The following is a 57671-nucleotide window of genomic DNA, read 5'->3' on the forward strand; positions in this document are numbered from 1 at the left end:
GGGCGCCTTCGGCCCTCCCCCGCCCCGCGCCGCCGCGGGCCCGCGCCCGCGGCGGCGCGGGCGGGTCAGCGGCGGCGCGGGCGGGTCAGCCGGCCAGGTGGCCCCAGTCCCGTTCCAGGTCCCGCCAGGGGCCGTGGGCCGCGACGGTGCCGTCGACAAGCACCACCACCTGGTCGGCGCGGACCAGCGCCGCCCGCTTCGACGTCGAGCCCACCACCGTCACCCCGTGTTCGCGCAGCGCCGCCCACAGCTCCAGCTCCGTGGTGACGTCCAGCGCCGAGGACACGTCGTCGGCGACCAGCAGTTCCGTACGCGGGGCCAGCGCCCGGGCCAGCGCCAGCCGCTGGAGCTGCCCGCCGGACAGCCGGGTGCCCTTGTGCCCGATGAGCAGGCCCAACCCGCCCTCACCGACGCCACCGGCCGCCGCCAGGTCGTGTTCGAGCTGGGCCGTCGACACCGCCGCGGCGGCGTCCACGTCGTGCCCGAGCGCCACGTTGTCGGCGACGGTGCCGGAGAGCACCCGGGGCAGCTGGCCGACGTAGCCGACCTGCTGGGGACGCAGGAACACCTCCGGTTCGGTGACCGGCTCGCCGTTCCAGCGCAGGGTGCCGGTGTGGTGCACGATCCCGGCGAGGGCGCGCAGCAGCGACGACTTGCCCGACCCGACCGGCCCGACGACGAGCACGAGCTGCCCGCGTTCGACGGTCAGGTCGACGTCGTGGGCAGCGAGCGTACCGTCGGTGTGCAGCGCGCCGAAGCCGGCCAGCTCCAGCCGGCGCAGCGGACGCCGGGGCGGGGGCTCCGGCGCGGGCGCGGTGCCGGCGGTCAGGTCGACCCCTGGCACCGACGCCGAGTAGGCCCCGACCCCGGCCATCGCGACCGTGCGGCGCGTCCACACCCGGGCCGACGGCAGCTGGGACACCAGCGACGCCGTCGTCCAGGCGAACCAGCGGGCCGCGCCGAGCGTGGAGACCGCGACCAGGGTCGCCCCGGCGGACAGCCCACCGCCGAGGTAGAGCGCCCAGGCGCCGATCGGCAGCAGGCCGCTGGCCAGGGCGGGCGTCGACCGGGCCCAGACCTGCACGGAGATCTCCCGCCGCTGCCGCTCGCTGCGGGCGGTGTCGAGGTCGGCCAGGTGGCCCAGCACCGGCCGGGTCGCGCCGGCCAGCTTCACCGTGCGGGCCGCCGACAGCGACGACACCAGCGCGGTGGCGAACGCCGCCCGCGCCGCCACCGTGGCCCGCGCCGACCGTTCCAGGCGCGGCCCGAACAGCGTCGCGGCCAGCCCGGAGACGACCATCGTCCCGGCGAAGAACAGGGCCGGGACCCAGCTGCCGGAGACCAACGTCATGGTCACCACGATGAGCACGGAGATGGCCTGGTCGAGCATGTTGTCGGCGAGGATCACCACCCGCTCGGTGTCGCCGCCCTGGGCGACCACCTCCGCCGGGGTGTGCCCGCTGATCCGGCGCGGGCCGGTCTGCCCGTGCACCAGCCGCAGGCTGATCCGCAGCATCTGCCGCACCCACCAGTTGGGGAACATGGTGCTGGTGAGGTAGGGCACCGGTGTCGTCACCAGCAGCGCGGCGACGATGCCGACCGCCGGCCACCACGGGCCGCCCACCCCGTCGACCAGGTCGGCCCAGAGCCAGGGCAGGATCGAGCCGTCGAGGCCGAGCAGACCCCCGAAGCCGAACAGCGTGATCGCCGCGAGGCCGTACCGCGGGTTGTTGGTGGTGAGGCGGAGGATCTCCCGCATCGTGCGGGTGCGCGGGGCCGGCGGCAGCTCGGGCGGCTCGACCTTCACCCGCGCGGTCCCGACGGGCGTGTCGGACCCGCCGGGCGCGCCGGCTTCCCCGGGGCCGCCGGGCGCGTCCGACCGCGGCGGGTCGGTCAGCACGGCGGCGGCGCCGCCGGCCCGCCCGCCGACGCCCGCGCCGGCCCCGACACCCGCTCCGACACCCGCTCCGGCGTACGCGGAGGCGTGGCTGACGGCCAGCAGCTCGGCGAACCGCTCCGAGGTGTGCAGCGGCCCCGCCTCGACGACCGCGCCGTCGGCCAGCACCACCACCTCGTCGCAGCGGCGCACCGAGGAGAGCCGGTGGGCGATCACGATGCCGATCCGGTCGGCGAGCAGCCGGTCGGTGGCCCGCTGCACCAGCGTCTCCGTGACCGGGTCCAGCCGCGCGGTGGCCTCGTCGAGGATCACCACGTGCGGGTCGCGGACCAGGATCCGGGCGAACGCGACGAGCTGCTCCTGCCCGGCGGACAGCACGTACCCGCCCTCGCCCAGCCGGGTGTCCAGGCCGTCGGGCAGCCCGGCGATCCAGGCGGTCAGCCCCAGCTCGTCCAGCGCCCGGGCGGCGTCGGCGAGCAGGTCGGGGTCGAACAGCGCGACGTTCTCGGCGAGGGTGCCGGCCAGGATCTCGGTGCGCTGCGGCACCACGGCGATCCACCGGCGCAGCAGCTCGACGTCGAGGTCGAGCAGGTCGGTGTCGCCGAGCAGGACGGTGCCGCGCGGCAGGTCCACGGCCCGGGTGAGCACCTTGGCCAGGGTCGACTTGCCGGACCCGGTGCGGCCGACGAGGGCGTACGACCGGCCCCGGGCGAACGTCAGCGAGACGTCGCGCAGCGCCGGCGCGCGGTCGCCGTCGGAGCCGCCGGCCGGGTAGCGGTAGGTGAGGTGGCGCACGACCAGGTCGCCGTCGACGGGCTCCCGGCCGCCGGCCGGCTCCTGCGGGGCGTCCTGGAGCAGCTGCACCCGCCCCCAGGCGCCGAGCGCGTACTGCAGCTCGGGCACCATCCGGCTGACGTGCTCGACGGTCGCGCCGAACGCGAGCACGAGCAGCCAGACGGCGGTCAGCCGGGCCGCGTCGATCCGGCCGGCGGCCAGCGCCCACGCCCCGCCGAGGACCACCCCGACGATGCCGACGCGGATGACGCCGGCACCGGTCGCGGTCACCCACGCGGACATCCGCCACACCAGGTTGCCCCGGGCCAGCACCGTCGCCGCGCGTCGGGCGAAGAGCCGCAGCACGTACGGCCGGGCGAGGCTGGTGCGCACGTCGTCCTGGCCGTGGACGGCCTCCTCCATCACGGCGGCGAGGTCGGTCCAGGCCTCCTCCTCGGCCATCCGGGCCGGGGCGATCCGCCGCGTCGGGCGGCGCAGGACGAGGGCGAGCAGCGCGGTCAACGCGAGCATGCTCACCCCGGCCGGCCACCAGACGAACATGGCCACGACCGTGGAGAGCAGGCCGGTGGCGCTCATCTGGGCGATGCGTACGCCGTGCCCGCGCACCTCGGAGGCCACCTGGTAGACATCGCCGTCGATGCGGTCCAGCAGCTCGCCGACCGGGGTGCCCTCCAGGGTGGGCAGGTCCTGCCCGAGCGCCACCCGGCACAGCCGCCGCCGCACGTCGGCCGACCAGTCGGCGGTGACCCCGGCCATCACGAGCCCGATGGTGAGGTCGGTGACGACGGCCGCGCACAGCGCCACGGCCAGGACCGCGAACAGGAAGCCCGAGCGGTGCACCAGCACCGGGCCGGCGAGCGCCGCGGCGGCGGCCTGGCCGGCGGCGCCGAGCACGATCAGCGTCGCCACCAGCGTCATCCGGCGTGCCGAGGTGGCCCACAGGTCACGGAAAAGGCGCATGTCGGTCCCTCCGGACACTCGGGTGGCGGTGTTTCCACCCTCCGTGATCCGGCCGACGCCTTCAACGCATTTACCGCCCGCGCCACCCGCCCGGGTGCCCTCCCCACCCACCGCGCCCCGCGCTCCCCGCACCCCCGCGCTCCCCGCGCCCGGGGTGAGAGGGGAACCCTTCTCTACCGCAGGCGTTAAGAGGGGGCCCTTCCTTGCACCTCAGAAGAGGACGGTGGCGAGGGTGCCGACCGGGCGGAACCCGCAGCGTTCGTAGACGCGGCGGGCCGGCAGGTTGAAGTCGTTGACGTACAGGCTGACGGTCGGGGCGACCCGCAGCAGCGCGTCCCGGGTGACCGCCGCCATCGCCGCCGCGGCGATCCCCCGGCCGCGCCACTCCGGGGCGACCCAGACCCCCTGGACCTGCGCGGTGTGCCGGGTCACCACCGCCAGCTCGGCCTTGAAGACGACCTGGCCGTCGACGAACCGCGCGTACGCCCGCCCGGTGCGGACCAGGTCGGCGACCCGTCGCCGGTAGCCGCGCCCGCCGTCCTCGACCAGCGGCGAGACGCCGACCTCCTCGGTGTACATGGCGACGGCGGCGGGGAAGAGGCGGTCCACCTCGTTGCCGCGTACCAGCCGCACGTCGGGGTCGACGACGACCGACGGGAGCGCGTCGGTGGCCAGCAGCGGCTGGTTGGGCCGGACGTCCCGGGCCGGCCCCCAGTGCCCGCAGAGCCGGTCCCAGAGGCCGAGCACCGCGTCGGCCTGGCCGACGATCGACGAGCAGAGCCGTTCCTCGGCGCCGAGCAGCTCGGCGTAGGCGGCGACGGCCGACTCCGAGGCGAGCACGGGGGTGAGGTTGCCGCCGAGCCAGCAGATCGACTCGAGGTGACGGCGCGCGCCGTAGCCCAGGATGCGCGCCTCGGCCCGCCACCAGGCCAGCCCGCGCGCGGTGACCCGCTCGGCGACCTGCGCCCCCGCGAACGGGTCGAGGTCGAGCAGCCGCTCGACCGCACGCCGCTCCGACTCCCCGAGTTGCCGCACCGGCGCCGTCAGCACGCCTCCAGCCTGCCAGATCGGCCGCCCGCCCCGCCGGCCGAGTACGGAGTCCGCCGTGGGCCGGGCCGGGGTCCCCGGCGGCCCGGCGGCCGGCGGCGCAGAAACGAGTTGTTGCCGACCGGTTGGCGATATATCGTTGATGCATCAGCGACAGAACTTCGAGGGGAGAGAACCATGGGGTTCCACCGACGGACGCACATTCACGAGGCGCGGATGCGGGGCTTCGGCTTCCCGCCGTTCCCACCCGGTCCTCCCGGCCCGCCCTTCCCGCCGGTCCCGCCCGGCCACGGGGGCCCGCACGGCGGCGGGCGGGGTGGCCACCGGGGGCGCGGCCGGGGGCGGCGGCCCAACGTCCGCGCCGCCGTGCTGGCCCTGCTCACCGAGCGGCCGATGCACGGCTACGAGATGATCCAGGAAATCGACTCCCGCACCGGCGGGGCCTGGCGGCCCAGCCCAGGGTCGATCTACCCGACCCTCCAGCTCCTGGAGGACGAGGGCGTCGTCGCCGCCGCGACCGAGGAGGCCGGCGGCGGGCGCAAGCGGTTCACCGTCACCGAGGCGGGCCGGGCCGAGGCCGACGAGGCGGCGCAGGCCCCGCCGTGGGGCGAGTTCGCCGAGGACACCGTCGCGAGCTGGCACGACATCCGCGACGCCGGCACGCAGGCGATGCACGCGCTGCGGCAGGTGATGATGACCGGCACCGACGACCAGCGGGAGCGGGCCGCGCAGGTGCTCGCCGAGACCCGGCGCAAGCTCTACGCCATCCTCGCCGAGGGGTAAGGAAGGGCCCCTTGTTAACGCATACGGTCGAGAAGGGTCCCCTTCTCACGCCCCGCGCACCGCCCGCGCACAAGGCACGCGCGGCACAGCAGGCACGCGCGGCACAGCAGGGCACACGACCAGGGGGCCGTTCCCGGCGGAACGGCCCCCTGTCGGCGCGTGGTGCGGCGTGGTGCGGCGGGTCAGTGCACCGTGACGGTGGCCCCCGGGAGCAGGTCCCGCAGCTCCTCGGGCAGCTCCGCGCCCATCTCGTCGGCGATCCGCAGCGCCTCTTCGATCAGCGTCTCCACGATCTGCCCTTCGGGGACGGTCTTGACGACCTTGCCCTTGACGAAGATCTGCCCCTTGCCGTTGCCCGAGGCGACGCCGAGGTCGGCCTCGCGGGCCTCCCCCGGACCGTTGACGACGCAGCCCATGACGGCCACCCGCAGCGGCACCGGCAGCCCCTCCAGGCCGGCGGTGACCTCCTCGGCCAGCTTGTAGACGTCGACCTGGGCCCGCCCGCACGACGGGCAGGAGACGATCTCCAGGCCCCGCTCGCGCAGCCCCAGCGACTCCAGGATCTGGTTGCCGACCTTGATCTCCTCCACCGGCGGGGCGGACAGCGACACCCGGATCGTGTCGCCGATCCCCTCGGCCAGCAGCGCGCCGAAGGCGACCGCCGACTTGATGGTGCCCTGGAACGCCGGCCCGGCCTCGGTGACGCCGAGGTGCAGCGGGTAGTCGCAGCGCTCGGCGAGCTGCCGGTACGCCCGAATCATGACCACCGGGTCGTTGTGCTTCACCGAGATCTTGATGTCGCGGAAGCCGTGCTCCTCGAACAGCGAGCACTCCCACAGCGCCGACTCGACCAGCGCCTCGGCGGTGGCCTTGCCGTACTTGGCGAGCAGCCGCTTGTCCAGCGAGCCGGCGTTGACGCCGATGCGGATCGGCACCCCGGCGTCGCCGGCCGCCTTCGCGATCTCCTTGACCTTGTCGTCGAACTGCCGGATGTTGCCCGGGTTCACCCGCACGGCGGCGCAGCCGGCGTCGATCGCGGCGAAGACGTACTTGGGCTGGAAGTGGATGTCGGCGATCACCGGGATCTGCGACTTGCGGGCGATCGCCGGCAGCGCCTCCACGTCGTCCTGCGAGGGCACGGCGACCCGGACGATCTGGCAGCCGGACGCGGTCAGCTCGGCGATCTGCTGGAGGGTGGCGTTGACGTCGGAGGTGAGGGTGGTGGTCATCGACTGCACCGACACCGGCGCGCCCCCACCGACCGGCACCGAGCCGACCATGATCTGGCGGCTGGCCCGGCGCGGGGCGAGCGCGGGGGGCGGCGCGACGGGCATACCGAGACTGACTGCGGTCACTTCAGGCACTCACCTTGAGAAGAGCGTGATCGGGTTGACGACGTCCGCGGTGACGGTCAGCAGTGTGAACACGCCGCCGATCAGGATCACCACGTACGTGATGGGCATGAGCTTGAGATAGTCGACGCGGCCCGGGTCCGGGCGGCCGAACCGGGCGAAGACCCAGGACCGGACCCGCTCGAACCAGGCGATGGCGATGTGGCCGCCGTCGAGCGGCAGCAGCGGCAGCAGGTTGAACACGCCGATGAAGAAGTTCAGCGACACGAACAGCATGAAGAACACCAGCCAGGCGTTGTTCTCCACGGCCTCGCCGCCGAGCCGGCTCGCGCCGACCACGCTGATCGGGGTGTCCACGTCCCGCTCGCCGCCGGTGATCGCCGTCCAGAGGGCGGGCACCTTCTGCGGGATGCGCTTCATCGCCTCGTACGTGCCGACGGCCATGTCGCCGGTGAACCGGGCGGTCCCGCCGAGGGCGGCGACCGGGCCGTACTGGACCCGGGTGGGGGTGCTGAACTGGAGGCCGATGCCGAGCGCGGCGACCGGGCCGACCGTGCCCTTCGGGTCGTCCAGGGGCGGGCGCTGGGTCTGCGCGAGCACGGTGCTCGTGGTGCCGGGCTGGCCGTCGCGGACGTACCCGATCTGGGCGGTGTCGCCCGGCTTCGTGGCCCGCAGCGCGGTCAGCAGCTCGCCGTAGTTGTTGACCGGGGTGCCGTTGAGCGAGGTGATCCGGTCGCCGTCGCGCAGGTTGGCCGTCGCGGCCGGGCTGGCCGGGTCGCTCGCCGCGCACTCGCGCACGGCGTTCTCCGGCACCACGCACTTGGCCAGGGCGATGACCGCCGGCTCCTGGCGGGCCTCGGCGTCGGTGGTCGGGAAGTCGGGGTTGGGCAGGCCGGCGGAGACGGCGATGATCCAGGTCGCGACGAGGGCCAGCGCGAAGTGGGTGACCGACCCGGCGGACATCACGATCGTCCGCTTCCAGACCGGGTAGCGCCACATCGCGCGGTGCTCGTCGCCCGGCTCGACGTCGTCGTCCTGCGGCGTCATACCGACGATCTTGCAGAAGCCGCCGAGGGGGATGCCCTTGAGGCCGTACTCGGTCTCGCCCCGCTTGAAGCTCCAGATGGTGGGGCCGAAGCCGACGAAGTAGCGGGTGACCTTCATCCCGAACGCCTTGGCGGTGAGCATGTGCCCCGCCTCGTGCAGGCTGACCGAGACGAGGATGGCCAGGGCGAACAGGACCACCCCGAGCAGGTACGCCATCAAGCTCCTTCCACCGATGCCGATGCCGACGACGCCGCCGAGACCGACGACGCCGCCGATGGTGACGCCACGATGATCTCCTGCGCGTGCGCGCGCGCCCACGACTCGGCGGCGAGCACGTCCTCGACGGTACCTGGTTCGGCGAAATCGGGAGCGTCGTCCAGCACCCGCCGGAGGGTGTCCACGATGCCGAGGAACGGCAGCCGGCCGGCGACGAACGCCGCGACGCACTCCTCGTTGGCCGCGTTGTAGATCGCCGGGCGGCAGCGTCCCGCCTCGCCGGCCGCCTTGGCCAGCGCCACCGCCGGGAACGCCTCGTCGTCGAGCGGGGCGAACTCCCAGGTGTGCGCGGTGGTCCAGTCGACGGCGGCGGCGGCGTCCGGCACCCGGTCGGGCCAGCCGATGCCCAGCGCGATGGGCAGCCGCATGTCGGGCGGGCTGGCCTGGGCCAGCGTCGACCCGTCGGCGAACTCGACCATCGAGTGGATCACCGACTGCGGGTGCACCATGACGGTGATGTCGGAATAGGGCACGTCGAACAGCTCGTGCGCCTCGATCACCTCCAGCGCCTTGTTGACCATCGTCGCGGAGTTGATCGTGACGACGGGCCCCATGTTCCAGGTCGGGTGCGCGAGGGCCTGCTCGGGCGTGACCTGCGTCAACTCGTCGCGCCGCCGCCCCCGGAACGGCCCGCCGCTGGCGGTGACCACCAGCCGGCGCACCTCGCCCCTGGTGCCGCCGCGCAGGCACTGGGCCAGCGCCGAGTGCTCGGAGTCGACGGGCACGATCTGCCCCGGCCGCGTCACCGCGGCCTTCACGAGCGGGCCGCCGGCCACGAGCGACTCCTTGTTGGCCAGGGCGAGGGTACGCCCGGCGCGCAGCGCCGCGAGCGTCGGCGCGAGCCCCAGCGAGCCGACCACCCCGTTGAGTACGACGTCGCAGGGCCACTGCGCCAGCTCGGTCATCGCGTCCGGCCCCGCCACGATCTTGGGCAGCTTGAACTCGCCGCTGGACCAGCCGCGCCGGCTCGCCTCGGCGTAGAAGGCGAGCTGGAGGTCCTGCGCGGCCGACGCCTTCGCCACCCCGACCGCCTCGACGCGCAGTTCGAGGGCCTGCGCGGCGAGCAGCTCGACGTTGCCGCCCCCGGCGCCGAGCGCCACCACCCGGAACCGGTCGGGGTTGCGCCGGACGATGTCGATGGCCTGGGTGCCGATCGAACCGGTCGAGCCGAGCAGCACAAGATCGCGGGGAGTTGTCACCCGCCCATTCTTCCCCAGCCGGGCTATGCGCCCGCTGGGAGCCTCGCCGCCGTCAGTGCGCCTCGTCGCCCAGCAGGTCGGCCGGGTCGACCGTGAACCCGAACGGGCGGATCATCGTGAACGTGCTGCCGGCCGCGGCGACGGCCAGCGGGCGGTATTCGCCGTCGACCAGCTCGTACAGGGGCAGGGTCGGCACCTAGCCGTCGCAGCCCTCGACGCAGCGCATCGCACAACCTGTCCGACGGAAGTCGGGCCTGGGTAAACGGGTGGCCGGATCACGTCACCAGCCGCTGAAGGCCACCAGGAAGCCGATCCCGAGGCCGCCGAGGACGAGCAGGTAGCCCAGGCCGATGAAGACCAACCGGCGGTGCCGCAACGGCAACGGCACAAAACCGGCGAGAGCGACCAGCACCCCGAGTACGGCACCGCCGGTCGGTGCGAGCACCGCCAACTCACCGGCTGGCCCGCAGATCATCAGCCCCTCGGTTCCCTCGGTGCCGCAGGCGTCCGCGGCCATCGGTAGGAACATCCCGACCAGTGCCACGATCAGGGCGAGCACGACCAGGAGCACGACCGCGACCACGGCGACGGCGGTGGCCGCCGCACTCCCCGGGCGGGCCCCCGCTGCACCCGGGCGGGTGCCCGCCGACAGCGGGGCATAGCCCTGGGGACCGCCCGGCACCACCATGTCCGTCCTCCTGCTTGTCGCAAACCCGGCCTGCCGAGGTTGCCTGGGATCTCCCCGGGGCTGCCGGCGCGGGCACGAGCGTAGGCCGCCGGCACCGGTCCGGCAACGGCTGACCAGGTGAAGTGTCGGCACCGACCAGCGGGGTGCATCCCCAGGGTCCGCGTGGCGGTGTTGCCAGCGTTGTCGGCTGCGGTGACGCGCCCGCCAGGCGCTGTCAGGCGTGGGGGCGGAGGACGAAGGCGTCCAGCTCCTCGCCGCCGTACCAGTCGGTGCGCCGGCCCACGTAGGCCATGCCGAGTCGTCGGGCCACCGCCGCCGACGCCGTGTTGCCCGGCGACACCACCGCCCACACCCGCGGGGTGCCCGTCGCCAGTTCCCGGGCCACCAGCGCGCGGGCCGCCTCGGTGGCGTACCCGTGGCCCCACGAGTCGGGGTGCAGGTGCCAGCCGACCTCGATGTCGGTGGTCGGCACGCGCTCGTCGCGGCCCGGCAGCGGCTTGAGCAGCACCGTGCCGACGACCCGCCCGTCGGCGCGCGTCTCGATCGCCCAGGTGCCGTACCGGTCGCCGTGGGCGGCGTGCCGCTCCCGCCAGGCGGCGAGCCGGTCGACCGCGCCGGACGGGTCGGTCAGCGGCAGGCCCGGGGCCGCGCCCAGCCAGCGCACCACCTCGGCACGAGAGTAGATGTCGTAGATCCGGGCCAGGTCGCCCGGCTCGGCGGTCCAGTCGCGGACGACGAGGCGTTCCGTGGTGAGCACGGTCATGACGCGGGATCGTAATGCGTACCGGGCGGCGGGGCGGGGAAGAAGGACGCGGTGGCAGACGGATGGCAGCGGGCAAAGCGGATCGTCAGCGCCGCGTTCCGGCCGGTACGCGGGCGGGACCTGTCGCTGCACGCCGCCGCCATCACGTTCTACGGCGCGATCGCCGTGGTGCCCGTGGCGCTGCTGGCCATCTGGACGACGGGGCTGGTCGCCGGGGCGGACCGGGTGCGGCGGCTCACCTCGTACGCCATCGAGACGCTGCCCACCGACATCGGTGCCAACCGGGCGGTGGCCGCGCTGCTGGAGGCCGGGCTCGGCCTGACCCCGGCGCTGGCGCTGGCCTCGCTGCTGCCGGCGTCGCTGTACGGCGAGGGGCTGCGCCGGGCGTTCGTGTCGGTGGCCGCCCCGCGCGAGCCGGGCGGGGCGCTGGTCGGCTGGCGGGGCCGGCTGCTGCTGCTCCCGCTGCTCGCGCCCGCCCCCGCGCTGCTGCTGTCGATCCTGCTGGCCCTGCCGGTGACGACCCACCTGGTGCGCCAGGGCGGCTGGCGGGGCGCGCTCGGCGTGGTCCTGTCGTTCCTCGGCGTCTGGCTGGTGCTCACCCCGGTGCTGATGTGGGTGTTCCGGGTGGTGGGGCCGGCGTCGCCGGACTTCCTGTCGACGCTGGCGATCGGGTCGTTCACGGCGGCGAACCTGTCGGGCTTCCTGCACGGCTTCGTGCTGTTCGCGTCGCTGCCGCTCGACCTCGGGGTGCCGTTCGGCGGCTTCGACGCGATCGGCGGCGGGGTCGCGGTGCTGCTCTGGCTCTATCTCTTCCACGTGATCGTGCTGGCCGGGTATTCGGCGACGCTCGCCCTGTCGGACTGGCGGGCCCGCCGCGCATCGAGCACGCAGGCCCGCCGCGCCGCCGCACGGTGAGCGCGCGCGGGGGCGCGGCGGGCCTGTTGCCCGGTCTTCTACCCGGTGTCGCCAGGGGCGGTCGGGCGTGCCCTACCGGGCCGCCGCGTCGAAGCCCGAACGGGACGCCGCGACGCGGCCTGCCCGGGTGGCCCCGACGAAGCCGGCCCAGGCCGCCGGGGCGAAGCTCAGCGTCGGGCCCTGCCGGTCCTTGCTGTCGCGCACGCCGACCGCCTCGGCGAACGCCGCCACCTCGACGCAGTCACCTTCCCCGCCGGAGCGGGTGGACGTGCGCCACACACCGTCACGCTGCACTGGACATCTCCTTCGCTGTCGATGCGATCAGCTCGCGGGACTCGGCCCCGCTCAGCGCCCGCTCGGCGAGCGAGCGCCAGGCTTCCTCGTACGTCTCGATCTCGTGCGGCCTGTCCAGGTAGACCGCGCCGCACGGCCCGTCGGAGTAGATGGTGGTCGGCTCGGGCTCCCGCACCTGCTGCGGGAAGTCGAGCATGGTGAACGTGCCCGCCTGCGACCAGCGGAACAGCCCGGCGTCCAGCGGCAGCACCCGGACGGTCACGTTGTGCTGCCCGCCCGCCACCGTCAGGGCGTCGAGCTGGCGGACCATCGCCGCCCGGTCGCGCAGCGGCCGGCGCAGCACCGCCTCGCTGAGGATCACGTCGAGCTGCGGCGGCCGGGGGATCGCCCGGACGAGCAGCCGCTGCCGGCGCAGCCGCACGTCCACCTTCGCCCGGCGTTCCGCCTCGCTCAACTGCGGGCAGTCGGTGGCGATCACCTCGGTCATGTACTCGACGGTCTGCAACAGGCCCGGCACCAGGTCGGCCTCATACTTGCGGATCCGCGTCGCGGCGGACTCCAGGCCGACGTACAGCTTGAACCAGTCCTTGATCGCCTCCCCGTAGCTGTGCCACCAGCCGTGCGCCTTGGTCTCCCGGGCCAGGACGCGCATGGTGTCGATGGTCTCGCGGGACGCGCCGTAGACCCGGCACATGGCCTCCACGTCGTTCGGGTGCATCGAGACCTGACCCGTCTCGTAGCGCCAGATCCGGGGTGCCGACCATTCGAGTTCCTTGGCCGCCGCCGCGACCGTCACGTACGCGTTCTCGCGAAGCTCCCTCAGATATCTGCCGAGCTGCCTACGCGGGACTGTGCTGCCCGAGTCGTCCACGTCATCCCCTTATCTGTCGTCGCGTAAGGCACCTCATCCCTTGATCCGCATTCTTCTCCGAAGCATTGCTCACCGCCAGCAACGAAACGAGCATCATCAGTGACCACCGCTTCGCGGCGTGGTCCCCCCGAGGGGGCAGGAGCCTCCCCCGACCTCATCCCGGCTCCTGCCCCCATCCCCATGAACCGACCCGACCCAGGAGGCGCACGTGGGCATCCCCGGAAGACGCCGCACCGACCGGCCAGTGCCGCTGGGCCCGACGCACCGCCGCGATTGGTCCCGCTGGGGGCGACACTGCGTGTGCGGCCTGCGCTGGCCCTGCCCCGACCGCATGCTGTGCCGGCCCGGCCCTGAGCGGCAGGCGGGCAGGCGGTGAACCGGCCACGCCGCCCCGACCGCCCGGCTGGTGGCCCCTCTGTTGGCGGCCCTGTCAACCGCACCGTCGAGGGCTCCGGCGACCGCGCCGCACCGGGCCGCCGAGCCCCTACGGTGGGGCGGGCGACGACCATGAGCAGCGGGTACGGGGTGTCGCTGGCCGAACTGCGCCGGCACGAGGCGACCCGTCCGGCGTGGCGGTGTCGGGTGTGTGCTGCGCCGTGGCCCTGCCAGCCGGCGAAGCTCTGCCTACGCGCCGAGTACGCGCGGGATCGGGTCGGGCTGGCGATCTACCTGTGCGTGCTGATGCACGACGCGATCGCCGACCGGCTGCGCACCAATCCGGAGGAGGTGGATCCGGCGGCCTATTTCGCCCGCTTCGTCGCCTGGACCCGCCACTGACCGCCCGCCCCATCGCGCCTAAATCCCGAGGTTCAAAGGCGGGCGACTACCGAATCAAGGCCTGTTTCTTAAGTCGAGCAAAAATGAGCAAGCCGACGAAGATAATGAGCGCGGATCAGCTGAAGCTGAGTAGGTCATCGAACCCTCATTGACCGCCCGACCTCAACGCAATAGTCGACAACCGAAACCAACTTTACCAGCTCGGCAGACTGCTCCGCCTTCATATCTTCTTCCGCACTGCCAGCATAGGATCCGACCCCCCAAGCAGCACACACCTCATGCAGACGCGACTGCATTCCCAGGACCCACTCGAGTGCGAGCATGCCGTCATCAAGGAGGCTCAGATCGAACATTGGCCGAAGGCAGGTTTCAACCCTAAACCAAGGAACCACACCCCCGTAGTCCATCATTTCCTCAAGACATATCCGTTCCTCTGCAGCGAGCAGAGCAGTGAAAGCATGGAAGTGGGCCCAACCATAACTCGCAGGCGAAGGCGCGAGATCCGAGCGATCTCCTGCTCTACACTCGACCTCGTAAACGACCACCTAACTCCTCACAGTTGAACTTCGACCACCGGCCCGACGGATTAACCGAATGGGCAGAATCCATCGAGCATCTTACCGCCACTGTAGAACTACCCGATCCCGGCGGGACGATTCCCCGAGAGACCGCCTTGAAGACCTGTCTCAACTCCCAACAGGCTAGGAATATCAGCAGCGAAACGTTGTCCAGTGAAGGCGCGCGTGCGAATCTTGCCAGAGCTGGTATCGCGTCAACAGAATGGGCACTCACTGGGGCTTGGCACTATGTCGTCCAGCAGTCTAACCGAGAGGTCGGCCCGCGACTGCCCAATGCGACCAAGGCTCTTCTTCACGCGTCGATCAGATTCCGAGCTTGACGCCAGAACATGAATTCGGAAAGAATTCTTCGGAATGTAAGTGAGGTGGGGTTCAAGATAAATCGCCACATCGCCGCCCATCCACCAGGACGTCTCCCGCGACGAAGCGAAATCATCTCTTGAAAGATCATTTACGGCATTCAAGACAGCGGCTGGATCCCCGTCGCAGAGGGCCGATTTCCGCCATCCAGTGAGATCTCCCCAGACGGCACTCGCCTCGATCAGGTGGCGTACGCTGGCGTGCCAAGGAAGGAACTCCCTCGACCAAGATACCCCAAAGTATCCATCCACCCTACAAAGTAATCCGCATTGCACAAACTCCGGCTCAGCGAAATTGAACACCTGTTCACCGGCACTAGACAGCCAAATCTTTCCAGACTTGACGCCGAGCCGAATCCAGCCCTCCAACTCGCCCCCGAGAACCGGAAAGGATATTCCTCCGAATTCTCGCTCATGGGAAAGAACGACAGCCTCCGCCGATTCATCGGAGTGCCGTAGAAGATCGGTCGCAGACCGCAAGAACTTTCGCCCTCGCATGGTCAGGAATTCTAGAGCCCTGGGCGTCAATCCATCAATCACCGCTTCTCACCCCCTCCCGTCAAGAAAGTCGAATAGCCTTACACATGACGGGCACTTCGGATAAATTTCGCCATGCACCTCGGGTCCGTACTCTTGACTGCCGCCCATAACCTTGACTGTCGTCGCCTTAGCGCCTGCGAGCTCCGCTCCTTGTAGCTCCAGTTCACACAGCGCCCCAATCTCGGAGCACCCTCTGTGGTGTCCGGTAGCCTCTGCTGCAGTGCGCACCTGAGGCGTTAGATCAGATAACTCTCGAGCACCACTAACCCCTCTCCCAACCATTCCATCCACCGAAACAATTTCACTCGCCGTATTGGTCTTGCCGATACTTTCATCGGCGAGATCGAGTAGTTCGTCGGACGCCTCACCGCAGTTGTGGACGAGTACCGACACATCACCGGCGAGTACATGGTACGTGTGGGTGTTGGCGATGGTGAGGTTGTGGACGGTTGCCCAGGTCGTGACGTGTCGTTTGACCGCGGTGACCTGGACGCGGGTGCCGGCGCTGGTCTGGAGCCACTGGCCAACCTGGAGGTCGGTGGCGTCGACCCACTGCCGAAGCTCGGGTACCCAGAAGGGGTGTCCGTCTGTCGCAGTGATCTTGGAGGTGCCGCTGTCGCCGTCCCCGCCGCTCCGGCCGTCGCTGGTGGTGATGGTGACGAGGTGTTTGGCACCGGTGCCGGTGATCGTGGCGGTGACCGTCTCGACCTCGGTCTCGCCGGTGTCGGCGTTGGTGGCGAGGACCTTGTCACCTGGTGCGATGTCCTCGATGGGCTTGGTCGTGCCGTCGGCCATCAGGACCTTGGTGCCGGGGATGAAACTGTTGTCGGTGTTGCAGCGACCGCCGTCGGCTTTGCCGGTGCCGCCGCCTCCGCTGGAGCCACCGTTGGAGCGGTTGGAGCCGCCCGAGCTGCCGCCGGGTTTGGAGCCCGTTGACTTTCCGCCGCCACCGTTTCTGGTGGTGGCTGCGGTGGAGCCCTTGGGGTTGGCGCGGGCCTGGGCCCCCTTCTGGACGGGGTTGCCGGTCTTCTTGGCCTGCTCGGTGGCGCGGTTGCTGACCGTGTTGACCTTGTCCTGAACCTTCTTCTTGGCCGCTTGGGCCGCCTGCTTGGCGCGTTCGATGGCGATTCTCTTGGCGTTGAGGGCGGCGGTCTCGGCGGCCTTGGCGGCGCGCAGGACGTTCTCGGCGGCGCGTTTGGCGTTCTGAAGGGCGCGGATGGCGCTGAAGGTGCGTTTCACCGCGCTGGCGATCTTCAGCGCGCTCCTGGCGGCCTTCAGGCCTGGGCTCAGCATGCTGGTGACGAGGTCGATGCAGGACCAGACGCTGCCGCCGAAGCAGCCCAGGGCGGCGTTGATGCCGAGGAAGTCCTTCAGGACGTCCCAGGCGACGGACAGGATGATCGAGGTGATGGACTTGCCCATGATGGCCTGGGCGTCCGCCACCTGGGCGGCGGACAGGCCCGCGCCGGCGAGGGCGGCGGCGGTCTCCGACGGGGTCAGCGAGATGGACAGGCCGGAGGGGTCGGTGTGGGTGGCCGGGTTGTTGTGGGCGTAGGTGTAGCCGTTGGACTGCAACGGGTCGGCGGTGTCGAGGACCGGGTCGGCGGAGAGGAACCGGCCGACGCTGGGGTCGTAGAGGCGGGCGCCCAACGGGACGTACCCGGAGGGGTCGTCACGGTTGGCCCCGAGGAACCCGGCCGGGGTCTGCATGTTGGCGGCCAGGGCGGCGGTGCCGCGCTGGTTGCCGAACGGGTCCTGCTTGCGGATCCGGGTGGTCATGGTGGCGTCGAGGGTGACCTCGGCGTACGGGGTGCCCTGGTGGTCGCCGACGACGGCGACGAGGGCGGACGGGTTGGTGCCGTGGGCGTAGCGCAGCACCGACCCGCCCGGGGCGGCGTACGAGCGCTGGCTGCTCACCAGCGCGCCGCCCTGCTGCGTGGTCACCTGCGACTCGCCCAGGTGCAGGGTGGCCTGCCGGCCCTGCACGGTCAGCAGCCGTGAGCCGCCCGGCCCGTAGATGTGCCGGGTCTCGTTCTGCGCCTGCCACTGCTGCGCCGCTGCCCCGCCCGCGCACGCGGCCAGGACGATCGGGGTGCCGTCGGCGGTTGCCGCGTCGCGCACCGCGAGGCACAGCCCCGACGAGGTGTGCCGGAGCTGCCCGGTGGACAGGCGCTCCACCCGCTGGTCGGTGCCACCGTCACAGGCGCGGATCTGCGCCGCCGACCCGGCCGTCGTGCCGGTCGGCTGGACGCACCACGTGTCGTAGATGGACAGGGTGCCCAGGTTGGGGTCGGGCTGCCCGCCGGCCGGGGTGAATGCCCACTTCTGTGCGACCGTGTCGTTGCAGGCGAACAACTGCACCGGCTGACCGGCCGCGGCGTGGCCGGCGTTCAGGTCCAGGCACTTGTTGCCCAGGCCGACGTACGAGGTCCGGCCCTTGCTGCCCTGCCCGGTGATTCGCTCGACCTGGCCGTCGTACGTCCAGGTCAGGGTCTGCTCGTCGCCGTTCTGCACCGAGGTGACCGACTTCGTCTCGCCGGTCAGCTCGTACAGCCGCTGGGCGGCGGCGGTGATCGCGGCGCCGGCCGGGGTGACGTAGTTCTTCGTGACCGTGGTGAGGGTGCGCGGCTGACTGCCGTCGGCCCTGCCGTAGGCGTAGGTGGTGGTGGCGTCCTTGGCGGTGTCGCCAGTGAGGTCCTTCTCCACCAGCTCCGTGCGGTTGCCGAGCAGGTCGTACTCGTACTCCTGCCAGTAGCCGGAGCCGTCCGCGCCGGCCGCCACGTTGAGCACCCCACCGGTGCCCGCCGGGCCGGGCGCGCAGGACGCCTGGTCGGCGGCGGTCCACGCCCGCTTGAGCTGGCCGAGCGCGTCGTACTGGAAGCACTGCCGTTCCTGGATGCCGTCGGCCTGCTCGCGGATGGCCAGGACGTTGCCGGCGTTGTCGTACCAGTAGTGGCGGTTCGACACCAGGTTGCCGCCCACGACGCCGGTGGCGCCGGCCTTCTCGCGGTAGACCTGCTGGCTGGTCAGGGCGCCGCTGGCGTCGTCGTACGAGGCCATGGCCCAGACGCGGTGCGGTTGCGCGCCGAGCGTCGAGCGCAACACCTGGCCGTACGGCGAGTAGACCGTCTCCGCGCCGTACCAGTCCTTGCCGGAGACCGACAGGGGCAGGCCGTCCTTGGTGTAGCGGACCAGCACCTTCTCGGTGGGCAGCGCCCCGACGCCGGGCAGCACGGTCGACTCGGGCATGCCCGTGTCGGTGTAGGTGTAGCCGTACGTGTAGGAGGTTTGCAGCCCCCAGGTGCTGGCGATGCTCGCGGGCAGCGTCAGCGTGGTCGACGTCGGCTGGTAGTCGTCGGTGTAGCCGCCGATGCTCTGGGTGTACGGCAGCCCGTCGGTGTAGCGGGTGGCGGTCGCCGGCAGGCCCTTGCCGCCGGCCACCGTGTCGTAGGTGTACTCGCCGAGCAGGGTGCCGCTGCTGCCGCCGAGCCGCTGCTGGACGGGGCGGGACAGCTCGTCGTAGCCGTTCCACACCGTGACGCCCCGGGCGTTGGTGCTGGTGACCTGCCGGTCCCGGTGGTCGTAGGTGAGGGTGGTGACGCCGGTGTCCGGGTCGGTGGCGCTGACCGGCCGGCCCCGGTGGTCGTAGCTCCAGGTCCACTCCTTCGGGTTCTCGGAGTGGGTGGCCCGCGTCAGTTGGCCCTGCGGGTCGTACTGGTAGCGCATCGAGACGAAGGCGCTGCGGTCGCCCTTGGTGTAGGTGTCGACCCGCGCCGTGCGGCCCAGGGCGTCGGTGAACAGCCGGTACGAGGCCGCGCCCGCCGGGTTGAGCACGGTGGAGTGGTCCGCGCCGTACTCGTAGCGGGTGGACCGCAGCGGCACCTCGACGCCGTTGTGGACGGGCATCTCCTCGACGACCCGTCCGAGCCCGTCGTAGGTGTAGCGGGTGGCGTTGGGCACGGCGGTGTCGGCGGCCGGGGTGAACAGGGTGCCGCTCGGGTTGCCGTCGGCGTAGTAGGCATTGCGGGTCTGCCCCACCTCGCCGGCCCGGTTGTAGAGGGTGTCGGTGATCAGCCGTCCGCCGCCGACGGCCTCCTGTTGGCTCTGCCGTTCCCGGCCCAGGCCGTCGTAGATGGTGACCGCGGTCTCCACCCGGTTCTCGTGACTGCGGGCCTTCGTGGTGACGTACGGGGGCTTGCCCGCCTGGATGGTGTACTCGGCCCGGAAGTCGGGGATCGCCCCGGCCGACGGGGCGCGGCCGGCGGCCCACGCCTCGACGAGGCGGCCCAGGGCGTCGAACTTCGACTCGCTGACCCGGTCGTTGAGGTCGGTGCTGCGCACCACGACCCCGCGGCCGGGGTCGAACTCCTGGATCTGCCGGTGGTCGAGGGAGTTCTTCTCCTCGACCTGGAAGGGCTGGCCGGCGGTCGGGGTGTAGGTGGTCGTGGAGGTCTTCAGGTCGGGGTCGGTGCGGGAGACGACCCGGCCGAGGGCGTCGAAGCCGACGGTGCCGTCGGACTGGAAGCCGGAGCCGTCGCCCTTCAGCGACCAGGTCTGGGTGACCAGGGCGCGGGTGTCCGCCGCCAGGGCGGTCCCGTACGCCGCGCCGTCGTAGCCGATCCGGCTGGCGGAGCTGAGCGACGCCAGGTTCGTCCAGGTGGCGGCGGCGCAGGTGGTGGGGCTGGTCAGCATCTGCTGGGTCAGGCCGACCAGGTTCCGGTCGAGCCGGTGCAGGTAGCTGAGCTGGGTGCACGTCTCGTCGCCGGTCTTGCCGGTGTCGCCCAGCGACTCGATCTGCGTCGGCAGGCCGTGCGTGGCGTCGTAGCTGGTCTTCGTCTCGACCTTCCGCGTGGTGCGGGTGTCGTCGCCGGTGCCGGAGGAGCGGCTGTGCGCGACCACCCGGGATTCGGTGACCCGCCAGGCGCGCAGCGGGCTGAGCCCGTCGTCCCGGTCCCGCCGGCCGAGTTCCTCGGCCGCCGGGTAGGTGACGCTGCGGGTGAGCCAGTCGCCGGCCGCGGCGTCGGCGGTGGGGTAGGTGAGTTCCTCGGCGATGCGGCCGGCGAACGGCTCGCGGTCCTTGGCGATCTCCTGGCCGGCGGTGTCCTCGACGGACACGTCGTCGCCCAGGCCCCGGAAGTATCGGGTGACGGACTTCGTCGCCACGCTGCCGTCGCCGTGGTCCGCGTCGGTCTCGCCGGTGCGGACGGTGACCTGCGCGAAGCCGGCGAACTGCGAGTAGGTCCGGGCCGACTTCTTGGTGAACTCCTGCTCGGCGAGCTTCCATCCGGGGTCGGCGTAGCTGTACCGGGTGAGGGTGCTGACCGCCGGGCCGTCGATGGCGGGGAGTTCCTCGACGCTGTCCACCACGTACTTGTGGAACCAGTCGATTTCTTCGGCGCTGGGGTCGGGGTGCCAGAAGGACGGGTAGCAGAGCCGGTTGTTGTTCTTCAGCGCGGTGGTGTCCGTCTTGCCGGGCAGTCCGGTGCCGGTGGCGCAGTCGCCCGTCGGCTGCTTGTAGCTGACGACGGTCTCGCCGCCGTACTCGTTGATGATGCGGGCGATGCGCAGCCGGGAGAACCCGGGGCGGTCGTCGTTGCGCACCCGGTTCGGCATGTCCTCGGGGTTGGCCTCGAAGCGCACCGGGTTCAGGGTGATCTTGTCGGTGCCGCCGGTGGGCCCGTACCCGGTGCGGGTGATCGACTCCAGCCAGAGCGCGGTGTTCGGGCCGGTCCGGGTGGTGGGGAACGCCTGCGCGAGCTGGTACTCGTCGACCACCTGGCGGGCGGTGCTGCCGGGCTGCCGCTGCGCCGAGGTGGTGATCTTGTCGAGCCGCTTGCGGGTGAAGAAGGACGGGGAGGCGTTCCAGCACTTCTTGTCGTCACTGCAACGCAGGTCAGCCGGGGTGTCGTACCAGATCCGGTACTTGGCCGGGTCGCTGCTGGTGAAGTTGGCCTCGGTGCAGGTGACGGTGCCCTCGGCGAAGCACCGTTCCGCCACCGTGAAGGTGATCTGGGCGGCCGGGGCGGCGGAGAAGATGGTGTTGGCGCGCTGCCCGTAGTCGATCCGGGTGAGGTAGCCGCCCCGGTCGTACGAAACGGGGGCCTTGAAGTTGAAGTTGCGCGCGTAGTGGTTGGTCTCCTTGGCCCACCACAGGCTCATCGCGTTGCCGTGGACGTCCTCGACGTAGTCCAGCGACCAGCGCCAGGCCTGGGTGCAGACCGAGCCGGCCCAGTTGCCCGCCTGGTAGCAGTCCTCGCCCGCGTGGTTGCCGTAGACCGGGACGGTCAGCACCGAGTTGGTGACCGGGTCCCCGGTGGACCAGCCGGGGAGGCGGTGCATCCCGAAGTGGTGACGGGTGCCGTCGCGGGTGGTGACGATCCAGTACTCACCGTCGGCATCGCCGTTCGCCTTGCCGGTGTCCTCGACCAGCTCCACCCGGGAGCCGTCGCCGTTGGCGGTGAACCAGGTTTCCTCGTCGGCGTCCCAGACGAGTTCGGTGGTCATGCCGCCGAGGGAGAGGGTCGCGTTGTCGGAGCCCCAGCACAGGTCGCCGGTGCGGTGCGTGGCGTTGTTCGCACCCGACTTCTTCGAGTCCTGCGTGCAGTTGGCGTAGCTGCGGGTGATGGATCCGGCGCTGTAGTCCCAGCCGTCGCCGATCCAGGATGCCTGGTTGTTGGTGGCCGAGGTCCGGCCGTCGACCGACTGCGAGGAGTAGCCCAGGTTCACCCGGGGCATCAGGCCACCGGGAGCCTCCGGCACCTGCACCTGGTAGCCGTAGGTGAACGCGCCGGAGGAGGCGCCGGCCGCCCAGGAACCGGAGGAGAGCAACGGGGTGGCGGTGTAGTCGCCACCGGCCGAGGCCCCGGTGTCGAGCACGCCGACGACCCCGGCGCCGGCGGCGCTCGCCGCGCTGCGCGCGCCCGCGGCGCCGCTCGGGCCGGCGAGCAGCGACCCGATCGAGACACTGCCGTTGACGAGTCGGCGGGTGCCGTCGTCGTCGGTCGCGGTCGGCGCCTCGTCGGCCGGCACCAGTTCCGTCTCGCTGGACACGGCCGCCCCGGCGTCCGGGCCGGGTGCCTGGTAGGGGCTGAAAGCCAGGGGCGGCGCGCCGCCGGTGTCTGGGGCGCAGTCCCCGCCGTCCGGGTCGTCGTAGACGCAGCTGGGCAGCAGCACCAGGCCGAACCGGTCGGCCGCCTGCGGGCCGTAGAGGTCGGCGAAAGGCGTGTAGTCGACGCTGAGGGCCACCTCCGCGTCCGGGTCCGCGGTCACCGGCGGGGTGATCTTCATGATCAGGCCGGGGGCCCCGACGGCCTGGGACGCCTCCGGGCTGGAAAGGTCGACCTTCCAGGTGCCGGCCAGGTCGGCCGGGTCGCCGCCCTCGGGTACGCCGAGGGCGACCGGCAGGTCCTCGACCGGCAGCGGCGTGCCGGGGGTCGCGGCCGTCAGGTCCACCTCGCCGCTGTCCTGCTGCCACGGGGTGACCGCCTGCGGCTCGTACGGGTCCACCGGCACCTCGTCGGCGGTGGTCAGCTCCGTCTCGGCGTCCGCGTCGTGGTCGACGTGCTTGATCGTGGGGATATCGGGCAGCTCGACCGGCATCCCGGTGCGGCTCATCCCAGCGCCGGGCACCGCCCACGCCTGCGCAGGCGCGAGCGCCACCAGCAGGTTGACCGAGAGCGCCAGCGCCAGGGCCCGACGGGTGGGCGACCACCGCCGGCGGCCCGTGACCGGTCGGGCGGGTCGGCCGGGACGCCGTCGGGACAGCAATCCGGTACCAGGCATACGTCGGCTCCCACCCAGGCGCGAAGACGGAAGAGATCGCGGTACGACCGCGATGGCACGGCACGCGCCGGGCGTGGCACGCCTGAGCACTGTGGATCAACCAGCACTCTTACTCAAGGTAACTGGACGTGATCAGAGCGACATGCCAGTGATCCTGGTCACGGCTTATTTCCTCGCGAGGGCCGTCGAGGCAACGGATTCCCCCCTTGACGGATCAATCCGCACATGACCGGCAAGTTGGGCCGAGGAAAGCCGCGTAGGTCAACTCTTGGTCGCGACTCTCGACGACAGCGCGTACAAGATCACGAATCGATAACGGAAGAAAGTGTGACGAGCTGGCGACTGGTTGTGCGATCGTGTGCCCGCGCTTGCTGCCCCGTGGCCCTCCGCCGGACGGGATCGCTCGTCGTTGCCGCCGCCCTGTCCGCCCGGCCCCCACGGGAGTAGACCGCCGTGACCGTGCCTCGCCTGCTCAGCCCTTTCCTGCGTACGCGTACCCGGCAGCTCTGCACCCTGGGCTTCCTGCTGGTCGCGCTCCTCGTGGCCGGGCTGCCGTACTGGCTACGCGCCGACGACAGCCGACCTTCCCGACCACAGCGGGCCACCGAGGCCGCGCCGGTGGACACCGTCGGCCGGGACTACGCGGCCGCGATGGCCGAGGCCCGACGCACCGGTCAGGAGGTGCCCGTCGACACCGCCACCACCGCCACCTCGCTCACCTGGGCGCGCCCGGACAGCAAGCTCCGCACCACCTTCCACGCGGTGCCCCAGCGCGCGAAGACCGCCTCCGGGCAGTGGGCCCCGATCGACACCACCCTCGCCCGGGCCGGCAACACCCCCGCCGGGCTCGATGTCACGCCGGCCAACGCGCCGGTGCCGGTCCGCTTCTCCGCCGGCAGCCCTTCCGCGGCGAAGCAGGGCGGGCAGTCGAGCGGCACCACCAACTCCCTGCGGCTCGCCCCGGCCCACCAGCCCGAGAGTCCCGCCGAGACCGCCCTCGCCGAGGTGCAGATCGACGGCCACACGATCACGTACCTGTGGCCCGGCCTCCTGCCGGAACCGGTGCTGGACGGGCCCCGCGCGCTCTACCCTGAGGTGTTGCCCGGTGTCGACCTACTCGTCGTCGCCCGAGAAGAGGGCGGGTTCGGGCAGTTGCTGATTGTCAAGAACCGGAACGCCGCCACCCTCGACGCCGTCGACACCCTGACCTACGGGCTTCGGTCCGCGACGGCCGTCTTCCGCCACCAGCAACTCACCAGCGGGGTGCAGATCCTCGACCCGGCCAGCGGTGCGGAGATCGGCTCCATCCCCAGCCCGTTCGCCTGGGACTCCGCCGGCCGGGAACCCACCTCGCCCGAGACGCCGCTGCGCACGGCAGTGGACACCAGCGCCGACGTGCTACAGCTCTCCGGCCTCAGCGGCGCCGAGCCCGGTTCCCGTCAGGGCCCGATGCCCACCCGACTCGACGGTGAGGACACCGGCGAGGCCCGGTTGCACCTGGACGCCGCCGCCACCGGCCTGCTCACCGATCCCGAGGCGCTCTTCCCGCTCTTCCTCGATCCGACCCTCAAGACAGGACTGCAGTCCTGGGCCACCGTCTACAAGCAGAGCCCGAACACCAACACCTACCACAGCACCAACTTCAACAGCGGCACCTCGGACGCCCGGGTCGGCTACGACGAGGACACCCCCCTGACGACGCGTTCCTTCTGGCGAATGGGCTTCGACAGCAAGATCAAGGGAACGGTGGTCAGCGAGGCCGGCTTCCGGGTGCTGAACAACCACTCCTGGTCCTGCACGGCCCGGGAGATGCAGCTCTGGCTCACCGGAGCCATCTCCTCCAGCAGCACCTGGCAGAAGCAACCGGCATGGGAGTCCGTGCAGCAGAAGCGGTCCTTCGCCCACGGCTACGGCAGCAGCTGTGACGACGAGTACGTCCGGTTCGACGTGCTGGGCGCGGCACAGGAGGCCGCCACCAAGGGCTGGGGAAGCATCACCCTCGGCATGCGCGCCACCAGCGAGTCCGACACGCTGACCTGGCGCAAGTTCAAGGCCAACACGGCCGAGCTGGAGGTCGTCCACAACCGTCCCCCGGGCGAGCCGACGGACGGCCGGACCTCGCCCGGCGGCGCTTGCGTGCCCGGCCCCGGCGGCGGCGCCACCATCGCCCGGACCACGATCTCCCTGTCGGCGAAGGCCATCGACCCGGACGGCAACCTCAAGGGGCTGCGCTTCCGCTTCTGGCGGACGGGCACCACGGTGCCCGCGGGCACCCTCGTCACCGACACGCAAGCCGAGGGTGACTACAGAATAGGCAGCCGGACGATCCTCCCCAGCGACCTGGAGGACGGGGTCACCTACTCCTGGGACGTCCGCGCCGAGGACTCCTCGAACGCCTCCTCCTCGTACTACCCGCCCGGCACCGAGCCGTGCCGCTTCACCATCGACGCGTCCGCGCCCCCGGCTCCAGACGTCGCCAGCAACGTGTGGCTGGAGGCGACCCCGGACGGCGCCACCTGGTCCACCGTGAAGTTCGGGCAGACCGGGCCGGTCGAGTTCAGCGCGGCGGGCGCCGCCCAGTTCACCTACTCGTTCGAGAGCATCAACCCCCTCACGATCCCGGCCAGCGGCGGCAAGGCCACCGTGGCCGGTCTGGCTCCCCGGCACGCCGGCCCGAACACCCTGCACGTGTACGCCCTCGACGCGGTCGGCAACCGCAGCGTCCGCACCGACTACACCTTCTACGTGCCGCCCAGCGAGACTGCCGACAAACCCGGCGACGTCACCGGCGACGACCTGCCCGACCTGATCCTCGTCGATGCCACGGGCAACCTGCGCACCTACGCGGGCGATGAGGGCGGCGAGTTGTACTCGTGGCTCGCCGCCTCCTACACCACCGGCAACGAACTGAACCCGCCGGGACATTGGTGGGACGCGGGTGCCGCCAAGGCGGCCCTGATCGCCAAGTACGACGACGCCTACCCGGGCGACGGCGTCACCGACCTGTTCGCCCGCACCCCCGACGGCCGATTCTGGCTCTACCCCGGCGACGGGTACGGCAGTTTCGACGTCAACCGCCGGCTGCGGGTCCTGCTGCCGCCCGGCGCGCCGGATCCGGGCACCTGGACCCAGATCAAGGCCGTCGGTGACGTCACCGGCGATCAACGGCCGGACCTGGTGGTACGGGCCGGGACGGCGTTCTGGATGCTCGGTGGCTACACCGGGGCGAGCTTCCAGGAGGCGACCCTGATGGAGGGGTCCGCCTGGGGGCGCCGGGACATCGTCAACGTGGCGGACGTCGACGTCGACGGCACCCCCGACCTGCTCTGGCGCAACCTGGACAACGGCAACATGTACGTCCGCCACGGCCTGCCCGGGGCGGCAGCGGGCAGCGTCGACCTGCACTCGCTCAAGCAGGCCGCCAACTCGCGCGATGGCGACGTCTCCTATGGCACCGGCTGGACGGAGGCGGCGATGAGCTCGGTGATCGCGATCCCGGACGTCAGCGGCGACCAGGTGCCCGACCTCTGGGTCCGGTCTGGCGCCGACGGTCAGATCCGGGTCTACCACCCCTCCGCCACGAGTGCCGGCACCCCGGTGAAGGTCGTGCTGGGCGCGGACTGGAGCACCATGAAGTCCTTCGGCTGATCCACCTCACGACAACCAGCAGGCTCCGCAAGCAGAACCCGCCAATGCGGTGAACAGCCACTAGGGAGCTGAGTCACCTACGACATCACGCCGCCCGGCCCTCCCCGCCCTCCCTACCGGCCCCGGCGCGTCCCGGCCCGGCGCGGTGATCAAGAGGAATGTGTCATCGTCGAGATCATTCTTGACGCATTCCTCTTGATCACCGGAGTGCTGGGGTGGCCATCGGGTACTGGGGTGGGTGGGTGATGTCGTAAGTGACTCAGCTCCCTAGCGGGCGGGCCGGGTCACGTCAGCGACCTCCGGGCATCCGGTGGCGCAGCCGTTCGGAGGGCAATCGTCGGCGGCCCAGCGGTCAGGGTCAGGGGTCAGCGGCGGAAGGGGCCGGTGATCTCGTACGTGATGCCGTCGGAGCCGGTGACCGCCCCGCTGACGCCCCGCTGCGAGGAGAAGTAGAGGCGGCTGCCGTCCGGGGAGAAGGCCGGGCCGGTCAGCTCCGAGCCGGACTGCCCGAGCAGGCGCAGGAACGGGGTGACCACGCCGGCCGGGGTGATCATGTTGATCTCCATGTTGCCGCCGTCCTCGGCCACGTACAGGTCGCCGGAGCGGGTGCCGGTGATGTTGTCGACGCCGGTGAGCGGGGCCGCCCCGGCGGGCACCAGCGAGTCGTCGTACGCGAGGTCGAGGCGCTGGTTGGCGGCGTCGTACGCCCAGACCCGGTTGTCGCCCTTGGTGGTGAACCAGCAGGTGCCCCGGTCGTACCAGCAGCCCTCGCCGCCGTCGAAGTGCTGTGCCGCGCCGACCTGGCGGCGGGTGGGCACGGGGAAGCCGTCTCGGTCGGGCACGTCGGCCCAGGTCACCGGGCCGGTCACCTGGCCGGCGGGCGCACAGAGCACCTGGAGCCGGCCGGTGCGCAGGTCGCCCCAGGTGTCGGGGACGAACCGGTAGAAGCAGCCGTCCTCCTCGTCCTCGGTGAGGTAGACGACGCCCCGGTCGGGGTCGCAGGCGGCGGCCTCGTGGGTGAACCGACCCATCCGGGTGCGCTCCTCGGCGGCGCGGCTGCCGTCGGGCCAGGTTTCCATGACCCGGCCGAGCGGCGCCTCCTCGCAGGAGAGCCAGGTGCCCCACGGGGTGGCCCCGCCGGCGCAGTTGAGGTTGGTCCCGCCGAGGATCCGGTACGCCGAGGCGATGCTGCCGTCGGCGCGGAACCGCACGGCCGACGTGCCGCCGGCGAGCGGGATCTCGGAGTTGGAGACGTAGATCCAGCCGTCGGGGGCGGGGAAGCACGCGCCGCCGTCGGGGGCCCAGTGCCACAGGTAGGAGGTGCCGGCGACCCGCTGCCCGGAGCGGGCGACCACCCGGCTGGTGAAGCCGGCGGGCAGTTGGATGCCGTTGGCGTCGGCGGCGAGCAGGTCCCCGTACGGGCCGGGGCCGGGCTGGGCCGGGCCGGCGGCGAGGGCCGGCGCGGAGAGGGCGGCGGAGGCCCAGAGGCTGCCGCAGAAGGCGGCGGCCCCGCCGGCGACGGTGGCGCGCAGGACGGTACGACGGTCCATCGGTTACCTCCCGGTAGGGTCGATGCCCCACCGACGGTAGAGCCGGCGGAGCATCGACACCAGTGACTACCCGATGAACGCGGGGTGACGGCTCTCCGGCCCTACGGGCTCCGGTTCGACCGCGTCCGGGGCGGCCTGTTCCGCCGCGCCGCCGGCCCCGGGTCCGGCCGGGTCGTCCGACTCGCGGATGCCGAAGCGGCGGTAGACCGCGCCGAGCGGGCCCGGGGCCCACCAGTTCCAGCGGCCGAGCAGACGCATGGTGGCCGGCACCAGCAGCGCCCGGACCAGGGTCGCGTCGACCACGATCGCCACGATCATGCCGACCCCGATCAGCTTGATGTACGCCATCGCGCCGGTGGCGAAGCCGGCGACCACGATGACCAGCAGCAGGGCGGCGGCGGTGATGATCCGGCCGGTGCGTTGCAGGCCGGCGGCCACCGACGCGGTGTTGTCGCCGGTGCGGTCCCACTCCTCGCGGACCCGGGAGAGCAGGAACACCTCGTAGTCGGTGGCCAGCCCGAACAGCACGGCGAGCATGAGGATCACGTTGCTCGGCTCGATGAACCCGGTCGAGGTGAAGCCGAGCAGCCCGGACAGGTGCCCGTCCTGGAAGATCCAGACCACCACGCCGAACGACGCGCCGATGGAGAGCAGGTTCATCAGCACCGCCTTGACCGGCAGCACCACCGAGCCGAACGCGAGGAAGAGCAGCAGCAGGGTCGCGCCTGCCATCAGCAGGGCCATCCAGGGCAGCCGGTCGCCGAGGCTGCCCAGCAGGTCCCGGTCGACGCCGGGCCGGCCGCCGACGAGCACCCGCGCGCCGTCCGGGGCGGGCAGGGCGCGCAGGTCGCCGACGAGGTCCCGGGCGGCGTCGCCGGTCGGCTCGCCCGGGTAGGCGACGGCGAGCAGCGTCGAGGCCCCCCGGGTCGCGGCGACCCGCACGCCGGTCACCCCGGGCACCGCCGCGATCCGGTCGGCGAACGGCCCGACCGCGTCGGCCGGCACGCCGGTGACCAGCACGTCGATCGGGGCGATGGTGCCGCCGGGGAACTGCGCGGCGATCCGCTCGGAGACCACCCGGGGCCCGGCGTCGGCCGGGAGCACCCGCTCGTCGACGCCGCCGAACTCGGCGCGCAGGAACGGGGTGGCCAGCAGCCCCAGGATCAGGGCCACCCCGACCAGGTAGGGCACCGGGCGGCGCATCACGCTGCGCGCGATCCGGGCCCAGGCGCCGCTGGTGTCGGCGTGCGCCGGCCGCCCACGGCCCGCCCCACGCCGCCACGGCACGGGTACGCGCACCGCGTCGACCCGGCGGCCGAGCACCGCGAGCAGGGCCGGCAGCACGGTGAGCGCCGCGAGCATGGCGACCAGCACGGCGGCCATCCCGCCGAGGCCCATCGAGCGCAGGAACGGCTGTGGGAAGACCAGCAGGCTGGCCATGGCGAGGGCGACGGTGAGCCCGGAGACGAGGACGGTGCGGCCGGCGGTGGCCATGGTGCGGCGTACCGCCTCGGCGGTGTCGCGGCCGGCGGCGAGTTCCTCGCGGAACCGGCTGACCACGAACAGGGCGTAGTCGACGGCCATGCCGAGGCCGATCAGGGTGATCACGTTGATCGCGAAGATCGACATGTCGGTGATCATGTTGAGCAGCCGGACGGCGACGAACGCGCCGAGGATGGCGAGCCCGCCGACGAGCAGCGGGGTGGTGGCGGCGACCAGCCCGCCGAAGATCAGCACGAGCAGGACCAGCAGCACCGGCATGGAGAGCAGCTCGGCGCGGGTGATGTCCTCGGTGGTCTGCTCGTTGGCGTACCGCTGGAAGGCCACCGCGCCGCCGAGCTCGGTGCGCAGCCCGGGGGCGTCGAACGCGGGCCGCACCGCGTCGTACGCCTCGGCGCGGGCGTCCTCGTCGACGCCGTCGAGCTGGACGAGGGCGTAGGTGGCCCGGCGGTCGGTGGACACCAGGTGGGGCGCCGGGGTGTCGTAGAAGGTGGTCACGCTGTCGATCTCGGGGCGCTGGCGCAGCGCCGCGACGGTGGCGGCGACCGGGTCGCGGAACGCCGGCTGGTCGACGGTGGCGGTGTCGCTGGACCAGAGCACGATCACGTCGGCGCCCTGCCGGCCCAGCTCGGCGGTGATCCGCTCGGCCGTGCGGCTGGACTCGCTGGCCGGGTCGGCGAACCCACCACCGCTGAGCTGGCCGAAGACGCCGGTCCCCCAGGTCGCGCCGAGCGCCATGAGCGCCACGGCGGCGGCCAGCACGGCCCAGCGGGCCCGCACCACCACCCGCCCCCACCAGTCGAACATCGCATTCCCCCTCACCGACCGTTTAAGGTCGTGGTCAGTAACCATGGCTCTCAGAAGTGAACGCCGTTTACTATGACTACGGTGTTCGCTCCAGTCAAGGGGGTTCACGCATGTCCGCACCGACCCGCCGGGAACGGCTACGCGCGACCACCCTGTCCGAGATCAAGGACGGGGCTCGCCGGCTGCTCGTGACCGGCGGGGTCGAGGCGATCTCCCTGCGCGCCATCGCCCGCGACATGGGGATGACCGCGCCCGCCATCTACCGCTACTTCCCCAACCTGGAGGCCCTCGTCGGCGCGCTGGCCGGCGACCTCTACGACGAGCTGCGCGGCATCATCGAGGCGGCCCGGGACGCCGCCGGCGGAAAACCCGTCGACCAGCTCACGGCCATGTGCCGGGCGATGCGCCACTGGGCCGTCGCGCACCCCGCCGAGTTCAGCCTGATCTTCGGCAACCCCGTCCCGGGGGTCGCCGCGTTCACCGACGCCTGCGCCGACGCCGAGCACCCGGGCGCGCGGTTCGGGGCGGTCTTCCTCGCCCCGTTCCTCGCGCTGACCTGGGGCGCGGCGCTGCCCGGCCCCCCGGCCGACGTGCTGCACCAGCAGCTCGGCTGCCACCTCGCCCCGCTCACCGCCAAGCACGGCGAGCTGCCGATCGAGGTCGCGTACGCGTTCCTGTCGGCCTGGACCCGGCTCTACGGCCTGGTCGCCATGGAGGTCTTCGGCCACCTCACCTGGGCCGTGGACTCCCCCGGGGCGCTGTTCGAGACCGAACTCGCCGCGCTGCTCGGCCAGCTGCGCGGGGCACCCGACGGCGGCCCGCCGACCGGGAACGGCGACGGCCCCCCGGCCGGGTCGGCGCGGCACTAGGCTGCCCCAGCATGAGCGAGCACAGCGGCACGACCGCGACGAGCAACGCGAGTGACCTGCCGGCCCGCGCCGACGTGGTGGTCGTCGGCTCCGGGCACAACGGGCTGGTCTCGGCGATCCTGCTGGCCCGCGCCGGCCTCGACGTGCTGGTGCTGGAGGCCGCCGGGGTGATCGGCGGGGCCACCCGCACCGAGAACCCGTTCCCGAAGGTGCCCGGGCTGCGCCACTCCACCGGGTCCTACCTGCTCGGCCTGATGCCGCCGGAGCTGCTCGCCACGCTCGACGTGCGCATCCCCGTGCTGCGCCGCGACCCGCACTACTTCCTGCCCACCCCGGGCGGCACCGGGTCGCCGTACCTGCTGATGGGCAGCGACACGGCCGCCACCCGGCGGCAGCTCGCGGACTTCTTCTCCCCCGCCGACGTGGCCGCCGACGACGCCATGCAGGCCGAGCTGGCCCAGCTCCGCGACGACCTGGCGCCCGCCTGGCTGGCCGAGCCGCTGCCGGCCGAGGAGATCGCGCAGCGGCACGTCCGGCCCGCCCTGCGGCAGGTCTTCGTCGACCTCGTGCGCGGCTCCGTCGCCGACTACCTGGCCCGCTTCGACTTCCGCTCCGAGCTGCTGGTCAGCATGTACGCGGTCACCGACGGGCTGTCCGGGCTCAACGCCGGCCCGGACGACCCCGGCACCGGGCACAACTTCCTCGTGCACAACATGTGCCGACTGCCCGGATCCGACGGCACCTGGATGATCGCCGAGGGCGGCATGGGCACCGTCTCGCGCACCTTCGCCGACGCGGCCCGCGCCGCCGGGGCGCGCATCCTGACCGACGCCCCGGTCACCGCGATCACTCTCGACGGCGGCGCGGCCAGCGGCGTGACCCTCGCCGACGGCCGGCACGTGGCCGCCCGGGTGGTGCTCGGGGCGTGCGACCCGTACCGGCTGATGGACCTGCTGCCCGACGGCGCGCTCCCGGCGGAGCTGGGCGCGCGGATGGCGGCCGTCCGCCGGCCCGGCACCACCCTCAAGGTCAACCTGGCGCTGACCGGGTTGCCCCGCTTCTCCTGCCTGCCCCCCGGCGCGCCCAGCCCGTTCGGCTCCACCATCCACCTGCTGCCCGGCTCGGCGTCGCTGGTCGGCGGCGGGGGCGAGCCGCCGATGGCGGCGTTGCGCGCCATGTGGGCCGACGTGCAGGCCGGGCGGCTGCCCGCCGAGCCCACCATCGAGTGGTATCTGCACACCACCGTCGACCCGTCGCTGTCCGACGCCGAAGGGCACCACTCGTCGGCCCTGTTCGTGCAGTCGGTGCCCTACGCGCTCGCCGACGGCACCTGGGACGCGGCCCTGCCCGGCTACGTCGACCGGCTGATCGGCATCTGCGAGCGGTACGCGCCCGGCACCGGCGACCTGATCGCCGACGCCGTGCCGCTGACCCCGGCCGGCATCGAGGCGCACTTCGGCATCACCGGCGGGCACATCCACCACGTCGACAACACCGTCTCCTTCACCGACCGGATGCCGTACGCCACCGGCGTCAACGGCGTCTACGCCGGCAGCGCCGGCTGCCACCCGGCGGGCAGCGTCATCGGGGCGGCCGGCCACAACGCGGCCCGCCGCATCCTCGCCGACTGGGTGTAAGGAGGGGCCCCTTGTTAACGCCTACGGTAGAGAGGGGTTCCCCTCTCACCACCCGAGGTGGGTGAACGCGGCCCACGACAGCGGTTGCGCCAACGACGCCCCGCCGCACGCCGCGGCCAACTCGGGGGGCATGCCAGCCGGTGGCCGCCGGTCCGGATCGAGCATCCACAGCTGGGCCCGGCGCAGGGCGTCGGCCGGCGCGTGGCCCTGTCGCAGCAGGTGGTGCACCACGTACATGAGCAACGACGTGCCGTCGTCCGGCACCCGCCACAGCGACCCGAAGACCGTGTGCGCGCCGGCGGCCAGGAAGGCGGTGGCCAGGCTGAACGCCTCGTCGTGATCGCCACCGGCGACATTCGTGGTGCAGGCTGCCAGGAACACCCGGCCGAGGTCGAGCGCGGCCCGGCGCGACACCTCCAGCAGCTCCCGGGCCGGCAGCGGCCCGTCGGCCAGCACCAGGTGGGCGTCCGCCGGCAGGGCCGGCTCCACCCGGCCGTGACAGGCGAAGTGCAGCATCGAAGGACCCACCCCGGCGGTACGCAGCCACGACAGCACGTTCTCCCGGGTGGCCCGCCGCCCCGGGTCGGGATGCGCCGCCCCCAGATAGTCGCCGTCGGGGTAGAACCGCTCGAACACGGCGTGGGCCTCGACACCGGCGTACCGCAGGTCGCCGAGGGGATCCCCGACGACCAGGGCGGACCGGACGGGACGGGACGGTCGCGCCGCCGTGGCACAGAGCATCCGGGCCGACGGCGTGTACGAGACCACCAGGTCGCGCATGGCGTACCGCCGGCCGGTCGCGGTCTGCTCGTACGCGGCGTGCCAGGGGACCAGCCCGAGCAGTCCCATCGGCACCAGCGCCACCCGGGCGGGCCGGCCGGGCCGCAGCGCCCGCAGGTCGTCGACGAGCCGGCCGAGCACCGCCCGCCACGCCCACCGGCACAGGTCGTCGATCCGGGTCGCGGCCACGTCGGCTCCGGTCTCGCCCACGTCGCCGCCGACCGGTCCCGCCACCCGTGGCCCGGTGCCGGTCGGGCCCAGGGCAGCCGACAGCAGCCGGCGCACCGGCGCGCCGGGTGCCACGGTCAGGTCGGGGAACTCCTGCGGGAGGATCTCACCGGTGGCGGGCACCAGGACCGCAAGCCCCGGCACCCCCGGGGCGGCCGGCACCAGATAGACCAGAGCGTCGAGGTCCAGGGCGCGGAGTGCGGCCCGCACGTCGTCGGGCCTCAGTGGAGGCAGCAGGTCGTCGAGGAGGCCGGCGCCCTCCAGCGCGCGCAGCACCCGGGGACGCAGATCGTCCGGGACCTCGCTGGCGGCGACCACCGCCCCGAGCAGATCCCCGGTGACCTGGTCGCGGCCCAGGCCGCCGGACTGTTCCCACTCCGCCGCCAGGTCGGCGCGGCCGGCCCGGCCCAACAGCTCCGGCACCGTGCGGCCGGCGGTGGAGGCCTGCAGGGTCAGGCTCCGGCCCGCGTCGAGGGCGGCGAGCAGGTCGTCGTCGGCCTCGTCCTGCAGGCACCACCGGACCACCCGGGTCGCGGCGTCGGCAGCCGACCGGGCCGCCTCCAGCGCCTGATCGGTGCCGGACTGGAGCAGGACGTCCCGGGCCCGGGCCCGCAGCCCGGCCAGCCCGAGCCGCCGCGCCGCCGCCCGGTCCGGATCCCCGGACCGGCGCAGCGCCTCGGCGTGGTCGCCGACCAGCTCGGCCCAGAGCGATCCGGCGGAATCGGGGCCGGCGGCACGGGCCCGGGCGAGATACCGGGCGGCCCGGGCCGCGGCGGCGCGCTCCCGCAGCGCGGCGGCCCGCCAGAGCTCGGCCTTGGCGGCGAGGGACAGCAGCACGAGCGACATCCGGTCCGCCGGCTCCAGCCGGTCGGCGGCCCCCGCCAGGTGGTCGGCCCAGCGCCGGAGCAGCTCGTGGTCCGCCCACCGACGGGCCACGGCGAGCTGGACCGCCGCGTTCATGGCCATCGTCGCCACGGTCCGGATGGAGAGCCGCCCGGCCGGCAGTGGCACCGGCGCCCCGGCGGGCGGCAGCGGGCCATGGGTGTTCATGGCGTAGAGGCTCCGGCCGGCGTCGAGCATCGGGTCGACGAGCTGGCGGACCACCCGCGACGGACCGATCCGGTCGCGCAGCCCGTCGGCCCTGCGGATCGCCTCCCGCATGGCCGCGAAATCCCGCCGGGCGCCGTGCCGGATGACGTGGAAGGCGACCTCGACGAGTTCGGACTCGGCGTCGGTACGTCCGGCGTCCCCCTCCACGGCGTCGGTCGCCCCGTCCGGCCGGCCGGCACCGGCGCGGAAGCTACGCAGGTCGCCGAGCCGGGCGCCCCGGGAGAGCAGCGCCAGCCTGGTCAGCCCTCGAAGGGCGGCGGGCTCGTCGAGGTGCCGGTCGTTGAGCGCGGCGGCGAACCTGGTGACCCCGAAGTCGGAGGCGGAGTCGGCGCTGCTGCTCGCGGCGGCGTCGTCCAGAACGCCCTCGACGAGGTCCATCGCCCCGGGAAATCCCGGCGGCGGGTCGGCGTCGGCGGTCCTCGCGATCGCGAGCAACGACCGCAGGTGGGGCAGGTCGGCGTCGTCGAGCATGATGCCGATCACAGTGCACTCCGCGTAGAGGATCAGACCGGCCAGGGTGGCCCGCTCGGTCGGCGTGGCATCGGTCGCGGCGTGCAGCGCGTCGGTGGCCTCCTGCACGACTCGGCGCAACCGGCCCAGGCCCGGCGGCAACGAGCCCGGTTCGGCCGTCTCCTCGTGGGTCGTCGTCTCCCAGGCGACCACGAGCCGGGTCCGGTGCACGGCGAACAGGGCCTCCGCCGGCAGGCCGCCGCGCAGCGCCCGGTCCAGGCAGTCGCCCGCGGCCGCCAGACTGCCGGGCTCCCGGCCCCGCTGCCAACGCAGCAGGTGGATCTCGCCCAGCCGCTGCCAGACCGGCCCGGCCTCGGCCGCCTCCGGCAGCGCGCCGGCGAGCAGCTCGACGGCCTCCGCGAGACCGTCGGGGTCCTCGGTCAGCTCCGCGCGGCTGTGCAACAGCTCGGCCAGGGCCACCGCCGAGGCGGCGTCCGGGTCCTCCGCCCGCACCGTACGCCAGCAGTGGATCGCCGCCGCGACGTCCGCCGGGTCCTGGTCGAGGTCCCATCGGGTCGCATACCCGGACGCCTGGCTGCGGTGCAGGCTGAGCCAGCCGGGTTGGCCCGGCCGCGCGGCCCGGATCGCCCGGTCGCCCACGGCGAGGGCCAGGTCCAGGCAGTTGCGGTCCTCGTCCAGGCCGGTGAGCTCCAGGTATCCGGCGACCAGTTCGTCGGAGGCGACCGTGTAGCGGGGGGTCTCCGGAGGCAGGGCGGCCAGGGCGGCCGTGAGCTGCGCGACGCCCTCGTCCAGGTCCTGGCGTCGCCCACTGGCGTAGTCGTAGCGAGCCAGCCGGGCCAGGCCGCCGAGCATCCGGGCGTACCGGGCCCGGTGCGGGTCGTCGTCGCCGACGGCGACCTCGGCCATGGCCCGCTCCATGCGGTCCAGCTCGGCGTGGGCGGCCGGCGAGGCGGGCTCGAGGTCCAGGATCTGCCACTGGAACCGGTCCCAGACCTCGTCGAGCAACTCCACAGCCACGGCGTCCCGCTCGGGATCGTCCGACGGCCAGCCCCGGTAGGCGGCGGTCAGGTGGGCCACCGCCCGGTCCTGGTCCACGGCCGGCCCCTCGGGCCGCTCGGCGGAGCCGGCGAGCACCGCTGCCGCCGCCCGTCGGGCGCGCTCGCCGTGGGCCAGCCCCAGCCCGTAGTGCCAGCCGGCCGCGTCGGCGTGGTGCGGAGAGCCGTGCAGCGCCCGGGTCAGCTGCTCGATCGCGGTGGCCAGGTGCGCGTCGTCCGGGTCGTCGGCGTACCGCTGCAGGAACGCCTCGCCGATCAGCCCCGCCAGCCCGGCCGGATCCGTACCCGGCGGTGGGTTCTTCTGGTGCCGCAGCAGCAGGTCGATCCACTCGTCCGGCGGCGGCTGGTCCGGGTCGTGCGGGCCGGTCACGTCGCCACGGCCTGCCCGTCGTCGACACCGCCGGCGGGCACCGTGGCGCTGCCGGGCACCTCGGTCACGATCGGCAGGGTCAGCGTGAACCAGTCGCTCGCGGGGCCGTCGACGGCCCCGGCGTCGCGGTGCGCCGCCGCCAGACCCAGCCGACCGAGCAGCCCGGTCACCCCGCGCGGCACCCGGCCCCGGCCCGACCCCGCCCCGGACAGGTCCGGCAGCTCGAACGCCGCCGAGCTGAACTCCTCCTCGGCGGCGAGCAGGATCAGCCAGTCGCGGGTGCGGGCACCCGGGGTGACCGGCTGGTCGTCGGGGAGCCGCAGCTCCACCGGGCGACCGTGCAGGGCGGCGGCGGCCCACCGCGGCGCGACGTGATCGCCGGGGAAGAGGCCGGTGTGCACCCGATGGCCCTCGGTGACGTTCAGCAGGACGAAGTAGAGCTGCCGGGAGCTGTGGTTGTGCAGCCGGACGAAGACCGTCGGCGCGACCCACCGGCCCCGGTCCCGGCGATAGCGCAGATGGATCGCGCCGTCCGGGCCGGGCAGCAGCGCCGGCCGGTGCGCCGGGGCGGTCACCTCCGCCGCCCGGGCCTCGACGAGTTGCAGGGACACCGCGCCGGCCAGCCCGGACACCGGGTTCGTCAGCGCCCGGACCCGGCGCACCCGGGCCAGGTGTTCCACCGTGGCGACCAACCGCCGGGCCCCGTCGCCGGACACGTCGCTGGCGTCGGGACAGATCGGGGCGTCGTCCCGGTCCCGGATGCCCACCCGGCCCGGCTGGTCGGCTCGCAGCCGCAGCTGGGGCCCCTCTGCGGAGGCCGCACCGGGGACCGGTCGGACGTACGGCGACGGGCCGCCGGTGGGACCGGCCGTGCCGAGCGCCGCCAGCACCAGCTCGACCGTGGGGTGGTGGTCACCCTCGACGGCGACGGTGACCTGCGGGATCGGCACCCGGCTGAGCACCACCGGGTACTGCGTGTCCTCGTCCGGCTCCCAACCGATCGGGGCCACGACGCTGTGATTCGCCCCCACCCGCAGGATCCGCGCCTCGTTCTCCGTGCCGGCGACGGCCACGCGGCTGTCGTCGCCGTCGGCACCGGTCGACAGGCCGTGGCACGAGCCCGCGTCGATCCGCCACTCGTGGCGGGACCGGCGCAGCCACATCCCCGTGGCCGGTGGACGGACCCGGCCGCCGAGGAACGGCTGGTCGGCGATGCCCGGCGTGACCGGATCCAACTGCGGCACCTGCCGGGACGAGTACTGTTCCACCTCGCACCGGGCGGCGGTGAGCAGCTCCCGGTAGGTGGCCGCCGGGCCGAGCCGGCGCATCGCAGCGAGCAGCCCCCAACTGAACAGCCCGTGCCACCGGCCGTCGAGCCAGTCCTCGGTCGCCGTCTCGAACGACCGGCAGGCGGCGAGCGAGACGTACTCGACCGGCGGCCGGGCGGCGGCCCGCCGCAGCTGCGGCAGGAGCGCCTCCACCGCGGGCGCGGTGGGCAGGTCCGCGACGGACCGCTGCGGGTTGCGGGTGGCCCCGTGCGAGTGGCAGCTGTCCACCACCGCCACCACGTGGCAGCCGGTGGCGGCGACCGCGCCGAGCAGGAGCAGGAGTTCCTTGTCGTACAGGTCGGGCACGCCGCCGTGGCGGCTGTCGTGGCAGAGCAGCGTCTGCAGCTTCCCGCCCGACTCGAGGTGCCACAACTCCGGCGGTACCGCCGCCCGGGAGCCGTGCCCGCTGAACCAGAACAGCGCGGTGTCGCCCGGCCCGGCCTGGCCGAGATGCGTACGCAGCCCGTCGACCACCGCCTCGCGGGTGGCCTGCTCGTGCAGCAGCACCTCGATCGCCGGGCCCCGCTGCGCCGGGACGCGTCCCCGGAGGAACTCCGCCGCCTGCGCCACGTCGTTGCCGCAGCCCTGCAACGGGGTGACCGCCCGGTACCGGTCGATGCCGACCAACAGCGCGAAGAGCCGCCCGTTCACCCGCCCTCCCCGTGGGGCACGTGCAGCCAGCCGTGCTCGACGAACCGCTTCTCTGGCAGGTCGATGGTGACCGGCGTGAACCGGTCCGGCAGCGGAGGCACCCGCGAGTGCCGGATGACGTCCTGGTAGAGCACGTCCGGCACGCCCAGGACGAAGTCGACCTGCGGATTGTCGGTCAGGGCGGCCCGCAGGGGCGGGCTGTCCAGGATGCGGTGCACCGCGATCGCCGCGTCACCGACCCACCCGCCGTCCGCCGGCTTCATCAGGCCGCGGTGCAACGCCACGCGCAGGCGCATCCGCTCCGCCTGGAGCAGGCCGTCGTTGGTGCGCCGCAGCGCCTCCGCGAGACCGCCGACGAGCCGGGGGATGACGGTCGACTCGTCGACGCCGACCGGCAACACGCAGAACTCACCGTCGCCCTGTGGTTGCACGGCCACCGCCGCCTCGTCGACGCCGGCCGCGCGGCGCGCCTCGGCCAACGCCCGGACCAGCCAGGACTGGGTGCGTTCGGCCAGATGGTTGGGACGACGGCTGTAACCCACCACGTCGGCGGCCAGGCAGAGCCGGACCGCTGCGGCCGTGGGTTCGGCCCGGCCGGGCAGTTCCTCGTGGAACGGCACCGCTTCGCGCACGGTGGCCAGGCGAACGCCGCCCGGGTGTCGCCGCCCCGGCCGGACCTGGACCCGCACGCCGAGCCGGCCGGTGAGCACGGTGGTGGCGGCGGGCACCTCGATCAGGGCATGCATGCCGTAGGCCAGGGGCAGCCCGGTGCCCTCGTAGTTCCACCCGAAGCGGTGGCGCTGGGCACCGTACGACCAGGCGCGGGGCCTTTCCGGCCGGGGAGCCAGCCGGGTGAGCCAGCCGGGACGGGCACCGGCGGCGGTGGCCGCCCGGTCGGCGGCGACGGTGGCCGCCCGGGGCGGGTCGGCGTCGAAGGTCAACCCGAGGGCGCCGCCGTCGGCGTCGAGCCGAACGGCACGGACGGCCTCGTCGGTGAGGGTGACCTCGAACCGGACCGAGGTGTGCCGGCCACCGTCCGGCAGCGGGTCCAGGTCGAAGGCGAAGAGCACACCGTAGTACCGCTGCTCGGTGGCCTGCGCCCGGAGCCGCAGGGGGCCGGGCAGCTCGTCGGCCGGTACCGGGAAGACCAGGGGGCGGCCCAGGCTGACCGCACCCGGATCGACGCCGACGTCGGGTACGCCGTCGCGGGACCCGCCGGGGCACAGCGGCGCCCGCGCCAGTACGTCGGCCGGGCGCATCGGCGGGTCGATCAACACCGGGAGGCTCTCGTCCGGCGTCGCCCGCGCGTTTGCGCCCACGTGTTCGCCAGTGCAGTGAGCAAGTGATTCGCCCCCGTCTTCCCGCAGTTCTCGCCCCAACGGCAACATCGGTTGCCGCACCCGGGCGCGCGCATTCGGTCGCCCCGCCGACGGATACGCAAATGTTCGGTTCCCGCGCGGTGCCCGATCATCGCCGACGTTCCGGCCATCTCGGCCGCAGTGTCCGTCAATTGACACACCGGCACATCGCAGTCGCATCGAATCACCCATCTGTCGCCCCCCGTTGCCATGGTCGACCCGAGCACCCGAGGGAATCTCGGAATTTTCCGGGATCCCCCGGCCCGGCCCGTGCGACGCTCCACCGCAGAGCACGTGGTGAGGAGTGACATGAGGGTCCGGTCGACAGCGGTGACCGCGTCCGTCCGGTGGACACCGGCCGGACGCCCCACCACCGACGCATTGCGGCCGGGTCACCGGTACCGCAGACTTGCCGGGTCAGCCGGCGTCGATAGTGCCCGCGAGGTGGGAGTGGACGGTGCCAACGCGCGCCCGCGCGAATGGCCGCCGAACGGCTTCCTCGGGCGGCTACCCGAGGAGACCCGGCAGGTGCTGCTCGGTCGGGGCAGCCCCGTCCGGTTCGAGCCGGGCGAACGGCTCCTCACCGAGGGGGCCACGACCAGCCACGTCGTGCTGCTGACCGGCGGCCTGGTCAAGGTCACCAGCCTGGCGGAGACCTGCGAGGCGCTCCTGGCCGTCCGCACGGCCGGTGACATCGTGGGCGAGACGGCGGCCCTGGCCGAGCGTCCTCGCCGCATGGCCACGGTCACGGCCTGCGGCGTGGTCACCGGCCGGCTGCTCACCGCCGAGGCGTTCCGGCACATCCTCACCCGGCACCCCGAGGCCGCCCGCCTGGTCACCACCATCGTCGCCGAGCGGCTGCGCTGGGCCAACCGGCGGCGCACCGACTTCCTCGCGTACCCGGCGGAGGTGCGACTGGCCCGGGCACTGATCGAGATCGCCACCCGGTACGGCACGCGGGCCGGCGACGGCGGCGTCGACATAGGGCTCTCGCTCAGCCAGCCCGAACTCGCCACCCTGGTCGGTGTCGCACCGGCGACGGTCCACAAGGCGCTGCGGGCACTGCGCGAGGCGGGGGTGCTCCGCTGGAAATACCGCCAGATCACGATCGCCGATCCGACAGCCCTCGCCCGGGTGGCCCAGCACGCCGGGCCCACGACCGGCGACGAGCCCGCCACCTGACGGTCCTCCGACAGGAAACGAGTCGGCGGCCCGTATCCGATCGGCTGACTCTTCGACACATTCGGTCGACGCGACGTCCGGCCCCTGCCGGCAACCATCCACAGCAGCGGAATATCACCGCGCCAAATACCTCTGCGCCACGGGGCGCGAATTCACGTCACGCACACGGGACTCGGGTCGGCTCCTCACCGTCGACGATTCCGGGCTCGCGGATCAATACCGATGGGCATTCACCAGCGCATCGAAAGCGGGGGAGCCATGTCCGAACTGAGAGCGGTAGAGAACGTTCTGCGGCAGCAACGGCGCGACCTCGTCGCCATCAGCAACGCCGTCGGCGAGGTCGGCCGGCAGGTCAACGACATCGGGGTCAAGCAGCGGATCACCCAGGACCAACTGGCGACGCTCCACAACGCTGTGCTTCGCCTCGAACAGCAGGCACAGCGCACCAAGAACCTGCACAGCGCCGAGGCCAGGGTCGGTCAGCTCAAGAACGACATCGAGCAGCAGTTCGGCCACCACAAGGTGGTCCGCCGCACGGCGGTCGGCATGCTCCGCGCCTTCGACCAGGGACTGGTCCGGGAGGAGACCGTTCGGGCGGTCAGCGAGGAGTTGCTGGTGCAGAACTCCCGCTACTGGCTGGCGCCCGTGCTGGTGACGCTGGCCGCCTGGGCCGGCGACGACCCGCAACTGTGCGTCCGCGCGGTGGAGGAGGCCTACCAGCACTCCCCCGAGCGGACCGCGTTGTTCATGGCGCTGGTGCTGCGCCGGCAGGATCGCGGGCCAGCGGCCGTGCGGTGGCTGCGGCACTACCTCGACGCCCAGGACCCGGCAGCCCTGGGCCGGGAGTTCCCGGTCATCCTGGAGGCCACCGCCCAGGGTGCGTTCGGCCCCGCCGGGCTGGCCCTGGTCCAGGAGCGGCTCGACGGGTGGCGTCGGCTCCTGCTCGACGACGAGGCGGTGATCTCCGCCCAGGTGCGGCGTTGGCGGGTCGAGTTGACCAGCCACGTCCGCGTCGACGGGCTGGACGAGGACTTCCCCAGGCTGGCCGAGGCGTCGCCGCAGTGGCCGCAGCTGCGGTTGATGCTGTCGCACGCCCAGGCGCACGGGTCGATCCTCGACCGGTACACCCCGGTGCTGGCCGCGGAGGCCACCCCGAGCAGCCGGATCGAGGACGCCGTGGACGAGCTGCTCGACCAACTGGTCACCGAGTACGACCGGGAGGAGCTGCCGTTGCGCCGGCAGCTGGCCGAGCAGGAGGCCATCGTCCAGGCCGACGGCGACCTCGCCGCGGCGCAGCAGGTCGCCCGCGCCCAGGTCGACGTCCTCGACGACACCCGCGACTACCTCAGCCTGCAGACCGACTGTGCCCTCGCCCCGCACACCCTGGCGGTCTCCGCACAGACCCAGCGGCTGGCGATGGCGGCCTGCCACGACTGGATCGGCGAGGCCCACGCGGGGTTCACCAACGACTATCGGATCGCCGCGCCGACAACCGTCGAGGTGGCCGTCGACCCGGGTGCGCTCAGCGGGGTGGCCGCGTTCCGGCCGCCCTCCTGGACGGGCTCCTTCGACCAGCCGATGGGCGCCCTGGAACGCTCGCTCGACGCCCACTGGAACCGCTACGGTCGGCCCTTCGTCGACGGTCTCGCCTTCGACTGGGGCAAGAGCCTGATCGGGCCGCTGGTGGTGCTCTTCGTCGTGCTGCTGATCGGGCTCGCCGTGGGTGGCGCGGGGATCGGCCTGCTCGCCACCGCCCTGACCGGCGGCGTCTGGGCGGTGGTCCTCAAGGGCCGGGCGGAGGCCGCCGCCGCCGAGCAGGAGCGGGTCCGGAGGCTCATCGACGACGCCCGGGACGAGGCACTGCGCGGCCTGCGGGCCGCCGGCATGGAACTCGAAGCCTGGCGGGACCGGTTCACCGCCGCCGACAGCGACGCGAGCCGGGTCACCGCCCTGATCGCCGACCTGGCCACGGCCGGCGGGCCGGGAGCACCGCACGAACGCCGCGCGGTGGGCCGGACCGACAAGGGGGAGTGAAATGATCGACCGTGACGACGTTCCGGAGCCCCGGCCCTGGGCCCGGCCAGCGTCCCCGCCGCCCGCCACCGACCGCCGGCGGCAGGTCGTCGAGGAGCTGCCCGACTGGGAGCCGCTGCCGCCCGGCGAGATCCTCGTGCGCCGGCCGCACCGGGCCGACCCGTGAACAGCCACGGCGACGACCTGCAGACCTGGGTGACGTTCCTGCGCCGCTGGCGCACCGAGCAGTCGGCCACCCCCGGCGGGCTGCCGAAGCTGGTCGAGGCGGCCCTGCCCGCCGACGGTTGGGCCCGCTTCGTGGCCATGCTCACCGGCGCGCTGGACCAGCGGCTGAAGCTCTGGGCGGACGGACTGCTGGCAGCCATGGCCGCCGCCGGGGACGAGTTCGAATGGGCGCGAGCCCTGGTGCAGGGCCGCCGGGGACTGGCGTCGATCCGGGCGGTGGCCGGCAGCCCCGGGCTGCCCGAGCCGCTCGGCCGACACCTGCTCGGCCTCGTCGACGCCCAGATCGAGCTGGTCCAGCGGGCGCTGGAGGACGGCGTCGAGCAGCTGCGTCGGCAGGGCGGTGACGGCCCGCTGGTGCACGCAAGGATGCGCACGGTACGGGAGAACCCGCTGACCGCGTCCACCGCCCCGGGTTCCGGCCCGGTCGACGAGTGGGCCACCGACCCCGCCGGACCGGCTCGCCGCCGGATCATCGTCGCCGGCCCGGCGACCCCCGACTGAGGAAGCGATCATGTCCCGTTACCTGGAGGCCCGCAGGGACCTCGACAGTTACGTCGCCGCCCGGGTGCCGCTCATCAGCGTGCGGACCGTCGAGCCGCTGCGCGCCGTCCGGCTGCTGCGGGAGGTTGCCGGCAGCGCACGCCGCGCCGGCCTGCCGTTCTGGCTGCACACCAGGGCGGCCGGGCTGCGGGACCTACGCACCAACGCCCAGGTGCAGGAGGAGCGTTCGCTGGTGGCCGCGATGGACTTCGCCGCCGCCCAACTGTCCCGGCGGGCCCAGGCGACGATCGTCTTCGTCGAACCCGACGATCTGACGGCCGACTCCCCGGCCACCCGGCACATCGCGGAACTCGCGCGGCTCGCCGACGCCCGCTCCGGCAGCATCGTCCTGGTCACCGACACGCCGCTGTGGAGTGGCCTGCAACGTCTCGGGATGAGCATCGTCCTGGACCTGCCCGACGCCCCTGAGATGTACGGCATCGTCACCGACTTCCTCAAGGAGCAGCAGGGCGCGGTCACCATCGACTGGACCGACGCCGACGCCCGGCGTGCCGCCGAGTTCCTGGTCGGGGTTCCCGAGGGCACCGCGATCAACGTGCTGGCCACGATGGCCGCCAGCGGACACCTGCGCCGCGACGACGTGGCCCGGATGGCGGAGTTCAAGGACAAGCACTTCGGCGATCTCGCCGGCCTGGAACGGGTGCACGTCGACTCGGCCGACGGTGAACTCGGTGGGCTGACCAGCCTGCGGGCCTGGCTACGTCGCAAGCACCAGGTGATGCTCGCCGACCTGAGCGAGACCCGGCTGCGTCCGCCGCGCGGGGTGCTGCTGGTCGGCGTGCCCGGCTGCGGGAAGTCCCGCTGCGCCAAGGCCGTCGCGGCCCAGTGGCGGATGCCGCTGTACCGGCTCGACTTCGCGACCATCCTCGGCATGTACGTCGGACAGTCCGAGACCCGGCTGCGGGAGGCGCTGGAGATGGCCGACCGGACGGCTCCCTGCGTGCTCTGGATCGACGAGATCGAGAAGGGGCTCGCCGGCCAGTACGACTCCACCGGGGTGAGCCGGCGTCTGGTCGGGCAGTTCCTGTACTGGTTGCAGGAATCCCGGTCCCGGGTCTTCGTCGTGGCCACCTCCAACGACGTGCGCTCGTTGCCGCCGGAGCTGCTCCGCAAGGGCCGCTTCGACGAGCTCTTCTTCGTCGACCTGCCCGACGACACCGACCGGGCGGAGATCATCCGGCTCTACTACCGGCGCTACCTCGACACCGAACCGGACGGCGACCTGCTCCCCCGGCTGGTCGTCCTCTCCGACGGGTTCGCCGGCTCCGACATCGAGTCGGCCATGAACGAGGTGGGCACCGAGATGCTGCTGCGGGGCGACCGGTCCTGCCCGCCGACCGAGTTCGTCGTCGACACCTTCGTCAACACCATCCCGCTGAGCCGCACCCAGCCGGAACAGATCGCGGAGATCCGCAGCTGGGGTCGGGACCGGGCGGTGCCGGCCGGCGCCCCGGTCACGACCGCCGCGTCCGACGGCGAGCCCCGCCGGCGGGTGCTGGTGCCGGGCGACGCGTGATCGGGAGGCGAGGATGAGCGACGAGCGGCAGGGCGCGGAGAGGCCGATCTGGAACCTGCGGGAGCTGGTCGGCGACCTGGCCGATCAGATCCCGCAGCCGCCGCCCGGCGGCACCCGCCCCGAAGGACCGGCCCCCGCCTCCGCGGCCACCGGCGCGGCGATCCGGGCCACGAGCGCCGGACCGCCCGCCCGCACCGCCTCCGCCGAGCGGAACGAGCCCTCGGAGCGGGACGAGCCGCTGGACCCGGCAGCCTTCGGGGGTCTGCCGGTGGTGCCGGTCGACCCGGCGACCGCACCGGAGCCTGTTCCCTGGCGTCCCCTCGAACCGCCGACCGGCGACCCGCAGCGGCCGGCAGGTGCCGCGCTCCGGAAGGCGGCCGGGCTGGTCCTGGTCGTCCTGCTGCTCCTCGTCGGCACGGCCTACGGGGCGTACCGGATGGACCCGGGTGCCGCCGACGGAAGCACCTACGACGGGCCGGGGCCGTCTCCCGACCCGTACAGCGCGCCCGTCGCCCCGGGCGGCGACCCGCTCCCGTCGGCCGAAGGCTCCCCCGACACCGACACCGGCACCCCGACCACGACCCCGGCTCCCGAGGACCCCGAGGCGGCGGCCCTGACGGAGCTGAGCCGGCTCCACGAGCAGGATCTGCCCACCATCAGCCTCGATGGCCGGTACGTCGCCCAGCTCGCCTCGAAGAGCGTGGGCATCGTCGACCCCGAGCAGCGGGCGGCGAACGGCTCGCACACCTTCTACGCCAGCGACATCCTCGCCGAGCACCAGCAGCTCCGCACGGAATTCGGCGGTGAGGCCCGGGTGATCCTCCTGCTCAGCACCGACTACGGTCGGCAACAACTGTATGAGGGGAATCCCCTCTGGCTCACCTTCGCCGTCGTGCCGGCCGACTCGAAGGACGGGGTCGACGCCTGGTGCCGGGCACAGTTCCCTCAGCTGGACGGGGCGGAGTTGCCGAACCGCTGCGTGCCCCGGCGGCTGCGCCCGCCGGGCACCTGATCGCCGCTGGCGGGGAGGGGACCCTTGGTGACGCGTCCGGTATCTCGCGCCGTCCGGCGGGGGCCTCAGCGTCCGGCGGGTGCGCGCTCCTTCGACGGGGGCAGGTCGCCGGGGCCGCGGACCAGGTACAGGCCCACGAGCAGGAGGTAGGCGACCAGGCTGAGCACCGGGTCGACGAAGACCACCGCGAAGGCGACCAGGTAGAGCAGCGGCCCGAGCAGGAACCGGCGGGCCACCGCCCGGGCCAGCCGGGGGTCCAGGTCCGGGTGCAGCAGGTTGCGCCGCCGCGCCCACCACCAGCTCAGGTTGAAGAAGAGCGCCTCGCCGAGCACCGTGGCCACGTAGAGGGCGGCGGTGAGCCGCTGGTCGCCGACCGGGCCGCGCAGGTTGTCCGAGAGCAGGTTCGCGGCGAACGGGATGGCCGCGACGAAGAGCAGCAGGAGCAGGTTCAGCACCAGCAGCAGCTGGTCGACGCGGACCACGTACCGCCACATGTTGTGGTGGGTGAGCCATACCTGGCCGACGATCGCGAAGGTGATCACGTACGCCAGGTACGACGGCCACTCGTGGAACAGCGCGCCCGCCAGGTCCGGCCCGGTGGGATTCTGCGGTGCGAACTGGAGCAGCTCGACCGCCATCAGGGTCAGCACGATGGCGATCACGGCGTCGCTGAACGCCTCCACCCGGGAGGCGTCGCGGGCCATCTCGCTGCGCCGCCCGTACCGGTAGCCGGCCGCCTCGTCCGCCCCACCGGTCACGACGCCAACCCGCCGGTCACGACCCCGCCCCGCCCGTCACGACTCCATGGTCACCTGCGGGCGGGGCGGAACGGGAAGGAACGGGGCAGAAGGGGCGGAACGTCGGGTCAGGGCGTCGGGGCGGACGCGTCCGCGCGGTGCGCCCGGACCTTGTGCCCGACGCTGGTCAGGCAGCGCCCGCTGGGCAGGTCGAACTTCCAGCCGTGCAGCTGGCAGGTGAGCTGGTCGCCCTCGACGATGCCGAACCGGGTCAGGTCCGCCTTCAGGTGCGGGCAGCGGCGCTGCACCACCCAGTCGCCGAGGGTGATGTCCTCGGCGTCGCTGGTGCGCTCGTGCTCGTCGTACCAGCCCTCGGCGTACTGGAGGCGCTCGGTGGACAGGCACTTGAAGAAGGCGTACACGAACTCGTTGTACTGGCCGATCCGGGCCGCCGAGAACCGGCAGGACAGGAAGAGCGAGTTGACCCAGTCGACCTCGCCGATGTATAGCAGGTGCTCCACGAGGGCCCGCTCGGTGCGGAACCGGTAGCGGACCTTCTCGTCGGCGTACGGCCGCACCTCCTTGCCGGGGAAGTCCACCACGATCGACTCGACGCTCTCGCCGTCGTAGTCGACCAGGTCGAAGCGGACCGGGCCGCCGACGCCCTTGGCCAGGTAGATCGACTCCTCCAGCAGCGGCTCGATGCGGCGCTTCATCCCGGCCAGCACGTCGACCTCGGGGTGCCGCCAGGACGCCTTCTCCGCCTCGATGACGCCGCGCTTGCGCTCCCGCATCTCCTCCAGGTGGGCGGCCTTGTTCGCGAAGAACTCCTCGACCGGCTGCGGGTGGGTGGTGGTCGCCCCCGAGGTGGTCACCTCGGCGACGCTGCCCGGCAGCAGCACGATGCCGTTGGTGCCGCCGACCTTCGCGTACTCGGCGAGGAAGACCGACTGGTCGGGGAAGATGTTGCCCTCGTCGCCGTGGATGTCGTTGAACTGCCACAGGTCGTCGTCGAGGAAGCACGGCGGGCCGGCGATCGGGAAGACGTGGTCGGCCTTCAGGTCGGCGATGTAGCGCCAGGTGCGGTCGAACTGCCGCTCCCGCTTCTGCTTGCCGAACGCGGTCTTCGCCGACTGCGGCAGCTCGTAGACCATCGGATACCAGATCGCCCCGGAGAACTGGAGCAGGTGCGCGTGCACGTGACCCAGCTCGGCGAAGACGCTCAGGTCGGTCGGCCGGGCGTCGTTCTGGTTGAGCAGCCGCACCCCGTCGTACTCCACCCACAGCGAGGAGTCGCCGATCGGGCCGTCGGTCGGGCTGGTGAGCGCCTGGATCATGATCCGCAGGCCGCCGTCGAGCTCCACGACCTGCTCGTTCGGGGCCCGCAGGAACTTCGTGAAGCCCAGCGCCCGCAGCTCGTCCTCCATCTCGGAGGTGGGGAACTCGGGCAGCAGGACGGTGGCGTCCTTGGAGACGAAGTCGCGCAGGTGCGCGGCGTCGAAGTGGTCCCGGTGCAGGTGCGACACGTACAGGTAGTCGACGTCGCCGAGGGTCTCCCAGTCGAGCTGGGAGTTGTCGGGAAACGGGAACCACGAGGCGAAGTAGGCGGGATTGACCCACGGGTCGCACAGGATGCTGCCCGCGGCCGTGTCGATCCGCATGCTGGCGTGTCCCGTACCGGTCACTCGCACCGCAGTCCCCCTCAAAAAGACAATCAAGGTGTACGTCCCGACGCTACCGGAGGCAGTCTGGTCGCCGGCCCGCGACGCCGGTAGTGCCCTCCGGCCCGGGTCCTCCGGCCTCCGGCCGGTCCACTGGGCGCCGGTGGCCGGCACGGGGCACCGGCGGTGGGTGCGGGCCGGCGGGTGCGGGGCCGGCGGGAAACCCCCACCGCACGAGGTCAGCCACGGGGCGTGCCAGACTAACCGGAGATCCGATCGCGAGGGAAGGACCGACAGTGGCAGGAAGCGAGCCGGTGACGTCGCCAGATCAGCACAAGCCTGGGCACCGCAAGGCCGGGCGGATCGGCGCGGTGGTCTCCGCGCTGGCGCTGCTGGCCATGCTGTGCGGCAACCACGAGGGCAGGGTCGAGGACATCTGGCTGGTGGGCCTGGCCGTGCTGCTGCTGGCCATCGTCGTCGGCGACACGGTGCTGCGCCGCAACGGCCTGCGGTCCTGACCCCGGCCGGACCGGCACCGCACGAAGGGCCCACCCCGGTCGGGGCGGGCCCTTCGTCGTGTACGCGTGCTGCGGCGCGGGCAGGTCTGCCGCACCCACCGGGCGGTCAGCGGCCGAAGAGGATGTCCTGGACGTCCTTGAGCGCGGCGTCGACCTCGGCCTCGAAGTAGCCGCCCGGCACCAGGCCGAAGCGCAGGGTGTCCAGGTCCTTCGGGTTGACCGGCATCGGGCCCCGGCCGGCCATGCCGCCGAGGATGCCCTCGAAGAGCCGGTCGACCTGGTCCGGGTCGTACCCGCTGCCGAACCGGCGCACCTGGAAGCTGCGGCGGATCTGGTCCACCCGGTGCAGGTCGCTGCCGGGCGGACCGGCCATCGGCGGGCCGCCGGCCGGAGGGCCCCCGACGGGCGGGCCACCCACCGGGGGGCCACCCACGGGCGGGCCGGCCATCGGCGGCGGGCCCCCGATCGGCTGCGGCGGCATGGGCGGGGGGCCGGCGGGGCCACGGCCACGCAGCTCGCGAAGGTCCCGCTCGGGCATCCGGATCTCGGCGGTCATGTCGGCCCGCCCGTGCCGCCCCGCCTCGAAGCCGTCGAAGCGCTGCTCGTCCGGGCCGTAGCCGCCGGGGCCGGGGGGCAGGCCCCGGGGCGGCGGGCCGCCGTGCCCCATGCCGGGGCCGGGGCCGGGGCCCATCGGGCCACCCGGACCCATCGGGCCACCACCCGGGCCACCACCTGGGCCACCTGGGCCGCGAGGTGCGTCGTAGCCGCCGCGCGGCCCGTCGTACCCGCCGGAGAAGCCACCGGTCGGCTCGTCGTACCCGCCGGAGAAACCGCCGGTCGGCTCGTCGTACCGGCCGTAGCGGTCGCCGGGCGGACCGGCCTGCGCCGGCATCGGCCGGGGCGGCATGGGCTGCGGCATCGGCGCGGGCCCCCGGTCGTCACGCATGGTGAGCGGTCCCCGGTCGTCGCGCATCGGGGCGGGCCCCCGGTCGTCGCGCAGCGGCGGGCCCATCCGGTCCGGCGGACCCATCCGGTCGGGCATTCGGGGGTCTGCGCCGCGACCGGGCGAGCCGCCGCGCTCCTCCAACTCGGCCAGCTGCCGCTCGACGCGGTCGAGGTGCAGGTCGACCTGCCACTCGTCGTAGCCGTTGAAGCGGACCCGGAAGACGACGTCGTGGACCTCCTGGGAGGCCACGGGCGCGCCGACGGGCCGGCCGTCGAGCGTCGCCTCGACCCGGTCCAGGAAGGCGTCCACCTCGTCGACCTTGTATCCCCGGCGGAGCGCTTTACGCCGGAAACGCTGACCCTGACTCGCCACTATGTCTCCTGGTCTCGTTCGGTACGCCCCGTCACGCCGTTGCCTCCTGCGGCGTCTCGGTGTCCCTGTCCCCGGCGGCGGCGAGCTGCCCGCACGCGCCGTCGATCTCGCGCCCCCGGGTGTCCCGCACCGTCGTCGAGACCCCGGCGGCGCGCAGACGCCGGACGAACTCCCGCTCGACGGGCTTCGGGCTCGCGTCCCACCGACTGCCCGGGGTCGGGTTGAGCGGGATGAGGTTGACGTGCGCCAACCTGCCGGCCAGCAGCTGGCCGAGGAGGTCGGCCCGCCACGGCTGGTCGTTCACGTTTTTGATCATCGCGTATTCGATCGACACCCGACGCCCCGTGCGGGCCGCGTAGTCCCACGCCGTGTCCAGCACCTCGGCGACCTTCCACCGCTGGTTGACCGGCACGAGTTCGTCGCGCAGCTCATCATCGGGCGCATGCAGGGACAACGCAAGAGTCACCGACAGGTCTTCGCTGGCCAGCCGGCGGATCGCCGGGACCAGGCCGACCGTGGAGACGGTGATGTGCCGCTGGGACAGGCCGAGCCCTTCGGGGGCGGGGGCGACCAGCCGGCGGATCGCCGCGACGACGCGCGAGTAGTTGGCCAGCGGCTCGCCCATGCCCATGAACACGACGTGGGACAGCCGGGGCGGGGAGCCGGCGACCGCGCCGGAGGCGGCCACACCGGCCAGGTAGACCGCCTGGTCGACGATCTCGGCCGTCGACAGGTTGCGGGTCAGCCCGGCCTGGCCGGTGGCGCAGAACGGGCAGGCCATGCCGCAGCCCGCCTGGCTGGAGATGCAGACGGTGACGCGGTCCGGATATCCCATCAGCACGCTCTCCACCAGCGAGCCGTCGTGCAGCCGCCAGAGCGCCTTGCGGGTGGCGCCGTCGTCGCAGGCGAGCTCGCGGACCGGGGTGAGCAGGGTGGGCAGCAGCGCGGCGGCCAGCCTGTCCCGGGTGGCCGCAGGCAGGTCGGTCATCGACGCGGGGTCGCGGACCAGACGGCCGAAGTAGTGGGTGGACATCTGCTTCGCGCGGAACGCCGGCTCGCCCAGCTCGGCCACCAGGGCCTGCCGGGCCGGCAGGTCGAGGTCGGCGAGGTGACGGGGCGGCATGGCCGCGCGGCGTGCGGCGGGGGCGTCCGAGGTGACAGGGATCAGGGGAAGGCTCGTCATGACCCGTCCAGTCTCCCACGCCGTTCGCCCGACGCACCTGGCCGGAGGTGCCGAATCGGACCCGACCACGCGGCCGGAACGGGCTGACCGGCGTGATTCATGCCTCAGCCCACCACCGGGACGAAAACCGCCAGCAACAGGTACGCGGTGGGCACCGCGAACAGGATCGAGTCGAGGCGGTCCATCAGGCCGCCGTGGCCGGGCAGCAGGTTGCTCATGTCCTTCACGCCGAGATCCCGCTTGATCATGGACTCGGCCAGGTCGCCGAGGACCGCCGCGCAGGACACGGCCACGCCGAACAGGGCGCCCCACCAGGGGGCCACGTCGAACAGCAGCCAGATCAGCAGGGCACTGCCCGCCGCCGCCGCGGTGACCGAGCCGGCGAAGCCCTCCCAGGACTTCTTCGGGCTGATCGAGGGGGCCATCGGATGCTTGCCGAGGTTGGCCCCCGCCGCGTACCCGCCGGTGTCGGAGAGCACCACCGCGACCAGGGTGACCAGCACGCGCAGGTGGCCGTCGCCGGGCGCGGCGGCGAGCATCGCCGCGAAGCCGCCGAGGAACGGCACGTACACGGCGATGAGGGTGGCCGCCGTCAGGTCGCGCTGGTAGTCGCCCGGCCCGTCGCCCAGCCGCCAGATCATCGTGCCGAGCACGGTGACCAGCAGGCCGAGGCAGAGCGCGTCGGGGCCGGCGAACCAGGCCAGGCCGACCGTGAGCACGCCGCCGGCGATCAGCGGCACCAGCGGCGGGTGGGCCCCGCTGCGGCGGACCGCCCGGGCCATCTCCCAGATGCCGATCGCGATCGCGGCGGCGAGCACGAGAAGGAAGGCGGGCAGGTAGAAGAAGAGCGGCAGCAGGACGGCCGCGCCGAGGCCGACGCCCACCCCGATCGCCGCCGGCAGGTTGCGGCCGGCGCGGCCGGGCGAGGGCTGCTGGGTGGGCGGGCGCTCGGCGCTCGCCCGTCGCCGGCCGGGCCCGCGCCGCCCCCGGGGCGGCTCCGGCTCGGCACCGCCGCCGGGCGGGTACGCCGGGCCGGCCGACTCGTCGGGCGGGTACGCCGCACCGGCCGGCGGGCCGCCGGGGAGGGGCCCGTCGGGGCGCTCGGGAGCGGGCCTTCCACCCGCCCCCGGGGCACCGGGCCAGCCCGGTCGGTCGACGGGGTCACCGGGCCGCGACGGCTCGTCGGGCACCGGGCGGGCACCGTACGGGTCGGTGGCGTCCGCGTCGAACGGCTCCGGGCGCCCCGCCGGGCGGCGCGTCTCGGGCCGGCCGCCCGGGACGGCGGGAGCGTACGCGTCGGTGGTGGCGCTGCGGGCCCACTGCCCCGGCTCCAGATCACGGTCGGGCCAGGGGAGCGCGGCCGGGGCGTCCGGCCGGTCCCAGCTGCGGGACTCGGGGCTGCGGTAGGGGTCGAGGTGGGACATCACGCACCGAACGGACGCGGTACGGGGCTCACCACATGACGTACGACCAAGACCATCCCCTACGACGACTGTTCCGTCCGATTGACCGGCGCGACGGCCGGGCGATCCCGCCCGTTCACCGCGTGGTGGCCGGAATCGTGCCGAGCCTACTGCACGGGTCGCCCCGGCAGGGTGGACGAGCCCTCCGTGCCGCCACCGGCGGTGCGCCCCGGGTTCGCCCGGTTTCGGCCCGTGACGACGAGGGGCGATTCGGCCCGTGACGACGCAGGCACCGGCGCCGCCGCCCGACGACGGCGGCACACCGGTGCCACGGCAGGTCACGCGCGACGGCCCCGGCGGGGGCCGTCGCGGCTCAGACCTCGAGCAGCTCGCTCTCCTTGTGCTTGACCAGCTCGTCGACGGTGGCGACGAACTTCTGGGTCAGGTCGTCGAGGTCCTTCTCGGCGCGCCGGCCCTCGTCCTCGCCGACCTCGCCGTCCTTGACCAGCCGGTCCAGCTCCTCCTTGCCCTTGCGGCGGATGTTGCGCACCGCCACCTTGGCCTCCTCGCCCTTGTGCCGGGCCACCTTGATCATCTCGCGGCGGCGCTCCTCGGTCATCTGCGGCAGCAGGATGCGCAGCTGGTTGCCCTCGTTGTTCGGGTTCACGCCGAGGTCCGAGTCGCGGATCGCCCGCTCCATGGCGCCGATCTGCGAGTTGTCGTACGGCTTGATGATGACCATGCGCGGCTCGGGGACCCCGATGGACGCCATCTGGGGCAGCGGCGTGGGGGTGCCGTAGTAGTCGATGATGACCTTGGAGAACATGGCGGCGTTGGCGCGACCGGTGCGGATGGCGCCGAACTCCTCCTTGGCGTGCTCGATGGCCCGCTCCATCTTCTCCTCGGCCTCGAGGAGGGTGTCGTCGATCACCGGTCTCCTCGCCTCCTTCTTTGTGCTCGTCGTGGGCTGTGCTGTGGTGTCGCGGGGCCGTCTCGCGCGGCCCGCAGCCGCTCAGGCGGTGATCAGGGTGCCGATCTTGTCGCCACCCACCGCACGGATGATCGTGTCGTCGCCCTGCGCGCCGAAGACCAGCATCGGCAGGCCGTTCTCCATGCAGAGGCTGAACGCGGCGGCGTCGGCGACCCGCAGGTTGCGGCGGAGCACCTCGGAGAAGGTGATCGAGTCGAGCTTGCTGGCGGTCGGGTCGATCCGGGGGTCGGCGGTGTAGACGCCGTCCACGCCGTTCTTGCTCATCAGCACCACGTCGGCCCGGATCTCCAGGGCCCGCTGGGCGGCCACCGTGTCGGTGGAGAAGTACGGCATGCCCGCGCCCGCCCCGAAGATGACCACCCGGCCCTTCTCCAGGTGCCGGATCGCGCGCAGCGGGATGTAGGGCTCGGCGACCTGGGCCATCGTGATGGCGCTCTGCACCCGGGTCTCGATGCCCTCCTTCTCCAGGAAGTCCTGCAGGGCCAGGCAGTTCATCACGGTGCCCAGCATGCCCATGTAGTCGGCGCGGGCGCGGTCCATGCCCCGCTTCTGCAGCTCCGCGCCGCGGAAGAAGTTGCCGCCACCGACCACCACGGAGACCTGCACGCCGCGGCGGACCACGGTGGCGATCTGCCGCGCGATGGCCTGGACGACGTCGGGGTCGACACCGATCGCGCCGCCGCCGAAGACCTCGCCGGACAGCTTCAGCACCACCCGGCGGGCCCGGCCGGGCGGTGGGGCGGTCGGATCATCCGCCCCCAGGCTCCGGTCACTCACAACCTGCGTCATCCGCCCCGCCCTTCCCCGGCCGCACCCCACGTGCCCCGGTTACCGCGTACCTGCCGTCGCTGACCCTACGCCGCCGGTTCGGCGACACGGGCCAGGCATGGGACGAGGAGGCCGCGGTGCCTGTCACGTACACCAGCGGCCTCCTCGTCGATGTTCCCTGCCCCCGGGCGCGCGTCACGCGCCCGACCGGCGGCTCAGGCCTGGCCGACCTCGAACCGCAGGAAGCGGGTCACCTCGATGCCGGCCTCGGCCAGCACCTGCTTCACGGTCTTCTTGTTGTCGGCGACCGACGCCTGCTCGATCAGGACGTAGTCCTTGAAGAAGGCGTTGACCCGGCCCTCGACGATCTTCGGCAGCGCCGCCGCGGGCTTGTTCTCCTCGAGGGCGGTCTGCTCGGCGATGCGCCGCTCGGACTCGACGACGTCGGCCGGCACCTCGTCACGGGTGAGGTACTTCGGCCGCATCGCGGCGATCTGCATGGCGACAGCGCGGGCGTCGGCGTCCCCGGCCTCGTCGGTCTTGCCGGCGTACTCCACCAGCACGCCGACCGCCGGCGGCAGGTCCTGGCTCTTGCGGTGCAGGTAGACCGCGACGGTGCCGTCCAGCTTGGCGAAGCGGTTGAGCACCAGCTTCTCGCCGATCTTGGCGGACTGCTCCTGGATCAGGTCGGCGACCGGCTTGCCGTCGATGCTGCTGGCGAGCAGCTCCTCGGCGGAGGTCGCGCCGCTGGCCTCGCCGTGCTCGACGAGCTGCTGGGCCAGCGCGATGAAGGCGTCGTTCTTGGCGACGAAGTCGGTCTCGCAGTTGAGCTCCAGCAGCGCCTTGCCCGAGTGGGCGACCAGGCCGTTGGCGGCCGTGCGGCCGGCCCGCTTGCCGACGTCCTTCGCGCCCTTGACGCGCAGGATCTCGATGGCCTTGTCGAAGTCGCCCTCGGCCTCGGTCAGCGCCTTCTTGGAGTCCATCATGCCGGCGCCGGTGAGGTCGCGGAGCTTCTTGACGTCCGCGGCGGTGAAGTTGGACATGACTCTCTCTTCGGTGTTGGGACTCGGTGGGTTGGTCTGGGGGCCGGGTGGGTCGAGCCGGGGCCGGTCACCCGGATCCGGGCCGGGCGTGCCCGGCGTACCCGCCGCGCCCCGCCGCCCGGGGAAACGGGCGGCGGGGGCACGGCGGCGCGGTCACTCCGCGGCGGCGGCCGCCGGCTGCTCGGCCGGCTGCTCGGCGGCGGGCTGCGCCGGCTGCTCGTCGGCCTTCTTCGGCTCCTCGAGCAGCTCGCGCTCCCACTCGGCCAGCGGCTCGTCGGCGCCGACCTGGCCCGGCTCCGGCTTCTCGTCGCCGCCCCGGCGACGGCCCGAGCGGGCGATGAGGCCGTCGGCGACGGCGGCGGCCACGACCCGGGTCAGCAGCTCGGCCGAGCGGATCGCGTCGTCGTTGCCCGGGATCGGGAAGTCGACCTCGTCGGGGTCGCAGTTGGTGTCGAGCACCGCGATCACCGGGATGCCCAGCTTGCGGGCCTCGTCGACGGCGATGTGCTCCTTCTTGGTGTCGACGATCCAGACCGCGGCCGGGAGCTTCTGCATGTCCCGCAGACCACCGAGGGTCTTGGTGAGCTTGATCTTCTCGCGGGAGAGCTGAAGGGTCTCCTTCTTGGTGTAACCGGCGGCGGTGCCGCTCAGGTCACCCAGCGCCTCCAGCTCCTTCATCCGCTGGAGCCGCTTGTACACCGTCTGGAAGTTGGTCAGCATGCCGCCGAGCCAGCGGTGGTTGACGTACGGCTGGCCGACCCGGGTCGCCTGCTCGGAGATGGCCTCCTGGGCCTGCTTCTTGGTGCCCACGAAGAGGATGCTGCCGCCCTCGGCCACCGTGTTGCGCACGAACTCGTACGCCTTCTCGATGTAGTCGAGGGTCTGGCGCAGGTCGATGATGTAGATACCGTTGCGCTCGGTGAAGATGAAGCGCTTCATCTTCGGGTTCCAGCGGCGGGTCTGGTGCCCGAAGTGGACACCGCTCTCCAGCAGCTGACGCATGGTCACGACGGCCATGGTGGGGTACTCCTTGTGATCCCTGGTTACGCCGCCCGGCCGGCGGCCGGGCGTCCTGGCGCCCGGTCGCCGGCCGTGGTGGGCCCGATCATGATCGGGACCAGGGAGGCCGCCGCCCCACGAGACGTGGAGAGGGCGCGCGAGGTCGACCGCGCGAGGCGGTCGCCAAGCGCCCAGTGTACGCCCCTGCCCGGCCCGCCGGTCAGCGGGCGGCGAG

Annotated in this window: 38 protein-coding genes; 13 read left to right on the plus strand and 25 right to left on the minus strand. The window is 72.9% G+C overall.

What is annotated here, in order from left to right:
• Window positions 1–85 precede the first annotated feature (85 nt).
• On the minus strand, window positions 86–3652 hold the full coding sequence (locus LPA42_RS22795) for an ATP-binding cassette domain-containing protein (RefSeq protein ID WP_077936677.1): 3567 nt from the start codon (window positions 3650–3652) through the stop codon (window positions 86–88).
• Window positions 3653–3862: 210 nt separating this feature from the next.
• Window positions 3863–4702: a DUF4081 domain-containing GNAT family N-acetyltransferase gene (locus tag LPA42_RS22800; protein WP_077936676.1), complete on the minus strand. Its 840-nt coding sequence runs from the start codon at window positions 4700–4702 to the stop codon at window positions 3863–3865.
• Between the two features lie 174 nt (window positions 4703–4876).
• On the opposite strand from LPA42_RS22800, the gene LPA42_RS22805 reads away from it, so the two are divergent.
• Complete coding sequence (locus LPA42_RS22805; RefSeq protein ID WP_228986844.1) at window positions 4877–5482, plus strand: PadR family transcriptional regulator; 606 nt, start codon at window positions 4877–4879, stop codon at window positions 5480–5482.
• Window positions 5483–5664: 182 nt separating this feature from the next.
• Here LPA42_RS22805 and ispG read toward each other — a convergent pair whose 3' ends face one another.
• The 6 genes from ispG to LPA42_RS22835 form a co-directional block, all read right to left on the minus strand.
• A complete protein-coding gene (gene ispG, locus LPA42_RS22810) occupies window positions 5665–6837 on the minus strand; it encodes a flavodoxin-dependent (E)-4-hydroxy-3-methylbut-2-enyl-diphosphate synthase (protein ID WP_077936673.1) in 1173 nt (390 codons plus the stop codon).
• A gap of 9 nt (window positions 6838–6846) precedes the next feature.
• Window positions 6847–8097, minus strand: coding sequence for an RIP metalloprotease (locus LPA42_RS22815; RefSeq protein WP_077936672.1), 1251 nt, complete (start codon window positions 8095–8097; stop codon window positions 6847–6849).
• A complete protein-coding gene (gene dxr, locus LPA42_RS22820) occupies window positions 8097–9356 on the minus strand; it encodes a 1-deoxy-D-xylulose-5-phosphate reductoisomerase (protein WP_077936671.1) in 1260 nt (419 codons plus the stop codon). The genes LPA42_RS22815 and dxr overlap by 1 nt, the downstream gene beginning before the upstream one ends.
• A gap of 52 nt (window positions 9357–9408) precedes the next feature.
• The gene (locus tag LPA42_RS22825; RefSeq protein WP_158229389.1) at window positions 9409–9552 is read right to left on the minus strand and encodes a hypothetical protein; all 144 of its coding nucleotides are present in this window, start codon (window positions 9550–9552) and stop codon (window positions 9409–9411) included.
• A gap of 84 nt (window positions 9553–9636) precedes the next feature.
• Window positions 9637–10044: a hypothetical protein gene (locus tag LPA42_RS22830; RefSeq protein WP_096761599.1), complete on the minus strand. Its 408-nt coding sequence runs from the start codon at window positions 10042–10044 to the stop codon at window positions 9637–9639.
• Window positions 10045–10258: 214 nt separating this feature from the next.
• Window positions 10259–10807 (minus strand): GNAT family N-acetyltransferase, encoded by a 549-nt coding sequence (locus tag LPA42_RS22835; protein ID WP_077936669.1) that lies wholly within the window; start codon window positions 10805–10807, stop codon window positions 10259–10261.
• A 51-nt stretch (window positions 10808–10858) separates the two neighbouring features.
• Between LPA42_RS22835 and LPA42_RS22840 the strand changes: the two genes are divergently transcribed.
• A complete protein-coding gene (locus tag LPA42_RS22840) occupies window positions 10859–11722 on the plus strand; it encodes a YhjD/YihY/BrkB family envelope integrity protein (protein WP_077936668.1) in 864 nt (287 codons plus the stop codon).
• A gap of 72 nt (window positions 11723–11794) precedes the next feature.
• On the opposite strand, the gene LPA42_RS22845 is transcribed toward LPA42_RS22840, so the two are convergent.
• Window positions 11795–12001, minus strand: a complete 207-nt coding sequence (locus LPA42_RS22845; RefSeq protein WP_077936674.1) for a DUF397 domain-containing protein — start codon at window positions 11999–12001, stop codon at window positions 11795–11797.
• Between the two features lie 4 nt (window positions 12002–12005).
• Window positions 12006–12887, minus strand: coding sequence for a helix-turn-helix transcriptional regulator (locus tag LPA42_RS22850; protein WP_077936667.1), 882 nt, complete (start codon window positions 12885–12887; stop codon window positions 12006–12008).
• Between the two features lie 507 nt (window positions 12888–13394).
• On the opposite strand from LPA42_RS22850, the gene LPA42_RS22855 reads away from it, so the two are divergent.
• Entirely contained in the window at window positions 13395–13664 is a 270-nt protein-coding gene (locus LPA42_RS22855) for a hypothetical protein (protein WP_077936666.1), read from the plus strand.
• A gap of 1483 nt (window positions 13665–15147) precedes the next feature.
• Here the strand turns inward: LPA42_RS22855 and LPA42_RS22860 are convergent.
• Entirely contained in the window at window positions 15148–22923 is a 7776-nt protein-coding gene (locus LPA42_RS22860; protein WP_077936664.1) for a ricin-type beta-trefoil lectin domain protein, read from the minus strand.
• A gap of 453 nt (window positions 22924–23376) precedes the next feature.
• On the opposite strand from LPA42_RS22860, the gene LPA42_RS22865 reads away from it, so the two are divergent.
• Window positions 23377–26571 (plus strand): DNRLRE domain-containing protein, encoded by a 3195-nt coding sequence (locus LPA42_RS22865; RefSeq protein WP_077936663.1) that lies wholly within the window; start codon window positions 23377–23379, stop codon window positions 26569–26571.
• Between the two features lie 365 nt (window positions 26572–26936).
• Here LPA42_RS22865 and LPA42_RS22870 read toward each other — a convergent pair whose 3' ends face one another.
• A complete protein-coding gene (locus LPA42_RS22870) occupies window positions 26937–28121 on the minus strand; it encodes an alkaline phosphatase PhoX (RefSeq protein ID WP_077936661.1) in 1185 nt (394 codons plus the stop codon).
• Window positions 28122–28187: 66 nt separating this feature from the next.
• Window positions 28188–30428 (minus strand): efflux RND transporter permease subunit, encoded by a 2241-nt coding sequence (locus LPA42_RS22875; protein ID WP_077936660.1) that lies wholly within the window; start codon window positions 30426–30428, stop codon window positions 28188–28190.
• A gap of 110 nt (window positions 30429–30538) precedes the next feature.
• On the opposite strand from LPA42_RS22875, the gene LPA42_RS22880 reads away from it, so the two are divergent.
• Window positions 30539–31297, plus strand: a complete 759-nt coding sequence (locus LPA42_RS22880; protein ID WP_077936659.1) for a TetR/AcrR family transcriptional regulator — start codon at window positions 30539–30541, stop codon at window positions 31295–31297.
• Between the two features lie 11 nt (window positions 31298–31308).
• Entirely contained in the window at window positions 31309–32934 is a 1626-nt protein-coding gene (locus tag LPA42_RS22885) for an NAD(P)/FAD-dependent oxidoreductase (RefSeq protein ID WP_077936658.1), read from the plus strand.
• Between the two features lie 45 nt (window positions 32935–32979).
• Here the strand turns inward: LPA42_RS22885 and LPA42_RS34565 are convergent, their stop codons facing one another.
• From LPA42_RS34565 to LPA42_RS22900, 3 genes are read right to left on the minus strand one after another with little or no spacing between them, the layout of a single operon-like run.
• On the minus strand, window positions 32980–36948 hold the full coding sequence (locus LPA42_RS34565) for a CHAT domain-containing protein (protein WP_077936657.1): 3969 nt from the start codon (window positions 36946–36948) through the stop codon (window positions 32980–32982).
• Complete coding sequence (locus LPA42_RS22895) at window positions 36945–38927, minus strand: caspase family protein (RefSeq protein ID WP_077936656.1); 1983 nt, start codon at window positions 38925–38927, stop codon at window positions 36945–36947. Before LPA42_RS22895 ends, LPA42_RS34565 begins: the two co-directional genes overlap by 4 nt.
• Entirely contained in the window at window positions 38924–40246 is a 1323-nt protein-coding gene (locus LPA42_RS22900; RefSeq protein ID WP_144082571.1) for a hypothetical protein, read from the minus strand. Before LPA42_RS22900 ends, LPA42_RS22895 begins: the two co-directional genes overlap by 4 nt.
• Before the next feature lie 483 nt (window positions 40247–40729).
• Between LPA42_RS22900 and LPA42_RS22905 the strand changes: the two genes are divergently transcribed.
• From LPA42_RS22905 to LPA42_RS22930, 6 genes are all read left to right on the plus strand, one after another.
• Window positions 40730–41467 carry a Crp/Fnr family transcriptional regulator gene (locus tag LPA42_RS22905; RefSeq protein WP_198956481.1) on the plus strand — a complete coding sequence of 246 codons (738 nt, stop codon included), beginning with the start codon at window positions 40730–40732 and terminating at the stop codon, window positions 41465–41467.
• 258 nt (window positions 41468–41725) lie between these two features.
• Window positions 41726–43501 (plus strand): hypothetical protein, encoded by a 1776-nt coding sequence (locus LPA42_RS22910; RefSeq protein ID WP_077936653.1) that lies wholly within the window; start codon window positions 41726–41728, stop codon window positions 43499–43501.
• 1 nt (window position 43502) lies between these two features.
• On the plus strand, window positions 43503–43667 hold the full coding sequence (locus tag LPA42_RS22915; protein ID WP_158229388.1) for a hypothetical protein: 165 nt from the start codon (window positions 43503–43505) through the stop codon (window positions 43665–43667).
• Window positions 43664–44227, plus strand: a complete 564-nt coding sequence (locus LPA42_RS22920) for a hypothetical protein (RefSeq protein WP_077936652.1) — start codon at window positions 43664–43666, stop codon at window positions 44225–44227. Before LPA42_RS22915 ends, LPA42_RS22920 begins: the two co-directional genes overlap by 4 nt.
• A gap of 10 nt (window positions 44228–44237) precedes the next feature.
• Window positions 44238–45803: an AAA family ATPase gene (locus LPA42_RS22925; protein ID WP_077936651.1), complete on the plus strand. Its 1566-nt coding sequence runs from the start codon at window positions 44238–44240 to the stop codon at window positions 45801–45803.
• Window positions 45804–45816: 13 nt separating this feature from the next.
• Complete coding sequence (locus tag LPA42_RS22930) at window positions 45817–46815, plus strand: hypothetical protein (RefSeq protein WP_077936650.1); 999 nt, start codon at window positions 45817–45819, stop codon at window positions 46813–46815.
• 65 nt (window positions 46816–46880) lie between these two features.
• On the opposite strand, the gene LPA42_RS22935 is transcribed toward LPA42_RS22930, so the two are convergent.
• Both LPA42_RS22935 and LPA42_RS22940 read right to left on the minus strand, forming a co-directional pair.
• Complete coding sequence (locus LPA42_RS22935) at window positions 46881–47519, minus strand: TMEM175 family protein (RefSeq protein ID WP_077936662.1); 639 nt, start codon at window positions 47517–47519, stop codon at window positions 46881–46883.
• Window positions 47520–47680: 161 nt separating this feature from the next.
• Complete coding sequence (locus LPA42_RS22940) at window positions 47681–49243, minus strand: Rieske 2Fe-2S domain-containing protein (RefSeq protein ID WP_077936649.1); 1563 nt, start codon at window positions 49241–49243, stop codon at window positions 47681–47683.
• A 266-nt stretch (window positions 49244–49509) separates the two neighbouring features.
• On the opposite strand from LPA42_RS22940, the gene LPA42_RS22945 reads away from it, so the two are divergent.
• Entirely contained in the window at window positions 49510–49731 is a 222-nt protein-coding gene (locus tag LPA42_RS22945) for a DUF2631 domain-containing protein (RefSeq protein WP_096761598.1), read from the plus strand.
• Window positions 49732–49837: 106 nt separating this feature from the next.
• Here the strand turns inward: LPA42_RS22945 and LPA42_RS22950 are convergent, their stop codons facing one another.
• The 7 genes from LPA42_RS22950 to rpsB all read right to left on the minus strand — a co-directional run bounded on the left by LPA42_RS22950 (window position 49838) and on the right by rpsB (window position 57454).
• Window positions 49838–51049 (minus strand): DivIVA domain-containing protein, encoded by a 1212-nt coding sequence (locus tag LPA42_RS22950; RefSeq protein WP_228986845.1) that lies wholly within the window; start codon window positions 51047–51049, stop codon window positions 49838–49840.
• 31 nt (window positions 51050–51080) lie between these two features.
• Window positions 51081–52232: a 23S rRNA (adenine(2503)-C(2))-methyltransferase RlmN gene (gene rlmN / locus LPA42_RS22955; protein ID WP_077936647.1), complete on the minus strand. Its 1152-nt coding sequence runs from the start codon at window positions 52230–52232 to the stop codon at window positions 51081–51083.
• Between the two features lie 104 nt (window positions 52233–52336).
• The gene (locus LPA42_RS22960; protein WP_077936646.1) at window positions 52337–53656 is read right to left on the minus strand and encodes a phosphatidate cytidylyltransferase; all 1320 of its coding nucleotides are present in this window, start codon (window positions 53654–53656) and stop codon (window positions 52337–52339) included.
• Window positions 53657–54008: 352 nt separating this feature from the next.
• On the minus strand, window positions 54009–54566 hold the full coding sequence (frr, locus tag LPA42_RS22965; RefSeq protein WP_043962359.1) for a ribosome recycling factor: 558 nt from the start codon (window positions 54564–54566) through the stop codon (window positions 54009–54011).
• 81 nt (window positions 54567–54647) lie between these two features.
• Window positions 54648–55415, minus strand: a complete 768-nt coding sequence (gene pyrH / locus LPA42_RS22970) for a UMP kinase (RefSeq protein ID WP_077936645.1) — start codon at window positions 55413–55415, stop codon at window positions 54648–54650.
• A gap of 194 nt (window positions 55416–55609) precedes the next feature.
• Window positions 55610–56437, minus strand: coding sequence for a translation elongation factor Ts (gene tsf, locus LPA42_RS22975; protein ID WP_077936644.1), 828 nt, complete (start codon window positions 56435–56437; stop codon window positions 55610–55612).
• A gap of 153 nt (window positions 56438–56590) precedes the next feature.
• On the minus strand, window positions 56591–57454 hold the full coding sequence (gene rpsB / locus LPA42_RS22980; protein ID WP_077936643.1) for a 30S ribosomal protein S2: 864 nt from the start codon (window positions 57452–57454) through the stop codon (window positions 56591–56593).
• Window positions 57455–57671: the final 217 nt, after the last annotated feature.

The sequence above is a fragment of the Micromonospora sp. DH13 genome (assembly GCF_020873825.1).
Lineage (GTDB): Bacteria > Actinomycetota > Actinomycetes > Mycobacteriales > Micromonosporaceae > Micromonospora > Micromonospora haikouensis.

Bases quoted from the DNA above. Each gene is read 5' to 3' on its own strand.
- rpsB (WP_077936643.1), bottom strand. From the start codon at position 57,454: ATGGCCGTCGTGACCATGCGTCAGCTGCTGGAGAGCGGTGTCCACTTC.
- LPA42_RS22885 (WP_077936658.1), top strand. From the start codon at position 31,309: ATGAGCGAGCACAGCGGCACGACCGCGACGAGCAACGCGAGTGACCTG.
- LPA42_RS22795 (WP_077936677.1), bottom strand. From the start codon at position 3,652: ATGCGCCTTTTCCGTGACCTGTGGGCCACCTCGGCACGCCGGATGACG.
- tsf (WP_077936644.1), bottom strand. From the start codon at position 56,437: ATGTCCAACTTCACCGCCGCGGACGTCAAGAAGCTCCGCGACCTCACC.
- LPA42_RS22855 (WP_077936666.1), top strand. From the start codon at position 13,395: ATGAGCAGCGGGTACGGGGTGTCGCTGGCCGAACTGCGCCGGCACGAG.
- LPA42_RS22860 (WP_077936664.1), bottom strand. From the start codon at position 22,923: ATGCCTGGTACCGGATTGCTGTCCCGACGGCGTCCCGGCCGACCCGCC.
- LPA42_RS22925 (WP_077936651.1), top strand. From the start codon at position 44,238: ATGTCCCGTTACCTGGAGGCCCGCAGGGACCTCGACAGTTACGTCGCC.
- LPA42_RS22915 (WP_158229388.1), top strand. From the start codon at position 43,503: ATGATCGACCGTGACGACGTTCCGGAGCCCCGGCCCTGGGCCCGGCCA.
- LPA42_RS22960 (WP_077936646.1), bottom strand. From the start codon at position 53,656: ATGTCCCACCTCGACCCCTACCGCAGCCCCGAGTCCCGCAGCTGGGAC.
- LPA42_RS22935 (WP_077936662.1), bottom strand. From the start codon at position 47,519: ATGGCCCGCGACGCCTCCCGGGTGGAGGCGTTCAGCGACGCCGTGATC.
- LPA42_RS22835 (WP_077936669.1), bottom strand. From the start codon at position 10,807: ATGACCGTGCTCACCACGGAACGCCTCGTCGTCCGCGACTGGACCGCC.
- LPA42_RS22815 (WP_077936672.1), bottom strand. From the start codon at position 8,097: ATGGCGTACCTGCTCGGGGTGGTCCTGTTCGCCCTGGCCATCCTCGTC.
- rlmN (WP_077936647.1), bottom strand. From the start codon at position 52,232: ATGACGAGCCTTCCCCTGATCCCTGTCACCTCGGACGCCCCCGCCGCA.
- LPA42_RS22930 (WP_077936650.1), top strand. From the start codon at position 45,817: ATGAGCGACGAGCGGCAGGGCGCGGAGAGGCCGATCTGGAACCTGCGG.
- LPA42_RS22875 (WP_077936660.1), bottom strand. From the start codon at position 30,428: ATGTTCGACTGGTGGGGGCGGGTGGTGGTGCGGGCCCGCTGGGCCGTG.
- LPA42_RS22805 (WP_228986844.1), top strand. From the start codon at position 4,877: ATGGGGTTCCACCGACGGACGCACATTCACGAGGCGCGGATGCGGGGC.
- LPA42_RS22870 (WP_077936661.1), bottom strand. From the start codon at position 28,121: ATGGACCGTCGTACCGTCCTGCGCGCCACCGTCGCCGGCGGGGCCGCC.
- LPA42_RS22830 (WP_096761599.1), bottom strand. From the start codon at position 10,044: ATGGTGGTGCCGGGCGGTCCCCAGGGCTATGCCCCGCTGTCGGCGGGC.
- LPA42_RS22910 (WP_077936653.1), top strand. From the start codon at position 41,726: ATGTCCGAACTGAGAGCGGTAGAGAACGTTCTGCGGCAGCAACGGCGC.
- pyrH (WP_077936645.1), bottom strand. From the start codon at position 55,415: ATGACGCAGGTTGTGAGTGACCGGAGCCTGGGGGCGGATGATCCGACC.
- LPA42_RS22880 (WP_077936659.1), top strand. From the start codon at position 30,539: ATGTCCGCACCGACCCGCCGGGAACGGCTACGCGCGACCACCCTGTCC.